This is a genomic window from Franzmannia pantelleriensis (genome assembly GCF_900102875.1).
GTDB lineage: Bacteria > Pseudomonadota > Gammaproteobacteria > Pseudomonadales > Halomonadaceae > Franzmannia > Franzmannia pantelleriensis.
This window is the reverse complement of record NZ_FNGH01000018.1, coordinates 1-57,020: the sequence shown is the minus strand read 5'-3', so window position 1 is coordinate 57,020 and position 57,020 is coordinate 1. Positions and strand designations below refer to the sequence as shown.

At 66.0% G+C, this 57,020-nt stretch carries 49 protein-coding genes and 1 tRNA gene (1 of these 50 running past the window's edge); 26 read left to right on the top strand and 24 right to left on the bottom strand.

The annotated features are described in order from the left end of the window. Positions 1-2,809 carry the 5' portion of an EAL domain-containing protein gene (locus BLT16_RS18765; protein ID WP_089660381.1) on the bottom strand. 689 nt of this gene lie to the left of the window's left edge, so only the first 2,809 of its 3,498 coding nucleotides appear in the window; its start codon is at positions 2,807-2,809; its stop codon lies beyond the left edge, outside the window. 339 nt (positions 2,810-3,148) lie between these two features. Here BLT16_RS18765 and BLT16_RS18760 point away from each other — a divergent pair, with 339 nt between their 5' ends. After that, positions 3,149-3,664: a hypothetical protein gene (locus tag BLT16_RS18760; protein ID WP_089660379.1), complete on the top strand. Its 516-nt coding sequence runs from the start codon at positions 3,149-3,151 to the stop codon at positions 3,662-3,664. Between the two features lie 40 nt (positions 3,665-3,704). Here BLT16_RS18760 and BLT16_RS18755 read toward each other — a convergent pair whose 3' ends face one another. The 7 genes from BLT16_RS18755 to bioB all read right to left on the bottom strand — a co-directional run bounded on the left by BLT16_RS18755 (position 3,705) and on the right by bioB (position 11,299). After that, complete coding sequence (locus tag BLT16_RS18755; protein WP_089660377.1) at positions 3,705-6,524, bottom strand: bifunctional diguanylate cyclase/phosphodiesterase; 2,820 nt, start codon at positions 6,522-6,524, stop codon at positions 3,705-3,707. A gap of 272 nt (positions 6,525-6,796) precedes the next feature. After that, positions 6,797-6,881: transfer RNA gene (locus BLT16_RS18750), tRNA-Leu, on the bottom strand. Between the two features lie 65 nt (positions 6,882-6,946). Beyond that, entirely contained in the window at positions 6,947-7,618 is a 672-nt protein-coding gene (bioD, locus tag BLT16_RS18745; RefSeq protein WP_089660375.1) for a dethiobiotin synthase, read from the bottom strand. 33 nt (positions 7,619-7,651) lie between these two features. Then, positions 7,652-8,428 carry a methyltransferase domain-containing protein gene (locus tag BLT16_RS18740; RefSeq protein WP_245701766.1) on the bottom strand — a complete coding sequence of 259 codons (777 nt, stop codon included), beginning with the start codon at positions 8,426-8,428 and terminating at the stop codon, positions 7,652-7,654. Next, positions 8,425-9,153 carry an alpha/beta fold hydrolase gene (locus BLT16_RS18735; RefSeq protein WP_089660373.1) on the bottom strand — a complete coding sequence of 243 codons (729 nt, stop codon included), beginning with the start codon at positions 9,151-9,153 and terminating at the stop codon, positions 8,425-8,427. The genes BLT16_RS18740 and BLT16_RS18735 overlap by 4 nt, the downstream gene beginning before the upstream one ends. Next, positions 9,141-10,289 (bottom strand): 8-amino-7-oxononanoate synthase, encoded by a 1,149-nt coding sequence (bioF, locus tag BLT16_RS18730; RefSeq protein WP_089660371.1) that lies wholly within the window; start codon positions 10,287-10,289, stop codon positions 9,141-9,143. The genes BLT16_RS18735 and bioF overlap by 13 nt, the downstream gene beginning before the upstream one ends. Before the next feature lie 2 nt (positions 10,290-10,291). Continuing rightward, positions 10,292-11,299, bottom strand: coding sequence for a biotin synthase BioB (bioB, locus tag BLT16_RS18725; protein WP_089660369.1), 1,008 nt, complete (start codon positions 11,297-11,299; stop codon positions 10,292-10,294). A gap of 115 nt (positions 11,300-11,414) precedes the next feature. Here bioB and BLT16_RS18720 point away from each other — a divergent pair, with 115 nt between their 5' ends. Continuing rightward, positions 11,415-12,092, top strand: a complete 678-nt coding sequence (locus tag BLT16_RS18720; RefSeq protein WP_089660368.1) for a ComF family protein — start codon at positions 11,415-11,417, stop codon at positions 12,090-12,092. A gap of 302 nt (positions 12,093-12,394) precedes the next feature. Then, a complete protein-coding gene (locus BLT16_RS18715) occupies positions 12,395-13,387 on the top strand; it encodes a serine/threonine protein kinase (RefSeq protein WP_089660366.1) in 993 nt (330 codons plus the stop codon). Here BLT16_RS18715 and BLT16_RS18710 read toward each other — a convergent pair. Continuing rightward, positions 13,381-13,956 (bottom strand): hypothetical protein, encoded by a 576-nt coding sequence (locus tag BLT16_RS18710; protein ID WP_089660364.1) that lies wholly within the window; start codon positions 13,954-13,956, stop codon positions 13,381-13,383. The two genes, BLT16_RS18715 and BLT16_RS18710, sit on opposite strands and share 7 nt — an antisense overlap. A gap of 490 nt (positions 13,957-14,446) precedes the next feature. Between BLT16_RS18710 and folE the strand changes: the two genes are divergently transcribed. The 4 genes from folE to BLT16_RS18690 all read left to right on the top strand — a co-directional run bounded on the left by folE (position 14,447) and on the right by BLT16_RS18690 (position 17,393). Beyond that, positions 14,447-15,004 (top strand): GTP cyclohydrolase I FolE, encoded by a 558-nt coding sequence (folE, locus tag BLT16_RS18705; RefSeq protein ID WP_089660362.1) that lies wholly within the window; start codon positions 14,447-14,449, stop codon positions 15,002-15,004. A gap of 65 nt (positions 15,005-15,069) precedes the next feature. Next, positions 15,070-15,480 carry a dihydroneopterin triphosphate 2'-epimerase gene (gene folX, locus BLT16_RS18700; protein WP_089660360.1) on the top strand — a complete coding sequence of 137 codons (411 nt, stop codon included), beginning with the start codon at positions 15,070-15,072 and terminating at the stop codon, positions 15,478-15,480. Positions 15,481-15,547: 67 nt separating this feature from the next. Beyond that, positions 15,548-15,844 (top strand): hypothetical protein, encoded by a 297-nt coding sequence (locus tag BLT16_RS18695; protein ID WP_089660358.1) that lies wholly within the window; start codon positions 15,548-15,550, stop codon positions 15,842-15,844. Positions 15,845-15,935: 91 nt separating this feature from the next. Beyond that, positions 15,936-17,393, top strand: coding sequence for an NAD-dependent succinate-semialdehyde dehydrogenase (locus BLT16_RS18690; RefSeq protein ID WP_089660356.1), 1,458 nt, complete (start codon positions 15,936-15,938; stop codon positions 17,391-17,393). A gap of 226 nt (positions 17,394-17,619) precedes the next feature. On the opposite strand, the gene purH is transcribed toward BLT16_RS18690, so the two are convergent. From purH to dsbD, 7 genes are all read right to left on the bottom strand, one after another. Then, positions 17,620-19,203, bottom strand: coding sequence for a bifunctional phosphoribosylaminoimidazolecarboxamide formyltransferase/IMP cyclohydrolase (gene purH / locus BLT16_RS18685; RefSeq protein WP_089660353.1), 1,584 nt, complete (start codon positions 19,201-19,203; stop codon positions 17,620-17,622). Positions 19,204-19,268: 65 nt separating this feature from the next. Next, positions 19,269-19,577, bottom strand: a complete 309-nt coding sequence (gene fis, locus BLT16_RS18680) for a DNA-binding transcriptional regulator Fis (RefSeq protein WP_089660349.1) — start codon at positions 19,575-19,577, stop codon at positions 19,269-19,271. Between the two features lie 32 nt (positions 19,578-19,609). Then, positions 19,610-20,650 (bottom strand): tRNA dihydrouridine synthase DusB, encoded by a 1,041-nt coding sequence (gene dusB / locus BLT16_RS18675; protein ID WP_089660347.1) that lies wholly within the window; start codon positions 20,648-20,650, stop codon positions 19,610-19,612. Positions 20,651-20,737: 87 nt separating this feature from the next. Continuing rightward, a complete protein-coding gene (prmA, locus tag BLT16_RS18670; protein WP_089660345.1) occupies positions 20,738-21,652 on the bottom strand; it encodes a 50S ribosomal protein L11 methyltransferase in 915 nt (304 codons plus the stop codon). A gap of 82 nt (positions 21,653-21,734) precedes the next feature. Then, positions 21,735-23,075, bottom strand: a complete 1,341-nt coding sequence (gene accC, locus BLT16_RS18665) for an acetyl-CoA carboxylase biotin carboxylase subunit (RefSeq protein WP_089660343.1) — start codon at positions 23,073-23,075, stop codon at positions 21,735-21,737. A gap of 21 nt (positions 23,076-23,096) precedes the next feature. Then, entirely contained in the window at positions 23,097-23,567 is a 471-nt protein-coding gene (gene accB, locus BLT16_RS18660) for an acetyl-CoA carboxylase biotin carboxyl carrier protein (protein WP_089660342.1), read from the bottom strand. Positions 23,568-23,781: 214 nt separating this feature from the next. Continuing rightward, on the bottom strand, positions 23,782-25,596 hold the full coding sequence (dsbD, locus tag BLT16_RS18655) for a protein-disulfide reductase DsbD (protein ID WP_089660429.1): 1,815 nt from the start codon (positions 25,594-25,596) through the stop codon (positions 23,782-23,784). 222 nt (positions 25,597-25,818) lie between these two features. Between dsbD and BLT16_RS18650 the strand changes: the two genes are divergently transcribed. Next, positions 25,819-27,009: a DUF2333 family protein gene (locus BLT16_RS18650; RefSeq protein ID WP_089660339.1), complete on the top strand. Its 1,191-nt coding sequence runs from the start codon at positions 25,819-25,821 to the stop codon at positions 27,007-27,009. Positions 27,010-27,078: 69 nt separating this feature from the next. On the opposite strand, the gene ppa is transcribed toward BLT16_RS18650, so the two are convergent. Beyond that, positions 27,079-27,609, bottom strand: coding sequence for an inorganic diphosphatase (gene ppa, locus BLT16_RS18645; RefSeq protein ID WP_089660337.1), 531 nt, complete (start codon positions 27,607-27,609; stop codon positions 27,079-27,081). 295 nt (positions 27,610-27,904) lie between these two features. Between ppa and BLT16_RS18640 the strand changes: the two genes are divergently transcribed. Beyond that, the gene (locus tag BLT16_RS18640) at positions 27,905-29,554 is read left to right on the top strand and encodes a bifunctional protein-serine/threonine kinase/phosphatase (protein ID WP_245701769.1); all 1,650 of its coding nucleotides are present in this window, start codon (positions 27,905-27,907) and stop codon (positions 29,552-29,554) included. Between the two features lie 426 nt (positions 29,555-29,980). Here BLT16_RS18640 and BLT16_RS18635 read toward each other — a convergent pair whose 3' ends face one another. Next, positions 29,981-31,240 carry a 6-phosphofructokinase gene (locus BLT16_RS18635; RefSeq protein ID WP_089660332.1) on the bottom strand — a complete coding sequence of 420 codons (1,260 nt, stop codon included), beginning with the start codon at positions 31,238-31,240 and terminating at the stop codon, positions 29,981-29,983. Between the two features lie 191 nt (positions 31,241-31,431). Here BLT16_RS18635 and mpl point away from each other — a divergent pair, with 191 nt between their 5' ends. The 3 genes from mpl to BLT16_RS18620 all read left to right on the top strand — a co-directional run bounded on the left by mpl (position 31,432) and on the right by BLT16_RS18620 (position 34,146). Further along, complete coding sequence (mpl, locus tag BLT16_RS18630) at positions 31,432-32,817, top strand: UDP-N-acetylmuramate:L-alanyl-gamma-D-glutamyl-meso-diaminopimelate ligase (protein WP_089660330.1); 1,386 nt, start codon at positions 31,432-31,434, stop codon at positions 32,815-32,817. Then, positions 32,807-33,436, top strand: a complete 630-nt coding sequence (locus BLT16_RS18625; protein WP_089660328.1) for a flavin prenyltransferase UbiX — start codon at positions 32,807-32,809, stop codon at positions 33,434-33,436. The genes mpl and BLT16_RS18625 overlap by 11 nt, the downstream gene beginning before the upstream one ends. Before the next feature lie 131 nt (positions 33,437-33,567). Then, the gene (locus BLT16_RS18620; protein WP_422717941.1) at positions 33,568-34,146 is read left to right on the top strand and encodes a LysE family translocator; all 579 of its coding nucleotides are present in this window, start codon (positions 33,568-33,570) and stop codon (positions 34,144-34,146) included. 56 nt (positions 34,147-34,202) lie between these two features. Here BLT16_RS18620 and BLT16_RS18615 read toward each other — a convergent pair whose 3' ends face one another. The 3 genes from BLT16_RS18615 to BLT16_RS18605 are packed head-to-tail and all read right to left on the bottom strand — an operon-like array spanning position 34,203 to position 37,410. Continuing rightward, a complete protein-coding gene (locus BLT16_RS18615; RefSeq protein WP_089660326.1) occupies positions 34,203-35,609 on the bottom strand; it encodes a bifunctional DedA family/phosphatase PAP2 family protein in 1,407 nt (468 codons plus the stop codon). Beyond that, a complete protein-coding gene (locus BLT16_RS18610) occupies positions 35,606-36,550 on the bottom strand; it encodes a GGDEF domain-containing protein (protein WP_089660324.1) in 945 nt (314 codons plus the stop codon). The genes BLT16_RS18615 and BLT16_RS18610 overlap by 4 nt, the downstream gene beginning before the upstream one ends. Beyond that, on the bottom strand, positions 36,547-37,410 hold the full coding sequence (locus BLT16_RS18605) for a hypothetical protein (RefSeq protein WP_089660322.1): 864 nt from the start codon (positions 37,408-37,410) through the stop codon (positions 36,547-36,549). Before BLT16_RS18605 ends, BLT16_RS18610 begins: the two co-directional genes overlap by 4 nt. 103 nt (positions 37,411-37,513) lie before the next feature. On the opposite strand from BLT16_RS18605, the gene BLT16_RS18600 reads away from it, so the two are divergent. From BLT16_RS18600 to lipB, 11 genes are all read left to right on the top strand, one after another. Further along, positions 37,514-38,794: a glutamate-5-semialdehyde dehydrogenase gene (locus BLT16_RS18600; protein ID WP_089660320.1), complete on the top strand. Its 1,281-nt coding sequence runs from the start codon at positions 37,514-37,516 to the stop codon at positions 38,792-38,794. Further along, positions 38,775-39,452, top strand: a complete 678-nt coding sequence (nadD, locus tag BLT16_RS18595; RefSeq protein ID WP_089660318.1) for a nicotinate-nucleotide adenylyltransferase — start codon at positions 38,775-38,777, stop codon at positions 39,450-39,452. Before BLT16_RS18600 ends, nadD begins: the two co-directional genes overlap by 20 nt. Before the next feature lie 55 nt (positions 39,453-39,507). Beyond that, a complete protein-coding gene (gene rsfS, locus BLT16_RS18590; protein ID WP_089660316.1) occupies positions 39,508-39,870 on the top strand; it encodes a ribosome silencing factor in 363 nt (120 codons plus the stop codon). Next, a complete protein-coding gene (gene rlmH, locus BLT16_RS18585) occupies positions 39,867-40,334 on the top strand; it encodes a 23S rRNA (pseudouridine(1915)-N(3))-methyltransferase RlmH (protein ID WP_089660313.1) in 468 nt (155 codons plus the stop codon). Before rsfS ends, rlmH begins: the two co-directional genes overlap by 4 nt. Before the next feature lie 33 nt (positions 40,335-40,367). Then, positions 40,368-42,275: a penicillin-binding protein 2 gene (gene mrdA / locus BLT16_RS18580; protein WP_089660312.1), complete on the top strand. Its 1,908-nt coding sequence runs from the start codon at positions 40,368-40,370 to the stop codon at positions 42,273-42,275. Positions 42,276-42,296: 21 nt separating this feature from the next. Further along, positions 42,297-43,454 carry a rod shape-determining protein RodA gene (rodA, locus tag BLT16_RS18575; RefSeq protein WP_089660310.1) on the top strand — a complete coding sequence of 386 codons (1,158 nt, stop codon included), beginning with the start codon at positions 42,297-42,299 and terminating at the stop codon, positions 43,452-43,454. 43 nt (positions 43,455-43,497) lie between these two features. Beyond that, positions 43,498-44,556, top strand: coding sequence for a lytic murein transglycosylase B (gene mltB, locus BLT16_RS18570; RefSeq protein WP_089660308.1), 1,059 nt, complete (start codon positions 43,498-43,500; stop codon positions 44,554-44,556). Continuing rightward, positions 44,535-45,536: a septal ring lytic transglycosylase RlpA family protein gene (locus BLT16_RS18565; protein WP_089660306.1), complete on the top strand. Its 1,002-nt coding sequence runs from the start codon at positions 44,535-44,537 to the stop codon at positions 45,534-45,536. The genes mltB and BLT16_RS18565 overlap by 22 nt, the downstream gene beginning before the upstream one ends. A 51-nt stretch (positions 45,537-45,587) precedes the next feature. Continuing rightward, complete coding sequence (locus BLT16_RS18560; protein ID WP_089660304.1) at positions 45,588-46,796, top strand: D-alanyl-D-alanine carboxypeptidase family protein; 1,209 nt, start codon at positions 45,588-45,590, stop codon at positions 46,794-46,796. A gap of 125 nt (positions 46,797-46,921) precedes the next feature. After that, complete coding sequence (locus BLT16_RS18555; protein WP_089660302.1) at positions 46,922-47,233, top strand: HP0495 family protein; 312 nt, start codon at positions 46,922-46,924, stop codon at positions 47,231-47,233. Beyond that, entirely contained in the window at positions 47,234-47,935 is a 702-nt protein-coding gene (gene lipB, locus BLT16_RS18550; RefSeq protein ID WP_089660300.1) for a lipoyl(octanoyl) transferase LipB, read from the top strand. Here the strand turns inward: lipB and lipA are convergent. Then, a complete protein-coding gene (lipA, locus tag BLT16_RS18545) occupies positions 47,919-48,992 on the bottom strand; it encodes a lipoyl synthase (protein ID WP_089660298.1) in 1,074 nt (357 codons plus the stop codon). The genes lipB and lipA overlap by 17 nt on opposite strands. A gap of 311 nt (positions 48,993-49,303) precedes the next feature. Next, a complete protein-coding gene (locus BLT16_RS18540) occupies positions 49,304-50,299 on the bottom strand; it encodes a LysR family transcriptional regulator (RefSeq protein ID WP_089660296.1) in 996 nt (331 codons plus the stop codon). A 94-nt stretch (positions 50,300-50,393) separates the two neighbouring features. Between BLT16_RS18540 and BLT16_RS18535 the strand changes: the two genes are divergently transcribed. From BLT16_RS18535 to BLT16_RS18525, 3 genes are all read left to right on the top strand, one after another. Next, on the top strand, positions 50,394-51,809 hold the full coding sequence (locus tag BLT16_RS18535; RefSeq protein WP_089660294.1) for an acetyl-CoA carboxylase biotin carboxylase subunit: 1,416 nt from the start codon (positions 50,394-50,396) through the stop codon (positions 51,807-51,809). Between the two features lie 26 nt (positions 51,810-51,835). After that, positions 51,836-53,644, top strand: coding sequence for a sodium-extruding oxaloacetate decarboxylase subunit alpha (gene oadA, locus BLT16_RS18530; RefSeq protein WP_089660292.1), 1,809 nt, complete (start codon positions 51,836-51,838; stop codon positions 53,642-53,644). 170 nt (positions 53,645-53,814) lie between these two features. Further along, positions 53,815-56,175 (top strand): DUF3141 domain-containing protein, encoded by a 2,361-nt coding sequence (locus BLT16_RS18525; protein WP_089660290.1) that lies wholly within the window; start codon positions 53,815-53,817, stop codon positions 56,173-56,175. A 276-nt stretch (positions 56,176-56,451) separates the two neighbouring features. Here BLT16_RS18525 and BLT16_RS18520 read toward each other — a convergent pair whose 3' ends face one another. Next, a complete protein-coding gene (locus BLT16_RS18520) occupies positions 56,452-56,940 on the bottom strand; it encodes a methylglyoxal synthase (protein ID WP_089660288.1) in 489 nt (162 codons plus the stop codon). Positions 56,941-57,020: the final 80 nt, after the last annotated feature.

Genomic DNA, 57,020 nt, shown 5'->3' with positions numbered 1-57,020 from the left:
CCACCACCCGCTGCTGGGCAAGGTCGACCTGGGGCTGGTAGTAGAGCTCGAACTCCTGGTCATCGAGTGCCCTTGCCAGCCGGTTGAGCTGGTCGCGCTGACGGCGCAGGCGGAGGTCCTGATCGGCATCGAAAAGCTGGTAGCAGTCACCGCCGCGCTGCTTGGCCTGATACATCGCCTGGGTGGCGTGGCGCAGCAGCATGTCGGCGTCGCTGTCGTCCTGAGGGTAGGTCGAGACGCCGATGCTGGCGGTGACACTGAGCGTTTCATTGTCGACGATCAGCGGCTTGGCGAGAGCGTCGCGGAGGTGTTCGAGAAACTCGAGGCGTTGATGCGACTCGGGCAGGATCAGCGCGAACTCGTCGCCACCGACCCGCGCCAGCTTGCCCTGCTCCTCCATCAGCGCCTGCAGGCGTGAGGCCAGTGCCACCAGTAGCCGGTCGGCCAGCTGGTGACCATAGACCTGATTGATATTGCCGAAGCGGTCGAGATCGAGCATGCACACCGTCAGTGACTGGTCGTAGCCCTCGGCGTAGTCGAGCAGATCCTGCAGCTTCTGGGTCAGGTGGTCACGGTTGGCAAGCCCGGTGAGCTTGTCGAAGTTGGCAGCGCGAAATAGCTCCTCGTGGTGGCGCTTGGTGCGCGTGAGGTCCGAGAACACCGCCACGTGATTGAGCAACTCGCCGCTGTCGTCGTAGACCGCCGAGACCGAGAGCATGGCGGGGTAGCTTTCGCCGTTCTTGCGCCGCCCGGAAAACTCGCCGTGCCAGTCCTCGCCGCCGGCCAGGTGGTCGATCACCGCCTGGGCGTCGGCGACGCCAGGTATTTTTGAGCTCAACTGGGTGGCATGGGTGCCGATCATCTCGTTACGGGTGTAACCGGTAATGTCACAGCAGGCCGGGTTGACGTCGACCACGTGGTGCTCGGCATCGGTAATCAGGATGCCTTCCTGGGTATTGTCGTAGACCCGTGCGGCGAGCTTCAGGCGCTCCTCGAAGGCCTTGCGCTCGCTAATGTCGGACTGGATATCGATAAAGCCGCTCAGCTCACCCTGCTCGTCGTAGAGGGCATCGCAGCGGATATGCACCCAGTAGGGGGTGCCGTCGCGGCGATAGTGAATGACCTCTTCCTCGAAGCCTTCGCCGCGCGCCAGCGCCGCTTCGATGCGGGCGTTGGCTTCGGGGTCGGTGGCCGGACCGCGTAGCAGCTGACCCGGGCGCTTGCCATGGGCCTCCCGGAAGGAGTAGCCGCTGAGCTGCTCGAATCCTTCATTGACCCACTCGATACGGTCGTTGGCATCGCAGATGAAGACGCTATTGCTGGTGCGCTGGGCGACCTGGGACAACCGCGCGATGCTCTGCTGACTACGCTGATGCTCGCGCCTTACCCGCAGCGTGTCGACCAAATGGGCGGCGGTGCTGAGCAGCGGGGTAAGGAATTCCACCATCGCATCGTCGTAGCCGCCGGGGCGGTTGGCTAGCCCCAGCATGGCAACCACCCGCCCTTCGAGGCTGATCGGTAGGCCAAGGAAGCTCTTCAGCGGTGGGTGCCCTGTGGGCAGCTGGCCCTTGCGCGGGTCGCTGGCGGGCGCATTGCTGATCACCGTCTGGCCAGTGCGTAGTGCATGGCCGAACAGGTTGTCGAGATTACGGAACTCGAGGCCATCTGGGGCGGCGTCGAGCATCGCTCGAGGGGCTTGATCCCAGGCGACATCGGTTATCGACTGAATCTTGAGATAGGGCTTGCCATCGTGGCCATGGAATACCTCACCGATAAAGCCGAATTCGCTCTCGGTCAGGGCCAGGATATCGTCGAGAAGCAGTGCAAAAGCCTGGTGGCTGTCGCCGCTGGAAATGAACGATGACTGCGCCTTGACCAGCACTTGGTCGAGCTGGTGCTGCTGTTGCAGGCGCTGCTCGATGCGTTTGAGCCGGTTGACGTTGCGCGCCGTGCCGAGCACCTGCACCGTTTCGCCATTGGCCACCAGCGGCTCGCCGTTGAGCTGCATCCAGTCATAGCGACCGTCGGGCGCCATCAGCCTGAGAATCACCTCGAACCCACGCTGCTGCTCGCAGGCGTCGCGCAGGCAGCGCCGCAGCTGCGGCTGGTCGTCGGGATGATAGCGGGCGATGGCGGCTTCAGCCTGGCTGGGCTGGGTGTCGTCGAACCCCAGCTGGCGATAGATGGCGCGGCTCCAGAAGGCGGTGCCAGAGCCGACATCCAGTTCCCAGACGCCGATATTGGCAGCGTCCACGGCGGTCATGAAGCGGGCGTCCAGGCCCAGCTCGAAGTGCTGTATCACCAGTCGAGCCAGCAGGGTAAGTATCTGCTTATGCTGTTGACTAGCCTCGCGGGGCTGAGTGTCGAGCACGCATAGCGAACCGAGGGCATGGCCGTTGCGAGTGAGCAGGGGGGCGCCCAGGTAGTAGCGCACGAAGGGCGCCTCGGTGACCTGTGGGTTAGCGGCAAAGCGTGGGTCGAGATGGGTGTCGGCGACTTCCATCAACTCATTTTGAAGAATGCTATGGGCACAAAAGGAGATGTCCCGAGGCGTCTGATCGACGGGCATGCCCTGCGAGCTCTTGAACCACTGACAGTGTTCGTCGACCAGCGACAGCGTCGCCATGGGGGTATCCAACAGTTCTGCCGCCAGGCGCGTCACCTCATCGAGCGCCGCGTCGCGTCGGCGGTCGTGAAGGGTGTAGCGCCATAGGTGCTGCAGACGTTGCGTTTCATTGCCGGGTAGCGGCGGGGTCTGCATGGTCACTGCCTCCGCGTCCATGTGGGCCTTGCCTTGGGGCTCAGCCATACACAGGTGTAACACATTTTTACCGTCAGAAGGACGTCCAATCGTTGTGCGCCAAGCAGCTGCCGACGGACAATCCCTGTCTCTCGGTGGTGGTATTTGGGGGGGGGATGTCCTATGGCCGAATTATCGGCGTCCTGGCATAAGTCTTTAATTTGCAATTGTAAAACATACGTTTGATATGGCCCGTGCGGTGATTGATCTGGTGATTGCCCGTGGCCAGTACCGTCCGGCATCAATATGCCACTATCAGGAAACGTTAGTGCACATCTCTTGACACGATTTGGCTGCCAAATGCGCTACAACTCAAGGTCATAAAAACTATACTTTGGGGAGAGCTGTATGGACGTTAATCGGGAGCGCACGCTGCTGGGAATAGTGCTATGGGGGGCTGCGGCGATCTCGGCGCCTGTCACCACCTTGATGGTGTTGCGCGTTGGCGGGCTGCCTACGCTGGGGGTCGGGGCGCTAAGCGTGGCGCTGTTTGGCGCCGCGCTGCTGTGTACTCACATCAATCAACAGCTCGATGATCTCGTGCAGGATGATGAGCTATCCGATGAGGAGTGGGAGACGCATTTTGCCGAGGAGTCACTGCAGTGCAGTGGCCTGAGGGTACTGCGGATTGGTGAGGGCAGCCCGTTGAAGGGGCATATCAGCGAGCGCGCGGTGATTCTCAAGATCAACGGGGTGTGCCCGGTCACGGCGGATGAGGCCAATCACGCGCTGGTCGAGGGGCGTAACGAGATCGAGTGGATGGGGCGTAATCGCAAGCCGTTGGTAGCCCATATCACCACCCAGGGTAATGAACATGACCTGCTGGCACAGTTCGAGCAGTTGAATCCGAGCCCCGCAACGTAGCAGGAGGGCGAAACACTGAGCTGAGTCTCGTGCCCGACGCTCAGTTGACCAGGATGGGGGCCAACCAGCGTTCGGCGAAGCGCTCGCCGGTGAGCGGCTTGCTGAAGTGATAGCCTTGCGCCTGCTGGCAGCCCAGTGCCAGCAGGGCGTCGGCCTGTTCGGCATGCTCGACGCCCTCGGCGATCGTTTCCATTTTCAGGCTGCGTGCCATGGCAATGATGGTGGTAACGATGGTGTGGTCGTTGTCACTTTGAAGCATATCGGCGACGAACGACATGTCGATCTTGATCTTGTCGGCAGCGAAGCGCTTGAGATAGGCCAGCGACGAGTAGCCGGTACCGAAGTCATCGATGGAGAGCCCGAAGCCGAGTCGCTTGAGCGCTTCGGTGATGGCCACGGCCTGGTCGGGGTCGCTCATGAAGCCGCTTTCGGTGAGTTCTAGCCCCAGTTGACTGGCGGCAACCCCATGCCTGCTGCAGCAGCGTTGCAGGGTGGCGATCAGCTGGTTGTCGTCGAACTGCCGCGAGGCGACATTGATCGCCAACTGGCCGGGCATGACAAGGCCTGCGGCCTGCCAGGCGGCGAGCTGGCGGCAGGTGGCATCGATCACCCAGTTGCCGAGCGGCACGATCATGCCACGCTCCTCGGCCAGCGGTATGAACACGGCCGGGCTCACGGTGCCGAGTTCGTCGTCGTGCCAGCGGCACAGTACCTCGGCGCCTACCAGGCAGCCGCTGGCCAGATCGACCTGTGGCTGGAAGTGCAGGCTGAGGCCGCCGTCGGTCAAGGCCGCGGCCAGCCGCTTGGCCATCACCAGCCGCGAGGCGAGGGCGGCGCCCATGTGCTCTTCGAAGAAGCGGAAGGGGACGTCCTGCTGCTTGGCCTGATACATGGCGATATCGGCATGCTTGAGCAGCTCACGGGCGCTGCCGGCATCGTCAGGGTAGAAGGCGATACCGATGCTGGCATCGAGCTCGAAGGCCTGTTCGTCGAGCTGCAGCGGCGCTGCCAGCGAGCGTAGCAGGCGCTCGGCGGTGTGGGTGATGGCATAAACGTCGCTGGGCTCGGCCAGCACCACGAATTCGTCGCCCCCCAGGCGTGCCAGATACTCGTTGCCCACTAACGCACCGGAGAAGCTGTTGGCCACCGCCGCCAGCACCTTGTCGCCGATGTCGTGGCCGAGGGTATCGTTGATGTCCTTGAAGCGGTTGAGATCGAGCAGCATCAGGCCCAGCCGCGCTCCGCCGGGTGCTTCCAGGGCACCCTCCAGGCGCTGCATGAAGGCGGTGCGGTTGGGTAGGCCGGTGCCCGGGTCGCGATAGGCCAGGCGGCGGATACGCGTCTCGTCTTCCTGGCGTTCCAGTTCGGCAGCGACGCCAGCGGCGAAGATCTGCAGCACGCTGCTCACCAGCTCGGTATCCTGCAGTGGCTCGGCGAACATCACGCCGAGTAGCCCCATCGGCTCACCGGCGGCGTTGTCCAGCCGGCGCCCGGCGTAGGCGCGTACCCAGGTGAGCGCCTCGCGGCCCTCTACCGGCAGGCGCTTGCCGGCCTCATCGTGGACGATGCACTCGGCTTCGATCAGCACGTCCTCGCAGGGCGCACCAGGCAGGGTGTAGCTGAAGTTGGGCTGGCGCTGGCCATCGATAACGATGGTCAGGGTATTGGCGCGTGTCGAGTCGCGTTCGTCGAGGCGCGCGATAAAAGCCAGCTCGGCGTCCAGCGCTTCGGCCATATGATGCGTCAACTGGTCGAGAAACTCTTCGCCGCTGCGCGCCGACACCGCCGAGGCGATCTTGAGCACGGCACGCTGGATGCGCTGCTGGGCGATCCGCTGGCGCAGAGTGTCGATGCCGAAGGCCAGGTTGTCGGCCAGCTCACACAGCAGCTGGCGCTCCTCGTCGCTGATCGGGTGTGTGTTCGACTGATAAAGCGCGAGGATCCCGAACACCTGGCCGCCGCGCTTGAGCGGCAGGCAGATCATGCTGTGAAAGCCATTCTGCAGGGCCAGCGCGCGCCAATGCACGAAACCTGGATCGTTGGCCAGATCATTTATGATGACCGGCTTGCCGCTGCGCACCGTCCTGCCTGACGGGCCCTTGCCGTTTGGGTGCTGTGCCGACCAGCTCAGGCTGATCTGGTCGAGATACCCTTGCACATTGCCTGCTGAAGCCTGGGGCTCGATGCGTCGCTCATCGTCATGCTGGGCGTAGCCCACCCAGGCCATACGGTAGCCGCCGATCTCGACGGCCAACTGGCAGATCGCCTCCAGCAACTGCTGCTCGTGATCCGCCTGAATCAGCGCCTCGTTGCAGCGGCTAAGCAGCTTGAGGGCTCGGTTGGTGCTCAACAGTTGCTGGCGGTGGTGATGGTCGCTCTCCTGGCGAGCCAGCTCTGAACCGGCGCGGGCAGCGGCAATGCGCATTACCTCCTCGGCATGGCGCGAGGTGTTGATGGGATGCGAGTGCATTGCGGCTAGCAGGCCCAGCGTGCGTCCATCGGGGGCAGACATCGGTACGCCCAGGTAGGCTTCGACGTCAAGCTCGGCGAGTAGCGCGTCATCGGGAAAACGCTGGCAGACATGCTGTGAAAAGTGGCATGGCGCACGTCCTGTGACCTGCTCGCAGGGCGTGCCGGCCAGCGGATAGCGAATGTTGTCGACCAGCTTGCCTCGTGCGCACAGCGCCAGCGTGGTGGCATGAAGGCCGTCGTCGTCGACCTGCGCGATCATTACGTAATCCACGCCCATGATCTCGCTAAGTGCGGTCGCCAGCTGCGCGAAGAACCCGTCATCGGTGGCTATCGACAAGCTGTCGGCCAGGCGGCGAAAGACATCGTGTGAGGTCACCAGGTCATTCAATCGCAAGATCCTTTCAACGTAGCGCTATGCTCGATATGAGTCGATATCGGCTGTGCTGGCGCCAGCTTGAGCGTTGCGACGATATCAGTATAGCGATGTCATGCTCATCATACAGTGCGATGCCATGCATGTATTCCGATGAGATAGGCGCTTGCAATGAGGGTGGTTGGCGCGCCGCTAGCCATGGCCAGGCACGGAGACTTGCGTGGGGAGGTAAAACGGCTGGAAGCGCTCGCAGCGCATCACTGATGGCAATGACTGACATCGTTGATTGGTGCGGATGGGGAGACTTGAACTCCCACGCCCGAAGGCACCAGAACCTAAATCTGGCGTGTCTACCAATTCCACCACATCCGCAGCCTTGGCAGCAGTGCTGACTAAGCCGCCCATATTTTACGGATGGTCGCCAGCAAGTCAACGCGTTATTCCGGCAGTTGGACATGGTCGGCGACCTGGGACGGTGTGGGGCGCGCCAGGTAGGGGACCCGGCCCAGGCAGGGGGCGTCCAATTGCTGGGTAAGGCTGGACAGATTGTCCTCGGCAGCGTCCATCCCTGGATCGACCCGGTTGGCGACCCAGCCGGCGACCTGCACCCCGTCACGGCGAATCGCCTCCAGTGTCAGGCGGGCATGGTTGATCGCGCCGAGGCGCACACCGACAACCAGAATGGCCGGTAGCCGCAATAGCGTCGCAAGTCCAGCGAGGTCCTCGTCGGCGTTGAGCGGCACCCGCCAGCCGCCGGCGCCCTCGATCAGTGTCAGGTCGCGTGCCTCCGCCAACCGTGGCGTCAGCCGCTCGGCCAGTGCGGCGAGGCTGAGTGTGGTACCGGCCTGCTGGGCGGCGAGGTGCGGGGCGATGGCCGGCGCGAAGGCAAAGGGATTGATCTCGTCATAGGGCAACGGCGGGCTGGACGCCGCCTGCAAGGCCAGGGCATCGCGGTTGCGCAGGCCGGCAGGGGTTGACTCACAGCCTGAGGCGACCGGCTTGAGACCCTGGGTGGTCAGGCCCTGGCGCCGGGCCAGCGTCAGCAGGCCACTGGCGATCAGGGTTTTGCCGGCATCGGTATCGGTGCCGGTAATGAAGTAGGCACTCATGCAAACCTCGTTCTGTTGTCGTTGGCCAAGTGCTCAGCGCTGCAGGATCAGGGTCAGCCGCTGGTAGGTCACCGGCAGCCCCGCGGGTTCACGCAGGCGCTCGTAGCGCTGTCGGGCGCGCATCAGGTCGCTGCGAGTCAGCGGCGCTTGCCCGGCTGGAGGCGGTTGCTGGGCACCGACGCCCTTGATCGAGGCCATTACCGCAGCGAGGTCCGGATAGTGAAAACGCTCGGCAACCTGCTCGATATGAACGCTGAAGCCCGCAGCATGGCTGCTGGCGGCAACCTGTTCCGCGGATAGGAAGTCGAGTAGCGCCTGTGGCCGCGACCAGGCCTCGGCGACCTCGGCCAGGGTGCCGGGGGCCAGGGTGTTGATCAGCGCCGTGGCGCCGGGCGCCAACACCCGGTGGAGTTCGGCGAACACCTGAGCGAGGTCCGGGCACCACTGCAGCGCGAGGTTGGAGAACACCAGGTCGTGGCTGGCGTCGGCCAGCGGCAGGCGAGCGGCATCGGCGCATAGCCAGTGGCCACGCCCGGCACAGCGCCGCTGTGCCTCAGCGAGCATGCCTGGGGCCAGGTCGAGGCCCAGGGCGCTGGTGCGGTAGTGCGTGGCGAGGCGCGTGGTCCAGTGTCCCGGGCCGCAGCCCAGGTCGAGGATCGACGTGGCACTCCTCGGAAGATGCTGCCAGAGCGCCTCGCCCATGTGCTGCTGGGCGCCGGACAGGGCCAGGTAACGTGGCGCGGCGCGGCCGAAGCTTCGCGCCACGTTGCGTTGCCAGCGTGTGGCAGCCAGGGGGGCGGGCATATTCATCGGCGCTCCATCGTGCTGGCGTGACTGAAGTCGCCGGCCAGCCGCTGCAGCGCACGGGCCAGTGCGACAGGCTGTGAGAGCATCGCGCAGTGGCCGCTGTCGGGCAGTGCCTCGGCGCCAGATGGCAGTCCACTCGGCGCGAGCAGTGGGTCGCGGGTGCCGTATAGCCAGGCCACCGGGCAGGGTGGGGCCGGTACCAGATGCTGAGCGTCGAGCTGGCTAAGCTGGGCCAGGCCGGCGCTCAGGGTCGGCAGCGTCGCCGGCGGCGTGTCGCCGAGCAGGCGGGTGAGCTGTCGGTAGGTGTCGCGTGGTGAGGGTTCGCCGCCTGACTGCCAACGCAGGAAATGCCGCCAGCTGGCCTCGGGGGCACGGGAGAAGGCGCGCTGGAAATCGCCCAGCGCCGCCTCGTTGACCGCCGCCGGGTGGCAGAAGCGTGGCCCCATGCCTAGCATCACCAGGCCCTGGGGTGCGGGCAGGCGCAGGCTGAGAGCGGCGGCGAGTAGCCCGCCCAGCGACCAGCCTACCCATACCGCATCGGCTGGCAGCGCCGCGGCCATGGCATCGGCCAGAGCGTCGAGATCACCGGGCGCACCGAGCGCCGCCCGTGTGCCGTAGCCCGGCCAGTCGGGGCAGGCCGGCGCCTCGGCGTCCGGCCAGTGAGCCGCCAGGGGCGCCCAGATGCGCGCGTCGACGCCCCAGCCGTGGAGCAGGATCAGGCGTGGCATCGCGCGTCGGGCTCGCGTTGCTGGCAGACGTTCAGCGTCGCGACCAGTTGCTCGATCATTGCAGGCGTGTGCGACGCGGAGAGGGTGATGCGCAGGCGTGCGGTGCCGGCGGGTACCGTGGGTGGGCGGATCGCCCCGACTTGGTAGCCGTGGGCGGCGAGGGTGGCTTGCCACGCAAGGGCGCGGGCCGGTTCGCTCAGCAGCAGCGGCTGAATCGGCGTATGACTGTCGAGCAGCGGCAGCGAGGCGTTGCGGGCCAGGCGGCGGAACAGGGCAATATTGGTGCTTAGCCGCGCACGGCGCTCGGGTTCGGCGTCGACGATATCCAGCGCTGCCAGGCTGGCGGCGGCCACCCCGGGGGGCAGCGCCGTGGTGTAGCAATAGGGCCGTGCGAACTGAATCAGTGCCTCGATCAGTGTCGCGTCGCCGGCCACGAAGGCGCCGAAGCTGCCCAGCGCCTTGCCCAGGGTGCCGACCAGGATCGGCACCTGATCACAGCCGACGGCATGGCCCACGCAGCCGTCGCCGTGTTCGCCCAGCACGCCGATGCCGTGGGCGTCGTCGATCATCAACGTCGCCGCGTGGCGCTGGGCGAGCGCCGCCAGGCCGCGGATGTCCGCCACGTCGCCATCCATGCTGAACACGCCGTCGCTGACGATCAGCGCGTCGCTGCCGGCGGGGCGCCGCGCCAGCAGGCGGGTCAGGTCGTCGAGATCGCGATGGTGGAAGCGCCGCGAACGCGCCCCGGACAGCGCCGCGCCGTCGAGCAGCGAAGCGTGGTTGAGGCGGTCTTGGAAGAGGCGTGTCTGGGTGTTGCACAGGGTCTGCATGACCGCCAGGTTGGCCATATAGCCGGTGGAGAACAGCAGCGCCCGCGGCCGACCGACCAGCGTGGCCAGGCGCTGTTCGAGAGCCTCGTGGACGTCACGGTGGCCGCTGACCAGGTGCGAGGCGCCGCTGCCGGCGCCCAGGCGGCGGGCGGCGGCTGCCTGGGCGTCGGCCAGGCGTAGGTGATGTGCCAGGCCGAGGTAGTCGTTGCCGGCAAAATCGATGCATTCCGCCGTGCCACCGGCACGCTGGCGCCACAGGCCGCGTTGGCGCTGGTCGGCCAGGCGGCGCTCGAGTCGCTGCCACATGCCTAGGCGGGCTCGGCGGCGTGAGCCGCAGTCGCATCGTGGTAGAGCGGCTGTTCAGGGTGCAGGCCGAGCTTGTCGAACAGCGCCCGGTCGCGTTCCACGGCAGGGTTCTCGGTGGTCAGCAGGGTATCGCCGTGGAAGATCGAGTTGGCACCGGCCAGAAACGCCAGCGCCTGGGTCGATTCACTCATCTGCTCGCGGCCGGCGGATAGCCGCACGTGGCTCCTCGGCATCAGGATGCGCGCCACGGCGATGGCGCGGATGAACTCGATCGGGTCGAGGTCGTCGACGTTTTCGAGCGGCGTGCCCGGCACCTTGACCAGCATGTTGATCGGTACCGACTCCGGGTGCGGCGAGAGCCGTGCCAGCTGCTGCAGCAGCCCGGCGCGGTCGGCGGGCGCCTCGCCCATGCCGAGGATGCCGCCGGAACAGACCTTCATGCCGGCATCACGCACGTGGCCCAGCGTGTCCAGACGATCGGCGTAGCTGCGGGTGGTGATGATCTCGCCGTAGTACTCCGGCGAGGTATCGAGGTTGTGGTTGTAGTAGTCGAGCCCGGCCTCTGACAGGCGCCCGGCCTGGTCGCCGTCCACCATCCCCAGTGTCATGCAGGTCTCCAGTCCCAACGCCTTGACCCGCTTGACCATCTCCAGCACCACATCCAAATCCTTGTCGCGCGGGCTCTTCCAGGCAGCCCCCATGCAGAAGCGGCTGGCACCGGCCTGCTTGGCGGCCCTGGCCTGTTCTACCACCTTGTCGACCTCGAGCAGCTTCTCCTTGCCCAGCCCGGTGTTGTAGTGGCCCGACTGTGGGCAGTACTTGCAGTCCTCGGGGCAGGCGCCGGTCTTGATCGAGAGCAGGGTGGCGACCTGCACGGCGTTGGCGTCGAAATGGGCACGATGGACCTGCTGGGCGCGGAACAGCAGGTCGTTGAAGGGCAGCGCAAACAGCGCCTGGATCTCGTCGAGGCGCCAGTCGTGGCGCACCACGGTATCGGTGGCTAAGGTCATGGTAGGGTCCGCTGGGACTGATTGGCTCAGTCAACATGTTTGGGTTTTAGAGTTAACAGGGATGATAGGGACTGTGTGGGCTCTGTCAACTCCGTGGTTAAAGGGAGTTGACAAAATGCTGCGCGAAGCGCTTCCGGGGCGCTGCCATTTCTGCCTGGGTGCCACCGCGTCGGACGCCCCCTGGTGCGAGGCTTGCCTGGTGGCGCTGCCATGGAACCTGCCGGCTTGCCCGCGCTGTGCCGAACCGCTGCCGCCATTGACACCGGCCGGCTTGGCCTGCGGCGCCTGTCTCAGCCAGCCGCCGAGCTATGTGCGGTCGCGGGTGGCGCTGCGCTATGCCGACGACGTCGCGCAGTTGATCCAGGGCTTCAAGTTCTCGGCGTCGCCGCGGGCGGGGGCGGTTCTGCTGGCGCTGCTCGAGCACCAACTGCGCGGCGTGGAGCAGCTGCCCAAGGCGCTGGTGGCGGTGCCGCTGCATCCCCGGCGTGCCCGCCAGCGCGGCTTCGACCAGGTCGCCTGGCTGGCCGAGCGTCTGGCTCGGCGCCTGGGGGTGCCGCTGGTCAAGGCGCGGCGGCTGCGCCATACGCCGAGCCAGGTGGGCTTGAGTCGCAAGGCGCGGCATCACAATGTAAAAGGCGCCTTCCGCGTCGAGCAGGCGCTGCCTGCGCATGTCGCCATTCTCGACGACATCGTCACCACCGGAGCGACCTGCGAGGCGCTGGCTCAGGCCTGCCAGGCGCGTGGTGCGACGCTAATCGAGGTATGGGCGGTGGCGCGCACGCCGCGGCAGTGAGGAGCCAGACGCTGGCAATAGCGACTACATCTCTCGACCTGGTAGCCGATAGCCACTGCCAGCGAGGGACGCCGGGGGCAGGCCGCAGAGGGGGGTTCGATGCCAGGGATGGCATCGGTAGCGCCCAGGGATGGTTTACAGCGCCCCCTCGCAGGCCTGCCGACGGATCAGTCCCGAGCGGTGCCAGGCGTAGCGATGCCCCCGGCGGCCCTCGCCCAAGCCAGCGGTGGTAGCAAAAGCGATCTCGGCAGGCACGGCCGGCGGCTGCTAAGATGCCAGGCTTTACGCTTCAGGAGCCGAGCATGGCGGATACCTCTCACCCCTTCGATCGGCTTAGCCCGGCGACTATCGTGGACGCCGTGGAGTCACTGGGCTTTTGGCTGCCCGGCGAACCCTTCGCGCTCAACAGCTATGAGAACCGGGTGTTCCTGCTCAGCGACGATGAGCGCCGCCGCTGGGTGGCCAAGTTCTACCGTCCCGGGCGCTGGAGCGACGCCCAGATCCAGGAAGAGCACGATTTCCTGCTCGAACTGGCCGAGGCCAACGTGCCCGTGGCGGCGCCGTGGCGCAACGCGGCCGGGGAGACCCTGCACCACTGGGAGGGCTTTCGCCTGACGCTGTTTCGCCAGGTGTCGGGCCAGGCGCCGGAGCTCGAGAACCCCGAGCACCTGTTCGCGCTGGGCGAGCTGATCGGCAAGGTGCATGCGGTGGGCGCAAAGCGCGACTTCGACACCCGCCTGAGCCTGGACTTGACCGAGATGGTCGAGCAGGCGCGTGCCACCGTGCTGGTCGGCCCCTGGTTGACGCGTCGCCAGCGCGACGCCTATGCCCGCATCAGCGCCGAGCTGGCCGAGATGCTGCGCGAGCATAGCTGGCCGGCGCAGGCGGCGATTCGCCTGCACGGTGACTGTCACCTCGGCAATATGCTGGGGCGCGACGCCAGTTTCAGCCTGGTCGACTTCGATGATGCGCTGATGGGCCCCCGGGTGCAGGATCTGTGGATGCTGCTGACGGCACAGACGCCTGAGGAGCTGCAGTGGCAGCTCTCGGAGATACTCGAAGGGTATGAGCAGGAGGCCGATTTCCCGCGCGGCGAGCTGGCATTGATCGAGCCGCTGCGCACGCTGCGGCTACTGCGCCACAGCGCCTGGCTGACAGCGCGCTGGGAGGACCCGGCATTCCCCAGAGCCTTCCCCTGGGCCGCCGAGGAGGGCTACTGGGATCAGCATATTCGCAGCCTGGAGCAGCAGCGTCAGGCGCTGGAGCAGCACCCGCGCTGGCTCGCCGCTTACTGAGTGTCGGGGTCGGGACGTTCGGCGGGGACCGGGTTGGCAACGCCTGCCCCGTTGGCCTGACGGCGACGCTCGTTGATCTGTGCCGAGGGATTTTCCTGGGCCTCGAGGGCGATGTCGTTGCGCAGGCGCAGCTGGAAGGCCTCGCCCGGTACGAGCTCGACGCGCTGACAGTCGCTTCCGCTGCCGTCGACACAGGCCGGTACACCGATGTTGCCGTCGAGATCCTCGGCGGTGGCCGAGAGCTCACCGCTGAAGATGGCGCTGTCGTCGGCGTTGGCCTCGATGCAGGTCAAGGTGCTGGCGCTGAAGCGAATGCGCTCGCCGTCAAGGCGGGCGTCGGCGGTGATCAGGCAGTGGTTGGGCAGGTCGTACTCGCCGCTGGCGGCAGCCGTTGGCTTGAGCAACACGTCCGATTGGCTGGCGCTGTCTGGCGTGAGGGTGAAGGTGTCGACGACCTCGACTGCCACGCTGGCGCCGGCGGGAAGCGACAGGCTATCTGCCTGGGCGCTCAGCGGCAGGCTCATGGCAATGGCGAACAGGGTCAGCGCGGAACGCGTTAGCTTGATCATTCCCGGTAAACTCGTTTGGACTCATGCTGGATGGCGGGAGTTTACCACAGCCCCGTTTGGCTGCAGCCAAACGGGGCGTGACATGATGTCACTGCTTTTATGCCAGGCCACCCCTCAACGACGCCGGAGACAGGCCTGCGAGGGGGCGCTGTAAACCCATCCCTGGGCGCTACCTTGCGCCCTGCTGCGCTCTCGCATCCTGCTCCGCTTGCAGGACCGGTGCTGGCCATCCATGGCCAGCCCGTTCGGAGCAGTGCTCCGAACCCATGGCGCAAAACCCTCTTCGGCCTGTCCCCGGCGCTGTTCGGCCAGGGCGGTCTATCTGCGACAGCCCCGCGTCGCGGCTCGACGGGTCTGGTCGCAGCGCTTAGAATTGGTGGCTATCCGTAGAGGTGTTGTACAAAACATAATTGCTGTATATATTTTGTATATCACAGCAGCGCATCACACCCTCGACGACCCAGGGTGATACCAGCATATAGGCCCCCTCATGACCGAAGAGCTCGCCAACCACTATCGCCAGATCATTGCCGGACTGGGTGAGGACCCCCAGCGTGAGGGGCTGCGCGATACCCCCAAGCGGGCCGCCAAGGCCATGCAGTTCCTGACGCGCGGCTATCACCAGTCCCTCGAGGAGCTGATCAACGGCGCGGTGTTCGAGTCGGAAACCGACGAAATGGTGCTGGTCAAGGACATCGAACTCTACTCGATGTGCGAGCACCATCTGCTGCCGTTCATTGGCAAATGTCACATCGCCTATCTGCCCAACGGCCGCGTACTGGGACTTTCCAAGTTTGCGCGCATCGTCGACATGTACGCGCGGCGCATGCAGATCCAGGAGAACCTGACTCGCCAGATTGCCGAGGCGGTGTTGCAGGTGACCGAGGCCCGCGGGGTGGCGGTGGTGATCGAGGCCAAGCACATGTGCATGATGATGCGCGGGGTCGAGAAGCAGAACTCGAGCATGACCAGCTCGGTGATGCTGGGGGCTTTCCGCGAAAATCAGCCCACGCGTCAGGAATTTCTTACGCTGGTCAACGCACGCTGAGTCGAATACCGGATATCCTGCGGTGCACCCATACGAGCTTTGCTATCGGCCCAAGGAGGCCCATCATGCCACTGCACGCGCTTGACGATCAGCACCTCGACCATGATTTAGCGACCATTCGCATCAAGGACCTGCGGCTGCGCACGCATATCGGCATCAAGGAAGACGAGATCAAGAACCGCCAGGATGTGGTGATCAATGCCACCATCCGCTACCGCGCGACCCGTGCGGTGCAGTTCAACCAGATCGATCAGGCGCTCAACTATCGCACCATTACCAAGCATGTCATCGCCCACGTCGAGGAGAACCGTTTTCTGCTGCTGGAGCGCATGACCCGCGAAGTGCTGGACATCATCATGTCCTATGAGCAGGTGCTGGCCGCCCAGGTCGAGATCGACAAGCCCCACGCGCTGCGCTTCGCCGACTCGGTGTCGATCACGCTATCCGACTCACGCGAGCTCCGCCGCGACGCCTGAGTCAGCCCAGGTATCGAGGCGGGGTTGGTTTCCGGGAGTCAGTCGGCTTAGCATGGAGTCTTCACTGATGCCTGGAGACGCTGGCTTGTCAGACGCTGAGACCCCCGTCGAGCCCCACCCGCCCCGCAAGCGCTATGCCGGCTTCGCCGTTGCGGCGATCATCACTGCCTTCGTCGCGCTATTCTTCGAAGGGCGGATTCCGCCGCTGAACATTGCCGCCGCGGTGCTGGCCCTGATCGGGCTGCGCCAGATCCGGCGTGATCCACTACGCTATAAGGGACGTGCGTTCTGCTGGCTGGCGGTGGCGCTGGCCATCATCGTCGCGACCCTGGCGGCGTTGGTCGAGCCGTCCCTGGCAACGTGATGCCTTGCATGCCTCAAGCCACCCCTGCGTGACCCGTTTCGCATCATCCCGTGCGCCGCAGACGCGGCGTAATGATGGAAAGGAGAACATCATGTCATCTCTTCAAGACAGTCCGTTATACCGTCCCTTTGCCTATATCGATGGCAGCTGGGTCGCCGCCGATAGCGGCGAACAGATCGATGTCATCAACCCGGCCACCGGCGAGGCGATTGGTCGCGTGCCGCGTCTGGGCCGCGCCGAGACCGAACGGGCGATCACTGCCGCCGAGGCGGCGTTTCCCGCTTGGCGTGGGTTGACCGCGCTGGAACGCGCCGACATCCTGATGAAGTGGCACGATCTGATGCATGAGCATCAGCAGGAGTTGGCCACCATCATGACCCTCGAGCAGGGCAAGCCGCTCAAGGAGGCCGCCGGCGAGATCGCCTACGCGGCAAACTTCCTGCGCTGGTTCGCCGAGGAGGCGCGGCGTATCTACGGCGAGACGATCCCCGCTGCCAGTGCCAATCAGCGGGTAGTGGTCACCAAACAGCCGGTCGGTGTGGTGGGCGCCATCACGCCGTGGAACTTCCCGGCGGCGATGATCACCCGCAAGGCCGGCGCGGCACTGGCCGCTGGCTGCCCGATCGTGGTCAAACCGGCCAGTCAGACGCCGTTCTCGGCTACGGCGCTGGCGCTGCTTGCCGAGCGCGCCGGGGTGCCCCGCGGCGTCTTCAACGTGGTGCCCGGGCGCGCCTCGGAGATTGCCGCGGCGCTCACCGAATCGCCGGTCGTACGCAAGATCACCTTCACTGGCTCCACCGAGGTCGGGCGCACGCTGATGGCCCAGGCGGCCCAGCACATTCAGAAGATCTCGCTGGAGCTGGGCGGCAACGCCCCCTTCATCGTGTTCGAGGATGCCGATCTCGACGCCGCCGTGGACGGCGCCATGGCCGCCAAGTTCCGCAATGCCGGCCAGACCTGCGTGTGCACCAACCGCTTCCTGGTCCAGTCGAGCGTGGTCAACGCCTTCTGCGAGAAGCTCGCGGTCGCCATGAACAGTGAGCTGCATGTCGGTGATGGCACCCGGGATGGCATCAATATCGGCCCGCTGATCGACCACAACGCCGTCGACAAGGTCAGTGACCACGTTCACGACGCGGTGGATCACGGCGCCCAGCTGCTGCTAGGGGGTAACCCGCACCCGCTGGGCGGCAACTTCTTCACCCCGACCCTGATCAGCGCCGCCAATGACACCATGAAAGTCGCCCACGAGGAGACCTTCGGGCCGCTGGCCGCGGTCTTCCCCTTCGAGGATGAGGAGGACGCCATCACCATGGCCAACGCCACCGAGTACGGCCTGGCGGCCTACTTCTACTCCCGCGACCTGGGCCGCGTATGGCGTGTCGCCGAGGCGCTCGAGTACGGCATGGTGGGCATCAACACCGGCCTGATCTCCAACCCGGCAACGCCGTTCGGCGGGGTCAAGGCCTCCGGCCTGGGCCGCGAAGGCGGCCGCGAGGGGCTCGAGGAGTTCGTCGAGACCAAGTACCTGTGTATTGATCTCGGCTGACCGGGCCCCGCCTGGAGCTGGAAGCCATAGTTCATAAGCTTTAAGAACAGAAAACCCCATTGGCCTAGGCCAATGGGGTTTTCTAATTAAGTACTGTTCGAGAAAACCGCTGGGCGATGGTCAGGCTAGGCGAAAGTCGGCGAAAGAGCGGAGTTTGCTGTTGCAAATGAGCATCTTGATGCCGACTTTCAACGACGCATGGCCGAGATCCAGCGTTTTTATCACCTTAGTGCTTGAAATGGCGCATACCGGTGAAAACCATGGCAATCCCCGCCTCATTGGCGGCATCGATCACTTCCTGGTCGCGCATCGAGCCGCCGGGCTGGATAACCGCGGTAATGCCGGCGGCAGCGGCGGCGTCGATGCCGTCGCGGAACGGGAAGAAAGCATCCGAGGCCATCACCGAGCCGGGCACTGAGAGGCCTTCGTCAGCGGCTTTTATGCCGGCGATCCGCGCCGAGTAGACGCGGCTCATCTGACCGGCGCCGACGCCGATGGTGTGGCCGTCCTTGGCGTAGACGATGGCGTTGGACTTGACGTACTTGGCGACCTTCCAGGCGAAGGCTAGGTCGCGCAGCTCCTGCTCGCTGGGCACCCGCTCGCTGACCACGGTGAGCTCGTCGCGGCCGACCATGCCCAGGTCGCGGTCCTGCACTAGCAGGCCGCCGGTGACGCGCTTGAAATCGTGAGCATGCTCGCGCTCGCCGGGCCAGTGTTCGCCGACGTCGAGCAGACGCACATTGGCCTTCTCGGCGACGATGGCGCGAGCTTCCTCGCTGACCCCGGGGGCGATGATCACTTCGACGAACTGGCGGTCGATGATGGCACGCGCGGTGTCGGCGTCCAGCGCCACGTTGAAGGCGATGATGCCGCCGAAGGCACTGGTGGGGTCGGTGGCGAAGGCCTTGTCGTAGGCTTCCACCGGGCTGGCCCCCACCGCCACGCCGCAGGGGTTGGCGTGCTTGACGATCACGCAGGCGGTGTCGGTAAAGGCCTTGACGCACTCGAAGGCGGCGTCGGTATCGGCAACGTTGTTGAACGACAGCGCCTTGCCCTGCAGCTGGGTGGCGGTGGATACACTGGCTTCGCGGGCGTCGTCTTCGACGTAGAAGGCCGCGTTCTGATGCGGGTTCTCGCCGTAGCGCATGCTCTGCTTCTTGTGGAATTGCAGGTTGTAGGTGCCCGGAAAACCATCCTCGCCGCCCGGTACGCGGCTGCCCAGGTAGTCGGCGATGGCGGCGTCGTAGCCGGCGGTGTGCTCGAAGGCGCGCACCGCCAGGTCGAAGCGGGTCTCCTCGCTCACTGCGCCGCGGTGGGCGGCCAGCTCACCGAGCACCCGCGCGTAGTCATCGGCATTGACCACGATGGTGGTGTGGGCGTGATTCTTGGCGCAGGCACGGACCATGGTCGGGCCGCCGATGTCGATGTTCTCGATGGCATCCGTGAGGCTGCAATCCGGCTTGGCGACGGTGTCGGCGAAGGGGTAGAGGTTGACCACCACCATGTCGATGGGATCGATGCCGTGCTCGGCCATCACCGCATCGTCCTGGCCGCGGCGACCCAGGATGCCGCCGTGAATCTTGGGGTGCAGGGTCTTGACCCGGCCGTCCATGATTTCCGGGAAGCCGGTGTGAGCAGAGACTTCGGTGACCGCGATGCCGTTCTCGGTGAGCAGCCGATAGGTGCCGCCGGTGGAGAGCAGCTCGACGCCGTGGTCGCTGAGCCCGCGGGCAAAGTCGACGATACCGGTCTTGTCGGAGACGCTGAGCAGGGCACGCCGAACGGCAAGCGAGGAGGCGGGTTGGGCCATGTGAAACCTCTCGAGATAGTGAGTCATTGAACGCCAAGGGAGCCGCGAGCGGCTCCCTTGTGGTATCAGATCAGGTCGTACTGCTTGAGCTTCTTGCGCAGCGTGCCACGGTTGAGACCCAACATGTCGGCGGCGCGGGTCTGGTTACCGTCGACATGGTCCATGACCGCCGTCAGCAGTGGTGCCTCGACCTCGGCCAGCACCATGGCGTAGAGATCGGTGACCGTCTCGCCGTCGAGGTGGTCGAAGTAGCGCCGCATGGCGACATCCACCGCCTCACGCAATGGGCGGTCGGTGGGCGTGGGGGCCAGCGAGGCGTCGTCATCGCTGGGCAGCGCCGCGGCCAGGTCAAGCGATTCCTGAGTGGCGGTCATCAGGGAGCCTGGTTGAGTGGGTTGCCTGCTGGTCATGCTGCACTGATTCCATCCGACGCCATCGGCCGCGCGTCGGCGGGATGGCGAAACAGTTGATCCACGAAATATTGCTGTGCCTGGGCATTTTCCAGAGCATTGAAGCGTGCGCGCAGCGCCTTGACGGCATGGGCATCAGATGCATGCCGGGCCAAATACCAGCCGAGGTGCTTGCGCGCGATACGTACGCCCATGTGCTCGCCGTAGAACGCATGCAGGGTAGCGAGGTGGTCGCGCATCACCTCGCGGCGCTGAGCGGCGCTGGGGGCCGCGAGTCGCTGCCCGTGGCGCAGGTAGTGGTCGATCTCGCCGAACAGCCAGGGATTGCCCTGGGCGCCACGGCCGACCATCACCGCATCCGCCCCAGTATAGTCGAGGATACGGGCAGCTTTCTCGGGAGAATCGATATCACCGTTGGCAAATACCGGCATCGATACCGCGGCCTTGATCGCGGCGATGGTGTCGTACTCGGCGTGGCCGGTATAGCGCTGCTCGCGGGTGCGGCCGTGAACCGCCAGGGCTTGGATGCCGGCGTTCTCGGCGAGGCGGGCGATACGCACGCCGTTGTTGCTTTCGGCACACCAGCCGGTGCGGATCTTGAGCGTGACCGGTACGTCCACCGCGGCCACCACGGCATCCAGAATCTCGGCCACCAGTCGTTCGTCGCGCAGCAGGGCCGAGCCGGCAGCCTTGTAGCACACCTTCTTGGCCGGGCAGCCCATGTTGATGTCGATGATCTCGGCGCCCTGCTCGGCGTTGAGGCGTGCCGCCTCGGCCAGCATGGCGGCGTCGCCGCCGGCGATCTGCACGGCGCGCGGGCCGGGTTCGCCGCGGTGATCCATGCGTAGCCGCGACTTGCGGGTGTGCCACAGGCTGGGGTCCGAGGTGACCATCTCGCCGACCACCAGCCCGGCGCCCAGCCGCCGGCACAGTTGCCGGAAGGGGCGGTCGGTGACCCCGGCCATGGGGGCCAGGATCACGCGGTTGGGCAGGCGGTGGCGGCCGATGGACGGCAGCGCCGAGGCGTCAATGGGCATGGTCGATCGAGCGCATCATCAGCAAGGGGGGCATATCATACCCACCGCTCGGCCGCGGGTGAAGGTGGACATTCAGCCAGCCCGGAATTAATTCGGCCGCCGACCGTTCAGTCGCACCCAGCCGTCGCGGCTGGCCGGTTCGTCCATGATCAGGCCCTGGGCGCGATAGGCCTCCAGCACCTCGTCGGCCTGCTGGGCAAGAATCCCGGATAGTGCCAGGCGTCCGCCGGGGGCGACGTGGCCGGCGATCATGTCGGCAAGCTCGACCAGCGGGCCGGCGAGGATGTTGGCGACCACCACCTCGAAGGTCCGCGTGTCGTCGATCTGTTCGGGGTAGTGCAGCGCCAGGGCGTCGACGTCTACCGCGTTGCGCTCGGCGTTGTCGCGGCTGGCGGTGAGCGCCTGGGGATCGATATCGGTGCCCACCGCACGGGCGGCACCCAGCTTGAGCGAAGCAATGGCGAGGATGCCTGAGCCGCAGCCGACGTCGAGCACGTCGCGGTCGTCGAGCTCGCCGGCTACCGAGAGATCGTCGAGCCAGGCCAGGCACAGCGCGGTGGTGGGGTGGGTGCCGGTACCGAAGGCCAGGCCCGGGTCGAGCAGCAGGTTGACGGCGTCGGGGTCGGGGGCGGCGTGCCAGCTGGGTACGATCCACAGCCGCTGGCCCATCTGCAGTGGCGTGAAGCCGTCCATCCACTCACGCTCCCAGTCGCGATCGGCGAGCAGCTCGACCTCGATCTCCGGGCAGGGGTCATCGGGCAGCTCCGTGGCCCACGCCTGGCGCACGCGCTCGAGCATGGCGTCCACCCCTTCCAGGTCGTCGTAGAGGCCGGTAAGCACCGTCTCGTTCCACAGCGGGGTGGTGCCGCGATCGGGCTCGAACACCGGGTCGTCGTGGGCGTCCTGCAGGGTAATGGCGCTGGCGCCCTCGTCGAGTAGCAAGTCCTCGAGGCGCTCGGCGAATTCGGGGGCGGTATGGGCCTTGAGTTGCAGCCAGGGCATGCGCAAGCCTCCTGATGGGCGGTGAGCGAGGCGCATACAAAAACGGGGCGGCCGGCGGCCACCCCGTTCAGCGCGCCGTCAATTACTGGGCGAGCTTCTTCTCGAGGTAGTGGATATTGACGCCGCCGTGATGGAAGTGGCTGTCGCGCACCAGATCCTTCTGCAGGTCGATATTGGTCTTGATGCCCTCTACCAGCAGCTCGTCGAGGGCGATGCGCATGCGCGTCAGGGCGATCTCACGGTCGGCCCCCCAGGTGATCAGCTTACCGATCAGCGAGTCGTAGTGGGGCGGTACCGTATAGCCGGTATACAGGTGCGAGTCCATGCGCACGCCGAGTCCGCCGGGAGCGTGGTAGAGCGAGACCTTGCCCGGCGATGGCATGAAGGTGCGCGCGTCTTCGGCGTTGATACGGCACTCGAAGGCGTGACCGTTGAGCTGCACGTCCTCCTGACTGATCGACAGAGGCATGCCGGAGGCGATGCGCAGCTGCTCCTTGACGATATCCACACCGGTGACCATTTCGGTGACCGGGTGCTCGACCTGTACCCGGGTGTTCATCTCGATGAAGAAGAACTGGCCGTTCTCGTAGAGGAACTCGAAGGTGCCAGCGCCACGATAGTTGATGGTCAGGCAGGCATCGGTGCAGGCCTTGAGCACCCGAGCCCGGGCTTCCTGGTCAAGATGCGGCGCAGGGGCTTCCTCGAGCACCTTCTGGTGGCGGCGCTGCAGCGAGCAGTCGCGGTCATAGAGATGCACGGCATTGCCTTGGCCATCGGCCAGCACCTGCACCTCGACGTGGCGCGGCTGCTCGAGGAATTTTTCCATGTAGACGGTGCCGTCGCCGAACGCCGCATTGGCCTCGTTCTGGGTCACGCTGATCGACGACAGCAGGTGCGCTTCGTTGTGCACCACGCGCATGCCGCGGCCACCGCCGCCGGAGGCGGCCTTGATGATCACTGGATAGCCGATGCGCCGGGCGATCGCCAGCGTCTGTTGGGGATCGTCCGGCACCGGGCCATCGGAGCCCGGCACGGTGGGCACGCCGGCCTTCTTCATGGCCTCGATGGCGCTGACCTTGTCGCCCATCAGGCGAATGGTCTCGGCGCGCGGACCAATGAAGGTGAAACCGGAGCGCTCGACCTGTTCGGCGAAGTCGGCATTCTCGGAGAGAAAACCGTAGCCGGGGTGAATGGCGCTGGCATCGGTGACTTCAGCGGCGCTGATCAGCGCCGGGATATTGAGGTAGGACTGCGCCGAGGAGGCCGGGCCGATGCAGACCGCTTCGTCGGCCAGCCGTACGTGCATCAGCTCGCGGTCGGCCTTGGAGTGAACCGCCACCGTCTTGATGCCCAGCTCCTTGCAGGCGCGCAGGATGCGCAGGGCGATCTCGCCGCGATTGGCGATGAGTACCTTGTCCAACATGATGGTTGCGCCCCTTGGAGGTTAGCTGATGATGAGCATCGGCTGGTCGAACTCGACCGGCTCACCGTCCTCGACCAGGATGGCTTCGATCACGCCGTCTTTGTCGGCCTCGATCTGATTCATCATCTTCATGGCCTCGACGATGCACACGGCATCGCCTTTCTTGACGCTCTGTCCGACTTCCACGAACGCCTTGGCGCCGGGCGCCGGGGCGCGGTAGAAGGTGCCGACCATCGGCGAGGCGACGGCGTGACCTTCGGGCTGTGCCGGCGTGCTGCTCTCCTCGGCGCTGGGCTGGGGCGCGGCAGGCGCGGAGGCGGGCGGTGCGTAGCCCCCCTGCGGCATGGCGTACTGCGGCATGCTGTTCTGATAGACGGCGCCATTGGGGTGGCGGCTGATACGGACCGACTCTTCGCCTTCCTGAATTTCAATCTCGCTGATATTGGACTCTTCCAACAGCTCGATCAGCTTCTTGACCTTGCGAATATCCATGAATCTGTCTCGATCAGGGTGGAGAAATAGGGCCGGCGGGTGACGCTGTCAACCTGAGCCGACTTGGTGTAGATAACGGCACGATGATGAAAATTATCGTGATATAGGCCGTTAAGAACAGTGTTCGCGGAGTGTGCCGAAAAAAGGGGGGCTTGTCCAGCGCGCCACGGTGATAGCCACTGAAGCCGACAACTAAACGGATGTTTGACGATAATCACGTCGTTGAGGGGCGCTGCTGCTCCAGCCAGCCAAGCAGCTGGTCGAGGTGCTGGGCGAAGTCGCGACGTCCCACCTCGCCGAGAATGCGTGCGTCGCGAATCTCCTGTTCACCGTCGAAGAACAGCAGGCTGGGAGGGCCGAACAGGCCGAAGTGGTCGAGCAGCTCGCGACTCTCGGCAGTGGTGTCGGTGACGTCGATCTGGATGCGCTGGAAGCCGGCCAGCTGATTCGCCGCGCTGGGGTAGACGCTGCGCTCCATCTGCTTGCAGGAGATGCACCAGTCGGCGGTGACATCGACGAACACCGGCCGACCCTCGCGGCTGGCATCGGCCAGTGCGGCCTGGAAGTCATCCAGCCGCGACACGCTGACCGGCGTCGGCAGCTCGGTGCCGCTGCGCTCGGCCATTACGCCCGGCGGCGTCGCCAGTGGCCGCAGCGGGTCCTGGGCGCCGCGGGCGGCGCCGATCACCAGCGCAATACCCCAGATCAGCAGCATCAGGCCGGCGCCCTGGCGCAGCTGTGGCCAGCCGCGTGGCGCATCCAGGCGCAAGGCGCCGAGCGCCAGGGCGGTGCCGATGGCCAGTGCTGACCACAGCAACAGTGCCACCGCCGGTGGCAGCAGGCGTTCGATCAGCCATATCGCCACCCACAGCAGCAGCACACCGAAGGCAATCTTGACGCCGTTCATCCAGGCGCCGGTGCGCGGCATCAGGGTGGTGCCGAAGGTGCCCACCAGCAGCAGCGGAATCCCCATGCCCAGCGCCAGTGCCAGCAGCGCGGCGCCGCCCAGCAGGGCGTCACCGGTGGTCGAGATGAACACCAGCGCGCCGGCCAGCGGCGCCGAGACGCAGGGCGATACCACCAGCACCGAGAGCGCGCCGGCCAGTGCCAGGCCGGGCGGGCCGCTGCGCTGAGCGCGGGCCTGCCAGGCATCGACCCTGCCGGCCAGGCGCGGCGACAGGCGCAGATTGAAGGCACCGAGCATGGCCAGGGCAAACGCCACGAACAGCGCGCTGAAGCCGATCAGCACCGGCGCCGACTGCAGCTGGGCCTGGAGGTTGAGTCCGGCACCGAATAGCCCCATCAGTACGCCGACCGTGGCGTAGGTAGCGGCCATGCCGGCCACGTAGCTGGCCGACAGCACGAAAGCGCGGCCGCGGCTGGGGTTCTGGCCAACGATGATCGACGACAGGATCGGCACCATCGGCAGCACGCAAGGGGTAAAGGTCAGCCCCAGTCCGGCGAGGAAGAACAGCCCTACCATCAATAGCGGGCTGGCGTCGGCCAGCAGCGCACTGAAGCGGCCGTCGGCACTCTGCAGGTTGGGGGCGGTCGTGGCAGTGCCGGCGCTGCCGTCACCGCTGGCCTGGGCGTTGGCAAACACCGCCGGCGGCGAGCCGGGCATCGCCTCCAGGGTAATGCGCTCGGGGGGATAGCAGAGCCCGGCATCGGCGCAGCCCTGGAAGGTCAGTGCCAGGGAGAGTGACTCGGGGCGGCCGTTCTCCAAGGGGATCTCCACTACCACCGGCTGGTAGAAGACGTAGACGTCACCGAAGAACTCGTCGCTGTGTGCCTCGCCGGGCGGGATCACCGGTTCGCCCAGGCTGACGTCATCATCTAGGCTCTCGATCTCGAAGCGATGGCGGTACAGGTAGTAGTCGTCGGCGCTCTGCATGCCGACATAGAGGCTGTCTTCGTCCAGCCAGGCGCTGGCCTCGAAGGCCTCATGCACGGGTAGGAAGTCGCGACTCGAGCTGCCGCCCGATGAGAACCACTGGGCCTGGGCCAGTGCCGGGAGGAGCATCAGCATGAACCAGGCAAGTACAGTGCGAAGGGTGAAGCGCGAGTTCACGAGTGGAGTATCCTTAGTCGCATGGTCTGGCGGGGTCGACGAGACGCCTGTGTGACCGGCGGGCCCGTCGGTCGTTCCCGATGGCGCTCGGCGAGCCGGCCACATGCTAGGATAACGCAAGCAGGCGTGGGCGTTGAATGCGCTGCGGCCTTTTGTCCCTCTCATCAAGGAAGCGATGCCATGTCACTGCTGGGAAGACGCAAGGCCGCGCGCGACGCGCGGCACCGTGAACTCGAGCGGCCCGATTACGGCTGGATCTGGAAACCGCTGCTGGCTCTGCTACTGATCTACCTGCTGGTGACGCTGGCGCTGGGTATCTGGTGGAGTCGCGAGCCGCCGCCGTTCGACGTCGAGCTTGCCACCGCTGAACAGCGCCAGGCCCTCGATGGCGATCAGTCGGGGCTGCCGGGGGCGCGTGGCACGGTGATCACCGCCACCCTCAAGCAGGTCGTGGACACCCTGACCGACAAGCCCGGTGGCTACCTGCGCAACGACATCGCGCCGCCCGGCGTGTGGCTCGACAATATGCCCAACTGGGAGCTTGGCGTGCTGCGTCAGTCGCGTGACCTGTCGGCGAGCCTGCTGGAGATGGCCGGCGGCGGCAACGCCAATCTCGAGGAGGCCGAGCGTCGACTACAGGTGAGCAGTCGCGATTGGCTCTATCCCTCGGCCGAGCAGCGCTTCGGCCAGGCCTCCGAGGCACTGGCGGGCTACTTGAGCGAGCTGGGCGAGGAGGGCGCCGCGGGGCTCGCGCCCCAAGGTGAGCCGCTGGCCGATTGGCTGGGTCGGGTAGAGACGCGTCTCGAGGACCTGACCCGGCGACTATCGGCCAGCATTGGCGAGCGCGATGCCAGTCGCGCGCTGGGCATCGATGCCGACGAGCGGCCTGAGGCCACGCCCTGGTATCGCGTCGACGATATCTTCTTCGAGACGCGTGGCAGTGCTTGGGCACTGCTGCACTTCCTGCGCGGCATGGAGCGCGACTATGCCGATCTGCTCGAGGCCGCCGAGGCGCACAGCGACTGGCACCAGTTGATCGCCGAGCTGGAGATGACCCAGCGGCGGATCTGGAGCCCGGTGATCCTCAACGGCTCGGGGTTCGGTATCTTCGCCAATCATTCGCTGGTGATGGCCAACTACACCGTGCGTGCGCGGGACCTGGCCGGTGAACTCGCCTCGCGGGTGGCGGCGGTCGAGGTGACCGAGGTACACGCCGCCGAGGAGGAACAGGCCGTGGAGCCGCCGGTGGAGGAGGTGGTGGAAGACGACCAGGCAGTCAGCGAGGATGCCCCCGATGAGGGCAGTGATCAGGAGGCCGACGAGGCCGAGGAAGCCGGCCCGGAAGACGCAGAAGGCGAGGCAGCGTCGTAAGTCAGGAGGCTGACACGACAGCGGGCCGTCCCTTGGGCGGCCCGCTGTCGTTGAGGCGTGTGCCGGGAATCAGGCCTTGGCGTAGGCCGCGGCGGCTTTCTCGATCGCCGCACGGGCGGCTTCGGCGCCTTCCCAGGACTCGACCTTGACCCACTTGCCCTTCTCGAGATCCTTGTAGTTCTCAAAGAAGTGGGCGATCTGCTGACGCAGCAGCTCGGGCAGATCGGTGACTTCCTGCACCTCGTCGTAGAGGGCGGTAAGCTTCTGATGCGGGACGCAGACCAGCTTGGCGTCCTCGCCGGCTTCATCGGTCATGTTGAGCACGCCCACCGGACGGGCGCGGATCACGCTGCCCGGTTGCACCGGGTAGGGGGTGACCACCAGCGCGTCAAGGGCGTCGCCGTCGTCGGCTAGGGTGTCGGGGATGAAGCCGTAGTTGGCCGGGTAGAACATCGGCGTGGCCATGAAGCGGTCGACCAGCAGCGCGTCCATGTCCTTGTCGATCTCGTACTTGATCGGCGCGTGGTTGGCGGGGATCTCGATAGCGACGTAGACGTCGTTGGGAAGGTCCTTGCCGGCGGGGATCTTGTCGAAACTCATGCTGCAGTCCTTTCTTTACGTAGTGGGAATGCTTGTGCTGGCGTTGACCAGGCCACTGGCGTTTATTGCAATGCGGCGAATTATACGAAGTGCGCTGTATGATTACCAATGCCTGGGCTTTCTCCTTTGGTGGACAAGTGCTTGTCGCATAAGCGGTGTATGATGGATAGCGCCGTCGCCAGCGCGGCGGCCAGTCGACCAGTGAAGTGTCACGGGAGGAGCAGTGAGTTCTGAATTGTCGCTGAGCATCGGCCAGGCGTTCGTCGCCCCTGATCGCCGTCACCATCGCAGCTCCATGTCGGTACGCGTGCCCGCCGAGCGCACGCTGCTCGAAGCCAAGGGCGCCAGTGCGCTGATCAGCGACTCAAGTTCGCGCAATGCCATCGCCAAGCAGGCCGGTGACCTTAGCGTGCGCGGCTTTCTCGCCGACTACTACTCGACCCCCGACCACTGGGACGTCAAGACCTCGGCGACCCGCGTGCTGCGCGCGCTCAACGGCTGGTGCTACAGCCAGAGCGGGCATGTCCAGAACGGCAGCTACATGGCCTCGCTGTCGGCGATGGTCTATCGCGGTCGCGAGGCGCATCTCTTCCATATGGGCGATACGCTGGTGTTTCGCCTGCGCGGTGCTGAGTTCGAGCAGCTCTCCCGCGACCATGTCACCGACCTCGGCGGCTATCGCTACCCGTCACGGGCGCTGGGGCTGGATGGCAATATCGATATCGACTACGTGTCGGTGCCGCTCAAGCAGGGCGATATTTTCCTGTTTACCACCCAGGCGGTGCGCGGAACGCTGATGCCCTCGGACTATGTACAACTGATCCGTGCCGATGCCAGTGACCTCAATGCTGCCTGCGAGCGACTTGCCGAAGCCGCCACCAGTCGTGCCCAGGCGCGTGGCTACGGTGGTGAACCGTTCTGCTTCCAGCTGGTGCGCATCGACCACCTGCCCGAGGCCGAGCAGGACCATCCCGGGCGGCTGTACGGCGACCTCCCGGTACCGCCGGAGCTTAGCCCTGGCGAGCGCCTGGATGGCCTGGAAGTGCAGGAAGTGCTGTCGCGCACCGCTCAGTCGCGGGTCTACCGCGTGCGCGACACGCACAGCGAGCGGGAAATGGTGATGAAGGCGCCGAGTCCCGAGCTCTCCAACCGCAACTCCTATCTCGAGCACTTCCTGCTCCAGCAGTGGGTAGTGGAGCGCGTCAACTCGCCGTTCGTGGCGCGGGTCATGGAGTCATCGCGGCCGCGCCGCTACCTCTATTACCTGATGGCCTACGTCGACGGCGAGCGGCTCTCGGATTGGTCGCGGCGCCACCCCCAGGCGAGCCTGGCCCAGCGGCTGGATATCGCCCGCCAGCTGGGCAAGGCGGTACAGGCGCTGCACCGCCGCGACCTGCTGCATCAGCAGATTCATCCCGACAATATCCTCATCGACCGTCACGGCCAGGTGGTGCTGGCGGATTTCAGCGCCTGCCGATTGCGCGAGGGCGACGGGCACAAGCACTCCCGCGAGCTGGCCCGGCAGCTGGGGTTGACCGAGCACAGCGCCCCGGAGTATGCCCTCGACACCGACGTGGGGCGGCGTAGCGACCAGTATGCGCTGGCCTCGACGGTCTATTGGCTGCTCACCGGCGCGCAGCCCTATGAGCTGCCTCCCCACGAGCTGCGCAGCCATACCGATCTCGAACAGCTGACCTATCGCAGTGCACGCACCCACAATCCGGAAATCAGCCTGGCACTGGACGAGGCGCTGCGCCGCGCCCTCGACCCCCAGCGTGCACTGCGCTTCCGGCGGCTGTCGGAGTTTCTGTATGCGTTGCGCGACCCTGCCGCTGAGCGCCGCGAGCGCACCAGCCCGCGGCTGCTCAAGGAGCCGGTCAATTTCTGGCAGGGCGTGGCGGGTATCCTGCTGCTGCTGCTGGTGCTGTCGTGGCTGCTGCGCTGAGGGTGGTTGCCAACCCCATCGCGACTGACGTCGCTCCTACACTGGCTTTGACGCTATGCCCCTGTGGGAGCGAATTCATTCGCGATTGCAGCGCGTAGCGCTGCCGGGTAAGCCACCCCATCGCGGCTAAAGCCGCTCCCACGTTTGCCTAGGGCGCCATACCCAGTGTGGGAGCGAATTCATTCGCGATTGCAGCGCGTAGCGCTGCCGGGGTAGATCAACCCCATCGCGACTAAAGTCGCTCCTACACTGGCTTTGACGCTATGCCCCTGTGGGAGCGAATTCATTCGCGATGCAGCGCGTAGCGCTGCCGGGGTAGATCACCCCCATCGTGACTGACGTCGCTCCTACACTGGCTTTGATGCTATGCCCCTGTGGGAGCGAATTCATTCGCGATTGCAGCGCGTAGCGCTGCCGAGTTGGTGCTTACAGCGTAAACGTCGCCAGCTTGCGCTCGACCTTGGCCAGCTTGAGATGGGCGACCTTGGGCAGGCCATTTTCGAACGGCGGGAAGTCTTCACCCTGGATCAGCGGCGACAGGTACTGGCGGCAGGTGTCGGTGATGCCGAAGCCATCCTCGCGGATAAAGTCGCGCGGCATGAACTTCTCGCGGTTGGCGACCTCGGCCAGCGGTGCGGCCTCGATGCGCCACTCGTAGGGATTGTCTGAGACGCGCTTGATCGCCGGCATCATGGCGTTCTTGCCTTCCAGCGCCAGTTCGACAGCCTTCTTGCCCACGGCATAGGCCTGGTCGACGTCGGTCTTCGAGGCAAGGTGGCGCGCGGCGCGCTGCAGGTAGTCGGCGACCGCCCAGTGGTACTTGTAGCCCAGGTCCTGCTTGACCATGCCGGCCAGGGTCGGTGCTACGCCGCCCAGTTGGCGGTGGCCGAAGGCGTCGGTGTTGCCGGAGTCGGCGAGGAAGGTGCCATCTTCGTAGCGAGCCCCTTCGGAGACCACGATCACGCAGTAGCCGTACGTCTTGACCGCTTCATCGACGCGCTTCATGACCGCGGCGCGGTTAAAGTGAATCTCCGGGAAGATGACCAGATGCGGCGGATCGCCCTCGCCCTGGCCGGCCAGGGCGCCGGCGGCGGCGATCCAGCCGGCGTGGCGGCCCATTACCTCGAGCACGAAGACCTTGGTCGAGGTCGCGCACATCGAGGCAATGTCCAGCGAGGCCTCCTGGGTCGAGGTGGCGATGTACTTGGCCACGCTGCCGAACCCCGGCGAGTTGTCGGTGATCGGCAGGTCGTTGTCGACGGTCTTGGGCACGTGGATGGCGGTCAGCGGGTAGCCGAGTTTCTCGGAGAGCTGCGAGACCTTGAGGCAGGTGTCGGCGCTGTCGCCGCCGCCGTTGTAGAAGAAGTAGCGGATATCATGGGCCTTGAAGACCTCGATCAGTCGCTCGTACTGGGTACGGTGCGTCTCGATGTCCTTGAGCTTGTAGCGGCACGAGCCGAAGGCGCCGCCCGGGGTGTGACGCAGCGCGGCGATGGCATCGTCGGACTCCTGGGAGACGTCGATCAGGTCCTCGGTGAGGGCACCGATGATGCCGTTATGGCCTGCGTAAACCTTGCCGATCCGGTCGGACTCGCGGCGGCAGGCTTCGATCACCCCGCAGGCGCTGGCATTGATGACGGCGGTGACGCCACCGGACTGGGCATAGAAGGCATTGTGCTGGGCCATGGGGAGTGCTTCGCTCCTGCAGTGTCGGATCGTCGAATGGGCGTAGAAGTGGAGGCACATCTTAGTCGAAAGTGGTGGGAGCTGCATCCTGTCGCCATCTGGTAACGGATCACCGGGCGCGGTCGCGGCGGCCTGTGGTGGCGACTCGGGCAGCGTGCTAGTCTCGCAGCGACTGTGGCAGGAGGCACGCGATGCACGTTCATGTTGTTGGAATCTGTGGGACTTTCATGGGCAGCCTGGCGTTGCTGGCCCGCGATCTCGGGCATCGCGTCAGCGGTTCGGATGCCAATGTCTATCCGCCGATGAGTACCCAACTGGCCGACGCCGGGATCGCCCTAAGCGAGGGCTTCGCCGCGGCTAATCTGACCCCACGTCCGGACCTGGTGGTGATCGGTAATGCGCTGTCGCGGGGCAACCCTGAGGTGGAAGCGGTGCTTGACCAGGGGCTGCCCTATGTCTCCGGCCCTCAGTGGCTGGCCGAGCAGGTGCTGCCCGGACGCCCGGTGATCGCCATCGCCGGCACCCACGGCAAGACCACCACCGCCAGCCTTACTGCTTGGCTGCTCGAGGCCGCGGGCCTGGCGCCGGGTTTTCTGATTGGCGGCGTACCGCGCAACTTCGGCGTCTCGGCACGGCTGGGTGGGGAGGGCGCGCCGTTCGTGGTCGAGGCCGACGAGTATGACACCGCCTTCTTCGACAAGCGCTCCAAGTTCGTCCACTACCGGCCGTTGATCGCGGTGCTGGGCAACCTGGAGTACGACCACGCCGATATCTTCCCCGACCTGGCCGCCATCGAGCGGCAGTTCCACCATCTGGTGCGCACCGTGCCGGGCCGCGGTCAACTGCTGGTCGCCGACGACCAGCCGGCGTTGGAGCGGGTGCTGGCAGAGGGGTGCTGGACGCCGGTAGCGCGAATGGGGCGCGAGCCGGCGAGTGACTGGCGGCTCGAGCTGGAGCGCGACGACGCCTCGCGCTTTCGGGTCATTCAGCGACTGGCCGACGGCACCGAAGACGATGCCGTGGTCGACTGGTCGCTCAACGGCGAGTACAACGCCCGCAATGCGCTGGCCGCGCTGGCCGCGGCCCACGCCTGCGGTGTCGACCTGGCCCGCGGCTGTGCGGCGCTGTCACGCTTCGAGAACCCGCGCCGGCGCCAGGAGGTGCGCGGCGAGATCGCGCATATTCAGGTCATCGACGATTTCGCTCACCACCCCACGGCGATTGCCGCCACCCTCGGCGGGCTGCGTGCCGCAACGCCCAAGGGGCGGCTGCTGGCGGTGATCGAGCCGCGCTCCAACACCATGCGCTTGGGCACACTGCGCAGCCGGTTGGCGCAGAGCGTCGCTGAGGCCGATGCGGTGTGGTGGTACCAGCCGGCGGGGCTCGACTGGTCGCTGGAGGAGGTACTGAGCAAGTGCCGCCCCCCGGCCGATCTGGCCGATGACCTCGATGCCCTGGTCGCGGCCGTGGTCGCCGAGGCGCAACCGCTGGATCGCATCGTGGTGATGTCCAACGGCGGTTTCGGCGGTGTTCATGACAAGCTGCTCGCGGCACTGGAGGTGGCGCATGGTGAATGAGTTGAAGCCGCCGGTGACGGTGGCGCTGACCGGCGCCTCCGGCGCACAGTACGGCCTGCGCCTGATCGAGTGCTTGGTAGCGGCCGAACATGAGGTATGGGTGATGATCTCCAAGGCGGCGCACCTGGTGATCGAGACCGAGACCCCGGTGTCGCTCCCCGCTCGACCCGAACGGCTGGTGGCGGCGCTCACCGACATGAGCGGGGCGCGAGCGGGGCAGATCCGCTGCTTCGCCCGCGAGGACTGGATGGCGCCGGTGGCCTCGGGGTCCGGTGCGCCGGCCTCGATGGTGATCTGTCCGTGTTCCACCGGCACCCTGTCGGCGGTGGCCACCGGGGCCAGCAACAACCTGATCGAGCGCGCCGCCGATGTCGCGCTCAAGGAGCGTCGCCAGCTGATCATGGTGCCCCGCGAGACGCCGTTCTCGGCGATCCATCTCGAGCACATGCTGAGCCTGACGCGCATGGGGGCGGTGATCCTGCCGGCGGCGCCTGGGTTCTACCACCAGCCGTCGTGCCTCAATGATCTGATCGACTTCATCGTCGCGCGGATTCTCAATCAGCTCGGCATCGAACATCGCCTGATGCCGCGCTGGGGCGAGACGCCCCTCGGCGACTAGCGTGCCTGGGGCCCCGGCGTCTTCATCCGGCGGTCACGGGCGAGTGGCATGCTTGGGTAGGGTATTCACATACAGGGAGGTGGGGCGTGATCAAACTGTCGCTATTGTCGGTGTTCGTGCCGACTTTCTTCATGGTCTCGCTGACGCCGGGCATGTGCATGACCCTGGCGATGATCCTCGGCATGACCCAGGGCGTGAAGCGCACCCTGTGGATGATGCTCGGCGAGCTGGCGGGCGTGGCGTTGGTGGCGGTGGCCGCCGGGGCGGGTGTGGCCGCGCTGATGCTGCGCCAGCCCGAGCTGTTTGCGTTGTTCAAATGGGTCGGGGGTGCCTATCTCGGCTATCTCGGGGTGATGATGTGGCGCTCGCGGGGGCGCATGGCGATTCCGCTCGATAGCGTCGAACTGCCGCGCGCCACCCGCACCCAGCTGGCCATGCAGGGATTCGTGACCGCGGTGGCCAACCCCAAGGGCTGGGCTTTCTTCGTCGCGTTGCTACCGCCGTTTCTGGATGCCAGCCTGGCGCTGGGCCCCCAACTGGCGGCACTGGTCGGCGTCATCCTGATCATCGAATTCATTTGCCTGCTGATCTATGCCGGCGGCGGGCGCACCGCGCGCAAGCTGCTCGGCGAGAGCGGCAATGTGCGACTGCTCAACCGCGTCGCTGGGTCGATGATGGTGGGGGTCGGGATCTGGCTGGCCTTGGGGTAGCGTTAAGCAGCAAGCGCCAAGCAGTTCAGCTCATACTGGGCGCTGGGTGCTGGGCGCTAGACTGCCGGCAGCCAGGCCAGCCGCATGGCCAGCAGTATCAACGAGGCGCTGCCGAGCAGGGCCCATGGCGCCGGTGCCAGTGGTCGGTGGGCGAAGCGGTGATAGCTGATGCGTACCAGTGCACACACGACCAGCCCCAGCAGCGCCCCGCCGATCAGGTCGCTGGCCCAGTGTACGCCGAGGGTCAGGCGCGATAGCGCCATGGGTACCGCCAGCAGAATGGCCACCCAGTAGGCCCACACGCGGTAGCGCGGCGCCAGCTCCTGAGCGATGAAGGCGGCGGCCAGGCCGTAGAGCACCACTGCGGTCGAGGCGTGGGCGCTGGGGTAGGCAAGCGAGCCGCTGAGGTAGTCTGGAAAGTCCGGCCGCTCGCGCCCGGCCAGCTGCTTGAACAGGGTGTTGGCCACGGCGATCCCGCCGAGGCCGGCGCTGAGGTGCAGAAAGGCCGAGACATGCTGCGCCCACAGCAGCCACAGTGCCCAGGGCAGGAACAGTGCGATGACGCCGTAGGTGTCGCCGGCGCGAGCCATCAACTCGCTGGCGGTGGCCACCCAAGGCATGTCCAGTGCGCCGGCCATGCCTTGAATCTGCAGGTCCATCAGCATCGGGCCCTGGTGGTCGAGTACGATCAGCGTCCAGATGCACAGCGCCGTCAGCGAGAACACCAGCAGGCACAGCGACCCCAGCGGAAACTCGCCACGTGGCCGGCGAGCGCGCAGGCGCGTCCACAGTCGGCGTCGCCAGGCGGCGCCGCGGGCCAGTCGTGCCATGGCGAAGTAGACCCGTCCGCCGCGTGCCAGATGGTGGCGTAGCCATGAGAAGCATAGCGCCAGCACCACGATGACCGCCGCCAGGGCGAGCAGCCACTGCTGGGTGCCGGGGGGGATGTCGAGCAATTGCTGCCAGGTGCGGCCCAGCAGATAGCCGGGCAGCACATAGGCCGGCGCCCAGAGTAGCGCCGACAGCAGCGAGGCCCAGAGGAAGGCGAACGGCGACATGTGCAGCATGCCGGCGATCATCGGAATCACCGGGCGTACCGGACCGACGAAGCGCGCAAAGATCACCGACAGGGTGCCGTAGCGCTGAAAGAAGCGCGCGCCGCGGGCCAGCCACTCCGGGTGGCGATGAAATGGCCACAGTCGGGGGACTCGCTCACGCTGGGTATAGCCCAGCACAAAGCTCAGGCCATCGCCGATCAGGGCGCCGAGAAACGCGGCTAGCAGCACCAGCGGGACCGCCAGGTCCTGATGCCCGGCCAGCGAGGCGGCGGCCGTCATCAGCACCACGCCGGGCATGATCAGCCCGACCACGGCCAGGCATTCGAGCAGGGCGATGATGGCGATGATCAGCAGCAGCAGGGCGGGGGATGGGGTCAACTGGTAGAGCCAGTCGGCAATGTTCAAGACGTGGACTCCGTCAGCGCTTGCCCCCGGCGCAGGAGGCGTTGTTCGAAAGCCAGCCAGCGTTCGCCTGGCTGCGGTGTGCATACGGCGATGCGGGCGGTCAGGGGGCCGGTCTCGGCCAGCACGCAGCGCTCCAGAGCGGCGAGCAGGCGATTGCGGACCATCAGTGCACCGTTCTCGCCGGTGTCTGGCAGCACCAGCCAGAATAGGTTGCCCTCGGCGCGGCCAAGGCTGTCGTGGCTGCGGCAGGTATGGTGCGCTACCTCGCAGAAGCGATGCAACATGTCCCGGTAGAGGCGTGGACCGAACTGCTCGCCGGCCATGTCGAGCTGCGGCAGATGAATGACCAGCACACTGAGTCGTCGCTCGAGGGTCTGGGCGCGCGCCAGCTCGCTTTGCAGCGTCTCTTCCAGGGCGCTGGCGGTCAGCGCTTCACAGTGCGGGTCGCTGGGGTCGGTGGCACGCAGCAGGGCGTGCTGACGCAGCTGCTCCCAGGGTGCCAGAGTGCACAGCACGACCAGTGCCAGGTAGCTGAGTGCAGCGTGTTCGAGGCTCATCTGGAGATCCATCAGCAGCAACCACAGCGGCACCAGCAGCAGATTGAGCATCAGCGCCGGCCCCAGCGGCAGCAGCAGCAGCGCCACCACCGGCGGCAACCCCAGCCATAGGTCGGCAGTCTGATCCAGGCGGATCAGCTCCACGGCCAGCAGCAGGTAGCCGGTGCTGATCAGCACGTAGGAAGCCATGTGCTGGGCGCGATGATCGGCGAGCCGCACGACCGCGGCGCCCAGCAGCAGCAGTGCGCCGACGCTGGGCAGCAGTATGTACTCGTAGTGGCCCATCAGGTAGTGCCAGCCGGCATGCGCGGCGGCGAGCAGCGCCGCTAGTAAGTAGACCAGTGCAAACAACCGTGATGGCGACTCCTCGAGGCGGGGGGTCACGAGCAGGCCTCCTGGTCGTCGTGCACCAGCGCGGCCTGCTGCTCGGCAAGCGCCTCGCGGACCTGCTCCAAGCGTTCGCTGTCGCTCAGTGGCAGCGTGCGTGCCCGCAGGTCTCGCTGGGGTAACATGCTCAGCAGGGCCTGACAGCGCTGGCGCACCGCGGCCGGGTCGCGGCCGACGAGGGTGATCGCCAGGGTGCGTCGGTCGAGGCGATAGCAGTGTTCGAAGGCGTGGCTGGCCTTGGCCAGGCGCTGCGCGAGTCGCCAGCAGCGGTGCCCGGAGGTGCGTACCAGCAACAGTTCGCTGTGCAGGGGGTCGCGCTGGCTGCGGGTGCGCTCCCTGGCCAGGGCCTGCTCGAGGCGCTCGGCCGACCACAGGCGCAGGCCGGGAGTCAGCCGCTGGCGCTGGCTGACCCGTTGCCACAGAGGGCGCAGCTGTACGGCATGGGCGGCGCCTGCCAATAGCAGCAAGGCCAGTAACGTGGCGCTGACGGAAGCCTCAGCGCGTGGCAGCGTGGCCGCCACCTGCCACCAGGCAAGGCTCGCCAGGGCCACGTTGAGCGCCATCATCCAGCGCGGCTGCGGCAGCATCATCAGGATCGCGAAGGCCCATAGCCAGGCACCGAGGACTTCCGGCTCGAGCGCGACAAGCGTCGCCAGCAGCAGGCTCGGTACCAGCTGCCAGGGCATGCGCGTCGGCCAGCGGTAGCTGCGCTGAAGCAGCACGGCGGTGGCCATCAGCCATAGCGCCGATCCCCACAGCAGCGGGCGCACCGTGTCGAGATCGAGCACGACGGCCAGCAACGCACAGAGCAGGGCGCCGGTCAGCAGGGTGAGACGAAAACCGTGGACTTTGTACATGCTCTTCATGGTGCCTTATATTGGACTGCTTCGCTGTATCATGAGCTTTTTCACCTCGTCGGTCATCGTCACCGCACGGTCTTAACAGGAGTCACGTCAGGGCATGTCAGAACACACCGCTGCCATCACCGATGTCGTTGCCTACATGGATCAGCTGGGCCAGCAGGCCCGCACTGCCAGTACCACGCTGCGCCGCCTCGATACTGCGCGCAAGAATGCCGCACTGCTGGCCACCGCGAAAGAGCTCGAACAGGCACGACCACGGCTGCTGGAGGCCAACACTGCGGATCTGGCGCGTGGTCGCGACAACGGACTGGATGCGGCGCTGCTCGACCGTCTGGCACTCAACGACGCGCGTATCGATGCGATCATCGACGGTCTGCAGCAGGTCGCCGCGCTGCCTGACCCGGTAGGCGAGGTGGATGGCCTGCGTTATCGGCCCAGCGGCATCCAGGTCGGCCAGATGCGTGTGCCGCTGGGCGTGATCGGCATCATCTACGAATCGCGCCCCAACGTTACCGTCGAGGCGGCCAGCCTGTGCCTCAAGGCGGGCAACGCCTGCATCCTGCGCGGCGGCTCCGAGGCGCGTGACAGCAATGCGGCCATCGCTGCCTGCCTGCAGGCGGGGCTGGCCGAGGCCGGGGTGCCCGAGGCGGCAGTGCAGGTGGTGGCCACAACCGATCGCGCCGCAGTCGGACGGCTGATCGCCATGCCCGAGTATGTCGACGTGATCATCCCCCGCGGCGGCAAGTCGCTGATCGAGCGTATCTCCCGCGAGGCGCGGGTGCCGGTGATCAAGCACCTCGATGGCGTCTGTCATGTCTATATCGATGCCACGGCCGATCGTGACAAGGCGTTGGCCATCGCGGTCAATGCCAAGACGCACCGCTACGGCACCTGCAACACCATGGAGACGCTGCTGGTCGATGCGCCGCTGGCAGCCGAGCTGCTGCCGCGGCTCGCTGCCGCCTACGCCGATCACCACGTCGAGCTGCGCGGCTGCCCGCGTACCCGGGAGATCCTCCCCGATGCCGCCGAGGCCCGCGAAGAGGACTGGCAGGCCGAGTACCTGGCCCCGGTGCTGGCGATCCGCGTGGTCGATGGCATCGACGCGGCCATGGCCCATATCGAGCGCTACGGCTCGCAGCATACCGACGCCATCGTTACCGAGCAGTATGCGCTGGCACGACGCTTCATGGCCGAGGTCGACTCCAGCTCGGTGATGGTCAACGCCTCGACGCGTTTTGCCGACGGCTTCGAGTATGGCCTGGGGGCCGAGATCGGCATCTCCACCGACAAGCTGCATGCGCGTGGCCCGGTGGGGCTCGAGGGGCTCACCACCCGCAAGTACGTGGTATTCGGGGATGGACACATTCGTGAGTGATTCGGTGTCCCCGCCGCGGGTCGCGATGCTCGGCGGGACCTTCGACCCGGTGCACCTGGGCCATCTGCGCAGTGCCGTGGAGCTGGCCGAGGCGCTCGACCTCGATCGGGTGCATATGATCCCGGCACAGCGACCGCCGCTGCGTGGCGCGCCGGGGCTGCCCGGTCACCAGCGGTTGGCGCTGCTGCGGTTGGGGATCGGCGATACGCCGCGGCTGCATGCCGATGACCGCGAGATCCACCGCGACGGCCCCTCCTATTCTGCCGATACCCTGGCCAGCCTGCGTGACGAATACGGTGAGCAGGCGCGGCTGGTGATGGCGCTGGGTCACGATGCGTTTCTCAAGCTCGCCGACTGGCACCAGCCACAGCGGCTGTTTGCGTTGGCGCATCTGGTGGTGCTCGAGCGCCCTGATCACTACCAGCCGCTTGCGCCGGCGCTGCGTGAACTGATCGACGGACGCGAGGTCGATGACCCGGCGGCGCTGTTCGCCGCGCCGGCCGGTGGGCTGCTGCGGCTGTCGCTCGAGTCACGCATGGCGATCTCTGCCACTGCGGTGCGTGAGCGCCTGCGCCACGGGGGTTCGGTGCGTTACCTGCTTCCCGAGGCGGTGGAGCGGGAGATCATGGCACTGGGCCTCTACCGCCACGAACGGTAGAATGACGGGACAACGACCGTGATTCCCGATACGCACCAGGAGCCCCTCAGACACTATGCAGATTGACGACCTCAAGACACGGGTGATCGATGCCCTCGAGTCCCTCAAGGGGCAGGATATCGCCACCCTGGATGTGTCGCGCCTGACCAGCGTGACGGACCTGATGGTGGTGGCCAGCGGCACCTCCACGCGACATGTCGCGGCGCTGGCCAACCGCGTCGTGGAGGCCGCCAAGGAGAGTGGGCTGCAGCCGCTGGGCGTCGAGGGACAGGCCGGCTCCGACTGGGTGCTGGTGGATCTCGGCGAGCTGGTGGTGCACGTAATGCTGGTCGAGACCCGGCGCCTCTACGACCTCGAGCGACTGTGGTCGGACCTGCCCAGCGATGGCGATATCGAGGTGCGCGGGGAGCGTGTGTGAAGCTCAAGCTGCTGGCGGTGGGCACCAAGATGCCGAGCTGGGTGGAGCAGGGCGTTGGCGAGTACCGCAAGCGCCTGCCGCGCGACTTCAGCCTCGAGATCATCGAGATCGCGCCGGGCGCGCGCGGCAAGAATGCCGACATCGCGCGTGCCGTGGCCAGCGAGGGGGAGCGCATGCGCGAGCGGCTCAAGGGCACTGAGCATCTGGTCGCGCTGGAGGTCTCTGGCAAGCCCTGGAGCACCGAGCAGCTCGCCGAACAGGCTGCCGACTGGCGCCTCGCCGGACGTGATGTCGCGCTGCTGGTGGGTGGCCCGGATGGTATCGAGCCGGGGCTCTCGGCGCGCGCCGACCAGCGCTGGTCTTTGTCGCCGTTGACCCTGCCGCACCCGCTGGTGCGCATCCTGCTCGCCGAGCAACTGTATCGCGCCTGGACGCTGCTGGTAGGGCATCCCTACCACCGCTGAGGTCTTTCTTGTTTTATATTCCGAGTTCGCCCCATGCGTGATCGTCGCCAGGTACTCAAGAACACGCATCAGGAAGTGCGTATCTTCCGAATCCGCTCGCTGCTGGCGCTGCTGCTGGTGGTGGCGCTTACCGCGACGCTGATGGGGCGTCTGGCCTACCTGCAGGTGGCCCAGCACGAGGTCTATATCACCCGCTCGGAGCAGAACCGCGTGCGGGTCGAGCCGCTGCCGCCCACCCGTGGACTGATCTACGATCGCAACGGCCAGCTGCTGGCCGAGAATCGCCCCACTTACAACCTGATGCTGGTGCGCGAACGGGTCGAGGACCTGGATGCCACCCTCAATCTGCTGGTCGAGCTGCTGGCACTGCCTGAAGAGGGCGTCGAGGCGTTTCGGGAGCGCTCGCGGCAGCGTACCCGACCGTTCCAGCCGGCGCTGTTGATGAGTGATCTCGAGGAGGAGCAGATCGCCCACCTGGCGCTCAATCGCCACCGCCTGCCGGGGGTCGAGGTCGAGGCGCAGCTGCTGCGCTACTACCCGGACGCCGAGATGCTGTCCCATGCGCTGGGCTATGTGGGACGCATCAACGCCGAGGAGCTGGCGACGCTGGATCCCGGTAACTACGCCGGCACGCACTTCATCGGCAAGACCGGTGTCGAGCGCTATTACGAGGATGTGCTGCACGGCCAGGCCGGCTTGCGCAAGGTCGAGACCAACGCCCGCGGCAGGGTGCTGCGTGAGCTAGGACGCACCGATCCGGTGCCCGGTGAGAACCTGACCCTGACCATCGATCGCGATATGCAGAAGCTGGCCTACGAGCTGCTCGACGGGCGGCGCGGCTCGATCGTCGCCATCGAGCCGGGCAGCGGTGAGATCCTGGCGATGGTGTCGGCGCCGGGGTTCGATAGCAACCGCTTCGTCACCGGTATCGACGTCGCCTCCTATCGGGCGCTGCAGGAGGACCCGGATCTGCCGCTGTTCAACCGCGCGATCCGTGGTCAGTATCCGCCGGGCTCCACCATCAAGCCGTTTCTGGCCATCGCCGGGCTCGCCGAAGGGGTGATCACCCCCAATCGGGTAATCAACGACCCCGGTTACTTCCAGCTGCCGGGGGATACTCGCCGCTACCGCAACTGGCTGCGCTGGGGGCACGGCCGGGTCGACATGGAACGCTCCATCGAAGTCTCCAACAACACCTACTACTACACCCTGGCCCACGAGATGGGCATCGATCGCCTGCATGAGCAGATGACCGCGTTCGGCTTCGGCCAGCGCGTCGGGCACGACGTGTTTGGTGAGAGTGCTGCCCTGATGCCGTCGCGCGACTGGAAGCGCGGACGCTTCAACCAGCCCTGGTACCCGGGCGAGACCATCTCGGTGGGCATCGGCCAGGGCTACTGGCAGGTCACGCCGCTGCAGCTCGCCGCCGCCACCGGGGTGCTGGCCAACCGCGGCAAGTGGGTCAAGCCGCGCCTGGCCAAACGCATCGGCGATCAGGAGCAGCAGACGGTGCTGCCCGAGACCCTCGGCGATATCGTGCTCGACAACGAGGCATGGTGGGACAAGGTATTCTCCGGCGCCGAGAAGGTGCTGAGCGGCAGTGAGGGGACCGCTCGCCGCACCGGGGTCGGGCTCGACTACCGCATGGGCGGCAAGTCGGGGACTGCCCAGGTATTCTCGCTGGGCCAGGATCAGCGCTACGATGCCGACGAACTCGCCGAGCGCCTGCGCGACCACGCGTTGTTCGTCGCCTATGCGCCGCTCGAGGATCCGCAGATCGCGGTCTCGGTGATCGTCGAGAATGCCGGCGGCGGCAGCACCCACGCCGCCCACCTGGCGCGGGCGATGAGCGATGCCTGGCTGCTCGATGATGAAGAGCCGGACGTCGAGGAGCTGCGCGAAGAGATGGAAAACGACGACGCCAGTGTGGCAGGCAACTGATGCCCAGAAAGGATGCTCATGATGCTGGGTGATATTACCCGCGGCCTGCGTGGCCATCCGGTGCGCCCGCCCGAGAGCGGCATGTCGCGGCGCAAGAGCGTGTGGACCAAGCTGCGCATCGATCCGTGGATTCTGCTGCTGCTGCTGGTGCTGATGGGGGCCGGTCTGCTGGTGCTGTACAGTGCCAGCGGTCAGCGCCTCGAAACGGTGATCGCCCAGGCCACCCGCTTCGGCCTGGGGCTGGTGGTGCTGATGGTGCTGGCGCGGCTGTCGCCCACCACGCTATTGCGCTGGGCGCCGCTGCTGTATGGCGCGGCGCTGGCGATGCTGATCGCGGTAGAGGTGATGGGCGACATGGGCATGGGCGCTCAGCGCTGGCTGGTGATTCCCGGGGTGGTGCGCTTTCAGCCCTCTGAATTGATGAAGCTGGCGATGCCGATGATGCTTGCCGCCTACCTGTGTCGGCGCGAGCTGCCGCCGAAATGGACCGACCTGCTGGTATGCGGCCTGATCATGGCGATACCGGTGCTGCTGATCGCGCGCCAGCCGGACCTCGGCACCTCGCTGCTGGTGATTTGTGCTGCGGTGTTCGTGATCTTGCTGGCCGGGCTGTCGTGGCGCTTCATTGCGTTTCTGGTGGCGCTGGCCGGCGCGGCACTGCCGCTGCTGTGGATCAACATGCACAACTACCAGCGCCAGCGCGTGTTGACCTTTCTCAACCCCGAGAGCGACCCGCTAGGCGCCGGGTGGAACATCATTCAGTCGACCACCGCCATCGGCAGCGGTGGACTGCTCGGCAAGGGCTGGCTGCAGGGCACGCAGTCGCAGCTCGAGTTCCTGCCCGAGCGGCATACCGACTTCATCGTCGCAGTGCTTGGCGAGGAGTTCGGCCTGGTCGGCATGCTGGTGGTGCTGACGCTCTACCTGCTGGTCATCGTCCGCGGGCTATGGCTGGCCAATGCCGCCCAGGACTGTTTCGGCCGCCTGCTGGCGGGCAGTATCGTGCTGACCTTCTTCATTTATGTGTTCGTCAACGTGGGCATGGTCAGCGGTATCCTGCCGGTGGTCGGCGTGCCGCTGCCGCTGGTCAGCTATGGGGGCACCTCCAGCGTGACCTTGCTGGCCGGTTTCGGTATTCTCATGTCAATTCATGCCCACCGCCGCCTGCTGCCTCGCTGAGGCGGCGTTACACCGAATGATTCAGCAAGGAGCAGCCTGACCGATGACGGTGTCTGCAATTCAGGGAAGGGGCGCGCACGGCGTGCTGGCCGCAGTGGGCCTGTCACTGATGGCGTCGGTGAGCTTCGCCGGCGATTTCGATCCGGCGTCCCGCGACGACGTCGCCGCACTGATCGACCAGCTCGATGAGCGGGGGGTGCCACGCGACTGGGCCGAAGCCGCGATGCGCCAGGCCGACTTCAGCCAGGAGGTGCTCGACGCCATGGAAGGGGCCGCCGAGCGACGCCTGCGCTGGGACGAGTACCGCGAGATCTTCCTGCAGCGCGACCGCATCCTGCAGGGCGCGGCCTTTATCGACGCCCACCGGGACGCCTTCGAGCGCGCCGAAGTGGCGTATGGCGTGCCGCCGGAGATGATCGCCGCGATCATCGGGGTCGAGACCAAGTACGGCCAGTTTACCGGCCGTCATCGCGTGCTCGACTCGTTGTCGACGCTGGGCTTTCACCACCCCAGCCGCCACCGGTTTTTCCACGGTGAGTTGGCCGCATTCCTCGAAATCGCCCATGACGAGGGCGTCGAACCCGGCTCGCTGTATGGTTCCTATGCCGGTGCCATGGGCTATCCGCAGTTCATCCCGACCAGCTACCGTGCCTACGCGGTGGACTTCGATGGCGACGACATTCGCGACCTGTGGACCAACCCAGTGGATGCCATCGGCAGCGTCGGCAACTACTTTGCCGAACACGGCTGGCGCGGCGATGAGGCCATTCTCAGCGAGGCCAGCGGCCCCGACAGCCTGCCCGACGGCATCGAATTCAATGCCACTCGCCCGCCCTATGCGGGCCTGGATGAACTCGCCGATGTCGGCATAGTGCCGGAGCATGACGCCAACGTGCCGGATCAGGTGATTCCGCTGGCGTTCGACTATTTGCGTGCGGAAGATAGCGACGAGGTCGGCTACTACTACCGCCTTGGGCATCACAATTTTTACGTGATCACCCGCTACAATCACAGCCATCTGTATGCCATGGCGGTGACCGAACTGGCCGAACGGATTGCCGAAGCCTACGAGGAGGGCGCATGGTCCCGGGACGACAGCTGACGCGCGCGACGAGCACGCTGGCCATCTTGCTACTGGTGGCCGGCTGTGCCAGCAGCGGCGGCAGCGGTACCCAGCGTGCCGCCAGCAGCCCTGACACCGGATCCTCGACAAGCAGCGATGCCACCAGCACCGCCAGCGGTCGCTATTCGATGAGCCGTGATGCCTACCCCGACCTGCCGCCGGACGTGTCCAACGTGCCGGATGCCGAGCCACGGGTCGAACCGCGCTCACGGGGTGGCAATCGCCCCACCTATGAAGTGTGGGGAGAGACCTACCAGGTGCTCTCCGATGAGGTGGGCTACTCCAACCAGGGTATCGCCTCCTGGTACGGTGAGAAGTTCCACGGTTACGCTACCGCCAACGGCGAGATCTATGACATGTACCTGATGACCGCCGCGCATCGCTCGCTGCCGCTGCCCAGCTTCGTCCGGGTGACCAGCGTCGACAACGGCCGCTCGGTGATTGTGCGGGTCAACGACCGTGGGCCATTCCACGACAACCGCGAGATCGATCTCTCCTATGCGGCGGCCGCAAGGCTGGATATCCTGGACAGTGGTACCGGCAAGGTGCGCGTCGAGGCTATCGATCCGGTCGCCTGGCAGCAGAATCGCGGCAATGGATCGAGCCAAGTGGCCGAGGTCGAGCGCCCGGCCCGCGACGTTGCCGAGCAGGTCGCCTCGCAAGCCCCGGCGTCGAGCGTTTCCCCCGCCCGTGAAGTTGCAGCGACGCCAGCGTCTGATAATGGGGCGGCGGGGGATGCGGCGGTCTACCTGCAGGTTGCGGCACTGGGCTCGGTGAGCAACGCCGAGGCGCTCAAGTCGCGGCTGCAGAGTGAACTGAACCAGCCGGTGCGGGTGGCCAGCGATGCCAGCGTGCATCGCGTCCAGGTCGGGCCGGTGAGCGATGCCAGCCGGGTCGAGCCGCTACGCGACGAATTGCGCCGCGCGGGATTCGAGCAGACCTTGGTGATCAATGACTGACCCGAGTCGGGTCGTGAATCTTGTGACGTTTCTTCTTTGAGAGTGGGTGTAATGAAAGTGTTTGCCTTGTTGTCCGGTTTGCGTCGCACGATGCTTCCGTTGGCCGCTGCCGGTCTGACCAGCCTAGGAGTGATGACCCTTGGCGTGTCGGCCCAGGCCCAGCAGCCCAGCCCCCAGACCATGATTCCCTCGCCGCCACAGCTGGCGGCCAAGTCGTGGTTCCTGATGGATGCCGACAGCGGCGAGGTGCTGATCGAGCACAATGCCGACGAGCGGCTGCCGCCGGCCAGTCTCACCAAGCTGATGACCGCCTACCTGGTGGAGCGTGAACTCGATCGGGGCAACATCAGCATGGATGACATGGTGCGGGTCAGCGAGAATGCCTGGCGCACCGGGGGCTCGAAGATGTTCATCGAAGTCGATACCGAGGTATCGATCCGTGATCTGCTCTACGGCATCGTCATTGCCTCGGGCAACGATGCCAGCGTCGCCGTGGCCGAGCACCTGGCCGGCGGCGAGCAGCCGTTCGCCGATCTGATGAACCAGCACGCCCAGCGCCTGGGGCTGCACAATACCAGCTTCGCCAATGCCACCGGGCTGCCCGACCCCGAGCAGTACTCCTCGGCGCGGGACATGGCGCTGCTGTCGCAGTACATCATCAACGACTACCCCGAGCACTACGCGATCTACGCTGAGCGCTACTTCGACTACAACGACATTCGTCAGCCCAATCGCAACCGCCTGCTGTGGCGCGATAATACGGTTGATGGCCTCAAGACCGGCTGGACCACCGAGGCCGGCTACGGGCTGGTGGCCTCGGCCAAGCGCGACGACATGCGCCTGATCTCGGTGGTGATGGGGACCAACTCCGAAGAGGCCCGCGCCCAGGAGACCCAGAAGCTGTTCAGCTACGGCTTCCGCTACTTCGAGACCCTCAATCTCTATGAGGCCGGTTCGGTGCTCGAGACGCCGCGGATCTGGGGTGGTGCGCAGAACGAGGTGCGGGTCGGTGTCGATAGTGATGTCAAGATGACCGTGCCGCGTGGCCGCAGTGATGAGCTCACTGCACGCCTCAACCTGCGTGGTGATATCACTGCGCCGGTGGCCGCCGGCGATCAGCTCGGCACTCTGGAGGTCAAGCTGGGCGACGAGGTGCTCGGCGAGCGCCCGCTGGTAGCCCTGGAGAGCGTCGAGCAGGGTGGCATCTTCAAGCGTGTCTTCGACATGGTGCGCCAATTCATCAGCGGCCTGTTCGGCTGATCGATGACGCATCGCGGCGGCTCCTTCTGGGGCCGTCGTGCCTGTTGTCAGCGTGTCGCGCCCTTGGTCGCAGCCTTGCGGTTGCGTAAAATGGTGCGAAACCTCCGTTTCGAGTACCTATCATCATGGCCGACAAGCCCCTGCGAGACCTGCGTCTCGACACCCCGGCGACGTCCGCGCCGGCTCCGCGCGTTGAATTTCCCTGCGACTACTCGCTGAAGATCGTCGGCGATGCCGCCGATGACTTCCACGACACCGTGGTCGAGGTGGTGGAAACCCATGCGCCAGGCTTCGACCGTAAGTCGGTCCGCGTCGTCGACAGCCGCAACGGCAAGTTCCAGTCGGTGCGCCTGACCATCATCGCCACCGGCAAGCCCCAGCTCGAGGCGCTGTTCGCCGAGCTCAAGGCCACCGGCCGCGTACACATGGTGCTGTAAATGAGCGAGCATCCCGCCGCACCGATCCAGGTCTTCCGCCTGGGGCGCCAGCCCTACCTGCCGGTGTGGCGGGCCATGCGCGAGCTGACCGACGGCCGCGACGCTGACACGCCCGATCAGTGTTGGGTGGTGGAGCATGACCCGGTGTTCACCCAGGGTCAGGCCGGTAAGCCCGAGCACCTGCTGATGCCCGGCGACATCCCGGTAGTGCAGACCGACCGCGGCGGCCAGGTCACCTATCATGGCCCCGGCCAGCTGGTGGTCTATCCGCTGCTCGATGTGCGACGCACGCGTCTCGGGGTCCGCGAACTGGTGACAGCCCTGGAGCAGGCGGTGGTCGGGGTGCTGGACGATCTCGGCATCACGGCGGCGGCGCGGGCGGATGCCCCCGGGGTCTACGTCGGAGAGGCCAAGATCGCCTCGCTGGGGCTGCGCATTCGTCGCGGTGCCAGCTTCCACGGCGTGGCGCTGAATGTCGATGTCGATCTCACACCGTTTTCGCGGATCAACCCCTGCGGCTATGCCGGCATGGCGATGACGCGTATCAGCGATCTGGTCACCGCGGCGCCCGATGTCAACGACGTGGCGCACGGCCTGGTGGACCATCTGGGGAGGCAGCTGGGGCGGGATCTTGACTGGGCAGCGCCCGGCGAACTGCCTGGGCACTGCCAGCGGCAGCTGGGACTTAGCCTACCGGCGTGACCGGGATCAGGCCGCTGTCGTCGGGCGTCTGCTGTCCGGGTACCTTGGCCGGGGCGGCGAGCCCCAGGTTATTCTTCTCGAAGACCTGATCGGCGCGGTAGCTGGAGCGCACCAGCGGCCCGGAGGCAACCTCCAGAAAGCCCTTCTCCAGCCCTAGCTGACGATAGCGTTCGAACTCCTCGGGCGTGACCCAGCGCTCCACCGGCAGGTGATTCTTGGTCGGGCGCAGGTACTGGCCGAGGGTCACGATGTCGACGCCGATCTCGCGCAGGTCATCGAAGGTGGCCAGTATCTCCTCCTCGGTCTCGCCCAGGCCCAGCATCAGGCTGGTCTTGGTCAGCACGTCGGGCTTGTGACGCTTGGCGAACGCCAACACATCGAGGGTCTTGCGGTAGCCGGCGCGGGGATCGCGTACGCGCTGGGTGAGGCGCTCGACGGTCTCGACGTTCTGGGCGAAGACCTCGAGGCCGGAGTCCACCACGTCGGCGATGGCGTCATGGACGCCGTCGAAGTCCGGCGTCAGCGCCTCGACCACCACTTCCGGCGTGCGTGCCTTGATGGCGCGGACGCAGGCGGCGTAGTGACTGGCGCCACCGTCGTCGAGGTCGTCGCGGTCCACCGAGGTTAGCACGATGTAGCGCAGCCCCATCAGCTCCACTGACTTGGCGGTGTTTTGCGGCTCCTCATGATCGAGCCAGCCGCGCGGGTTGCCGGTATCCACGGCGCAGAAACGGCAGGCGCGGGTGCACACCGAGCCCATCAACATGATGGTGGCGGTGCCGTTGCTCCAGCACTCGCCCATGTTGGGACAGTGCGATTCGGCGCACACCGTGCTCAGGCGGTGCTCGCTGACGTTGCGCTTGACCGCCTCGAAGCGCTCCCCGCCGGCGATCTGAATGCGCAGCCAGGGCGGCTTGCGGCCGTTGCTGACCCCCTCGTGGGGTTCCTGTTGCTCGCTTTGCCTGCGCTGCTTGATGCCATCCTTGATCACGGACATGCCGTGCTCGTTGCGGAATTTGGCCCCGCTGGACACGGCTTGCGACGGCTTGTTGCTCATAGCGATTCGCGCCTCTCTGTTCGCTGCCCGGGCGGCGTCACCCGAACCAATATGGACGCCACTTTAGCATAAGGTCGGGGGAGGATTCAGCCTGCCCCGGTGTTTCGCAGAGCTGCTTCAGGGGCAAATAGCGAGGGACGCCGGGGGTAGGTCGAAGGGGAGGTTTGCGCCATGGATGGCGCAAGTTAGCGCCCAGGGATGGGTTTACAGCGCCTCCCCGTAGGCCTACCGCCGGATCAGTCCCGAGCGGTGCTGCTATCTAATACATCTATCAGGCGTTTACCCGTTCAGTGTGATGGGGTTGGGGCTTATCAACCTCCCTGGGATCCGGTCATCGGCAGGCAGGCCACCGAGTGGCCGGGGCGCGGGGTCAGTGGGGCGCTAAAGTGGGCATTGAGCTCTGGCAGCAGCTCCTGGACGAAGCGCAGGAACAGCTCGGTGATCGGCGAGGGGTGGCGGTCCTTGGGGTAGACGGTGCACCACGAACGCCGCAGTGGAAAGCCGGGCAGGGCTGGCGAGGCGAGCAGTCCGCCGGCCAGCTCAAGCTGCACCGCCAGGCGCGGCAGCACCGCCACGCCGAGGTGCGCCATCACGCCCTGTTTGATCGCCTCGTTGGTGCCCATCTCGATGGTATGGGCCAGCGTGACCCGCTCGCGGGAAGCGAAGTCCTCGAAGGCGGTGCGGGTGCCGGAGCCGGGCTCGCGCATCAGTACATAGTGGTGGGCGAAGTCGTCCAGGGTCGGGCGGGGGCTGTGCATCAGCGGGTGCTCGGGCCACACCACCGGGATCATCTCGTTGTCGAGGATCGGCATGAAGGTAAGGTTGGGGTCGTCGGGCACCATGCCCATGATCACCAGGTCGTCGCGACGTTCGGCCAGGCGTTCCAGGGCCTGGCCGCGGTTGCATACCCGCAGGCGGATCTGCACCTCGGGGTAGAGGGCGCGAAAGCGCGCCAGGATATACGGCACCACGTACTGAGCGGTAGAGACCGCCGCCAGGTTGAGCTCGCCGCGTATGCTGCCGGCCATCTCCGAGAGCGCCATCTGCAGGCTCGAAACCTGGCCAAAGATCGACTGCACCGAGGCCGCCAGGGCATCGGCGGCCGGCAGCACATGCAGGGTCTTGCCGGCATACTTGAACAGCGGCTGCTCGAGGGCCTGCTCCAGCTGGCGGATCTGCGCGCTGACCGCGGGTTGGGTCAGGCCGAGCTGCTCTGCCGCCCGCGAATAGGACTGCTGACGATGTACGGCCTGAAACACTTGCAGCTGGCGGAAGGTCAGGCGGTTGAGCAGACTGGGTCGCGTCATCGGGCGTCCAAGCGGTGTCGGTTATGACAGAATAGGGCGCTGAAACGTCAACAGGCCCTGTAGAATCTTATCAACTTTGTCGGGGTGGGTCGCCATGTTCCACAAGCTGCTGATCGCCAACCGCGGCGAGATCGCGGTGCGTATCGAGCGCGCCTGCGCCGAGATGGGCATCCGCTCGGTGGCGGTATACACCGAGCCGGATCGCTTCGCGCTGCACGTCAAACGCGCCGATGAGGCCTACTTCATCGGCGACGATCCGCTGGACGGCTATCTGGACGCCCAGCGGCTGGTCGATCTGGCCCGCGAGACCGGCTGCGATGCGCTGCATCCCGGCTACGGCTTTCTCGCCGAACAGGCCGATTTCGCCCGACTGTGTGCCCAGGCGGGCATCGCCTTCATCGGCCCCGACGCCGAGGTGATCGGGCGCATGGCCGACAAGAGCGCCGCCCGGGAGATCCTGCGCGAGGCGGGGATCCCCGTCACGCCCGGTTCACGGGCACCGCTGACAAGCGTTGAGGAGGCGCTGGCGCTGGCCGAATCGCTCGGCTACCCGGTGATGCTCAAGGCCAACCACGGCGGTGGCGGGCGCGGCCTGCGGCGCTGCGACAGCCCCGCCCAGCTCGAGCAGGCCTGGGAGCAAGTGGGCGAGGAGGCCGGTGCGCGTTTCGCCAGCGCTGCGCTGTTCCTCGAGAAGTGCCTGGTCGGCAGCCAGCACATCGAGGTGCAGGTGCTGGCCGACCGTCACGGCAGCGTGATTCATCTGTTCGAGCGCGACTGCTCGATCCAGCGTCGTAACCAGAAGCTGATGGAGATTGCGCCCAGCCCGCGGCTGACCCCGGAACAGCGTGCCTATGTCGGCCAGTTGGCGGTGCGTGCGGCGCACCTGGTGGGCTACGAGAACGCCGGCACCGTGGAGTTCCTGGTCAGGGGCAACGAGATCTACTTCATGGAGATGAACACCCGCATCCAGGTCGAGCACACCGTCAGCGAGGCGGTGACCGGGGTCGATATCGTGCGTGAACAGATCCGTATCGCCTATGGCCTCAAGCTGGCGTTCCGCCAGGAGGATATTCGCCACCACGGCTACGCCATCGAATTTCGCATCAATGCCGAAGATCCCAAGAACGACTTCCTGCCCTCGTTCGGCCGCATCACCCGCTACTATGCGCCGGGCGGGCCCGGGGTGCGCACCGATACCGCGATCTACACCGGCTATCGCCTGCCGCCGCACTTCGACGCCCTGTGCCTTAAGCTGATCGTATGGGGCATGACCTGGGAGGAGACGCTCGACCGCGGCGTGCGTGCGCTCAACGACATGCGTCTGCAGGGCATCAAGACCACCGCGCCGCTCTACGAGGAAATCCTCAAGCACCCCGACTTTCGCCGCGGCGCCTTCGATACCGGCTTCGTGCTGCGCCATCCCGAGCTGCTCGACTACTCGGTGAAGCGAAACCCTGACGAGGTGGCGCTGGTGGTGGCCGCCGCCATTGCCGCCCATGCCGGCCTATGACCCCCGCCATCGACACGGAGAGTGACATGTCTGCCACTGACGATACCCGCGTGCGCTTGAGTGACATGGTGCTGCGCGACGGCCACCAGTCGCTGATCGCCACGCGGCTGCGCACGGATGACATGCTGCCGGTGTGCCCGGCGCTGGATGCCATCGGCTTCGAGACCCTCGAGGTTTGGGGCGGGGCAACCTTCGATGCCTGCGTGCGCTTTCTCAAGGAGGACCCCTGGGAGCGGCTGCAGCGGCTCAAGACGGCGCTGCCCAACACCCCGCTGCAGATGCTGCTGCGCGGCCAGAACCTGGTCGGCTACCGCCATTACGCCGATGACGTGGTCGAGGCCTTCGTTGCGCGCGCCGCGGCGGGGGGCATCGATGTCTTCCGACTGTTCGACCCGCTCAATGACCTGCGCAACCTGGAAACCGCCATGGCCGCGGTCAAGGCCGCCGGCAAGCACGCTCAGGGGGCGATCTGCTATACCCAGAGCCCGGTCCACGACCTGGCCATGTACGTCAAGGATGCCCGCCGGCTCGAGTCGATGGGGGCCGATTCCATTGCCATCAAGGACATGGCCGGGCTGCTCACGCCCTATGCCACCGCCGAGCTGGTTGCCGCGCTGCTCGATGCCGTCGAGGTCCCAGTGCATCTGCACGCCCACGCCACCTCGGGATTGGCCGCCCAGTGCCACCTCAAGGCCGTGGAAGCCGGCTGCCGCCACCTGGATACCTGCTGTGCGGCCTTTGCCGGCGGCGCCAGTCACCCGGCCAGCGAGGCCATGGTGGCCACCTTCCAGGACACCGACTACGACACCGGCCTTGACCTCGAGGCGATCAAGGCAGTCAGTGACCAGTTGCGTGAGGTGCGCCGCCAGTACGCCGGCTTCGAAAGTGAGGTGACCCGCGAGGACATTGGCGTACTGGTCAGCCAGGTGCCCGGCGGGATGATGTCGAACCTCGCCCATCAGCTGCGCGAGCAGAATGCGCTGTCGCGGATCAACGAGGTGTTCGCCGAGATCCCGCGGGTGCGCGCCGACCTCGGCTACCCGCCGCTGGTCACCCCCACCTCGCAGTTCATCGGCTCCCAGGCGGTGATCAACGTGCTGACCGGCGAGCGTTACAAGACCATCAGCAACGAGATCAAGCGCTATCTGCTTGGCGGCTATGGCCGACCGCCGGCCCCGGCCGACCCCGATCTGCGACGCCGTGCGGTGGGGCAGGAGCCCGCCGAGCAGGGCCGCCCGGCGGATCTGCTGCCGCCCGAAATGGCGCGCTTTCGCGCGGCGATCGGCACGCTTGCCGAGAGTGAAGAGGACGTGCTGACCTATGCGCTGTTTCCCGATATCGGTCGTGACTTCCTGCAGGGGCGCCGCGACGGCAGCCTGATCCCGGAGCCGCTGCCGGCGGCGGGCGACGGTCAGCGGCCGGTCAGTGAGGGCACCCCCACCGAGTTCGTGATCGACGTGCACGGCGAATCCTACGACGTGCAGATTACCGGGGTGGGCCGTGATCGCGGCGGTCGCCGCCAGGTCTACCTGACGCTGGATGGCATGCCAGAAGCGGTGGTGTTCGAGCCCCGCGACCGCTACCAGCCGGTCCCCGGAAGCGGCCGTGCGCGCGCCAGCGGCGCCGGCCACGTAACCACTGCGATGCCGGGCAACATCGTCGAGGTGCTGATCGCCGTGGGGGACCGCGTCGAGGAGGGCCAGGCAGTGCTGATTACCGAGGCAATGAAGATGGAGACCGAGCTGCATGCGCGCCGCGCCGGCACGGTGGTGGCGCTGCACGTGGCCAAGGGCGAGCGGGTGATGCCCGGCGAGGTGCTGGTCGAGATCGAGTGATGCGGCCGGATTGGCGAGCGATAAGATCAGCGGCTAGGCTATATTGCAATGCAGCATGATGGCATACTGACTGCCATCTGTGTCATCGCAGCTGATCTTTGCAAGAAGCGCTCATCCATTCCGAGCACCTGCGATGACGCTACCCTTTTTCGCCGCTATGGAGTGATCCCATGCTACCGGCCGCTAGTTCCATGATGAATGCGTCGCTTGCGCTGTTCGATCCCCTCGGCATCGGTCGTGCCAGCGTCGACTACTGGCGTGACAGTCTCGAGCGCAGCGTGCTCTACCTTGACGTGATGCGCCAGCGGGGCAACCAGTATCTCGAGCATATGGAGCAGACCAAGCCCAACGTGCTCGGGTTCGAATCCGAAGTGCTGCTCGACGGCCGCGACCTGCCGCGTCCGGTCAACTACGAGCTGCTGCGCATCCTGCCCCCGGCGGGCATAGAGGTCGATTTACAGGCCAGGCCCTTCGTGGTGGTCGATCCTCGCGCTGGCCATGGCCCAGGCATCGGCGGTTTCAAGCCCGACAGCGAGATCGGCGTGGCGCTGCGCGCCGGCCATCCCTGCTATTTCATCGGTTTTCTGCCGTTCCCTGAGCCGGGCCAGACCGTGGAAGACGTGGTCGACGCCGAGATCGCCTTTCTGCGCGAGGTGATCGCCCGCCATTCCGATGTCTCCGAGAAGCCCATGGTGGTCGGCAACTGCCAGGCCGGCTGGCAGATCATGATGGCCGCGGCGCTGGAGCCCGAGCTGTTCGGCCCCATTTTGATCGCCGGGGCGCCGCTCTCCTACTGGGCCGGCGAACGGGGTAAGGCGCCGATGCGCTACACCGGCGGCATGACCGGCGGCAGCTGGATGACGGCGCTGGCCGGTGATCTGGGGGCCGGGCTGTTTGACGGCGCGCTGCTGGTGCAGAATTTCGAGAAGCTCAATCCGGCCAATACCCTGTGGGACAAGCAGTACCGGCTCTACGCCAACGTCGACAGCGAGGCCGAGCGCTATCTGCAGTTCGAGCGCTGGTGGGGCGGCCATGTGGTGCTGGGGGCCGATGAAATCCAGTATATCGTCGACAACCTGTTCATCGGCAATCGCCTGAGTACCGCCGGACTCTCGACCCGCGACGGACGGCGTATCGACTTGCGGAATATCCGTTCGCCGATCGTGGTGTTCTGCTCCAAGGGCGACGACATCACGCCGCCGCCTCAGGCGCTGGGCTGGGTGCGCGACCTCTACGCCGACGTCGAGGATATCTACGCCCACGAGCAGACCATCGTCTACTGTGTGCACGATACCACCGGCCACCTGGGGATCTTCGTCTCGGGGAGCGTGTCGCGCAAGGAGCACACCGAATTTACTGCCAACATGGACTATATCGACGTGCTGCCGCCGGGGCTCTACGAGACCCAGGTCACCGAGCGTGCGCCGTCTGGCGAGGATGCCGCGCACATCGACGGCGACTATCTGCTCGAGTTTACGCCGCGTGACGTTGCCGATCTCGATGAGTTCGTGCAGCCCAACGAAGAGGATGACCGCCGCTTTGCTACCGTGGAGCGGGTCTCGCAGATCAATCTGGGGCTGTATCAGATGTTGCTGCAGCCGTGGCTCAAGGCGGTGATGACGCCTGAAGCGGCGCGCTGGATACGCCGCATGCATCCGATTCGCCTGGCCTACAAGCTGTATTCAGATCGCAACCCACTGATGGTGCCGGTCCCGGTGCTCGCAGATCGCGTGCGTGAAGAGCGGCAGGTCGCCGCGCAGGACAACCCCTGGCGCATGGCCGAAAGTGTTGCCAGCGACCATATCAGCAGCAGTCTCGACGCCTACCGCGAGCTGCGCGATAGCCTGACCGAGAAGCTGTTCATGGGCTGGTACGGCCAGCCTTGGCTGCAGACCGTTGCTGGCCTCGGCATCGGTGGCGAGCCGCTGCGTCGCCGCCCTGGCATCGAGCCGGAACATCGTCGCTTCGTCGACAATCGCCAGGCCGAGCTGTGCCAGCGTATCGATCAGGGTGGTGGCCATGAGGCGGTGATGCGTGCGCTAATTTATGTGCTGGGCGGCGCGCCTTCCACCGACGAGCGTAACTTCCAGCGTCTCAAGGCGACGCGGGCCGAACTCGAGCCGGAGCTCCAGCTGGCCGACTTCAAGGCGCTGGTGCGCGATCAATTCTTTATCCTCAAGCTCGACCGCAAGCGGGCACTGGCGGCGATTCCGACCCTACTGACCAGCTGCAGCAATGCCGAAATCGATGAGCACCTCGAGCATCTTGAGCACGTACTGGCGGCCAGCGGTCCGCTGGCCGAGGGGGTTAGCGAGCGGCTAGAGGAGGTGCGCGGCTACTTCGCCGAGGCGCGGCCAGCGCCTGCCCCCAAGCCCGCCGCCGCAGCGCCGGCCGAGGAGGCAGCGCCTGTTAAAGCGGCTTCGGTGAAGAAGGAAGCACCGGCCGGGAACGCGCCATCGACGCAGAAAAAGCCAGCGGCCAAGCCGCGGGCCCGTAAGTCAACAGCCGACAAGTCTAGCGACAAAGAGTGACTCAGTCGGTGTAGACGCTGAACCAGGCCCGGCATCACTCGGAGCTAATCCGTCGGCAGGCCTATGAGGAGGCGCTGTAAACCCATCCATGGGCGCTATCTTGCGCCCTGCAGCGCTCCCGCATCCTGCTCCGCTTGCAGGACCGGTGCTGGCCATCCATGGCCAGCCCGTTCGGAGCAGTGCTCCTCACCCATGGTGCAAACCTCCTCGACGGCCTGCCCCCGGCGCTCCTCGCTTAGAGACACTGGCGACGTAAGAATGCTTTCAAAGTCCCGATCAATCAGCGCGGGCGCTGACCCAGGCCCCGGCGTCGGGGATGGCGATATCCACTGCCTGATCGACATAGGGGGAGGAAATCAGGAAGTCGGCGCTGGCAGCGTTGCAGGCCACCGGGATGTTCCATAGCGCGGCCAGGCGCAGCAGTGCCTTGACGTCGGGGTCGTGGGGCTGCGGCGCGAAGGGATCCCAGAAAAAGATCAGCAGATCGAGCTGCTGCTCGGTGATGCGTGCGCCGATCTGCTGGTCGCCGCCCAGCGGGCCGCTCATCAGCCCCTCTACCTCCAGCCCCTGCTCCTTGGCAATTCGTCTGGCGGTAGTGCCGGTGCCCACCAGCTGGTGCTGGGCCAGCGTCGTCTGCCAGCGCTCGACCCAGGCCAGCATTTCATCCTTCTTGCCGTCGTGGGCGATCAGCGCAATGCGCTTGCGTGAGGGCAGGGTGCGGCTGACCTGCTGGGCCGGACGTGGTTCGCTGGGACGGGAGCTCATGGCTTACTGCACCTCGAGAATCTTCAGGGTATTGGTACCGCCGTGGGCGTTCATGTGGTCGCCGCGGGTCAGGATCATCA

Excerpts from the sequence above, each read along its gene's own strand:
- BLT16_RS18760 (WP_089660379.1), top strand. The coding sequence starts at position 3,149 with ATGGACGTTAATCGGGAGCGCACGCTGCTGGGAATAGTGCTATGGGGG.
- bioD (WP_089660375.1), bottom strand. The coding sequence starts at position 7,618 with ATGAGTGCCTACTTCATTACCGGCACCGATACCGATGCCGGCAAAACC.
- BLT16_RS18740 (WP_245701766.1), bottom strand. The coding sequence starts at position 8,428 with ATGAATATGCCCGCCCCCCTGGCTGCCACACGCTGGCAACGCAACGTG.
- BLT16_RS18735 (WP_089660373.1), bottom strand. The coding sequence starts at position 9,153 with ATGCCACGCCTGATCCTGCTCCACGGCTGGGGCGTCGACGCGCGCATC.
- bioF (WP_089660371.1), bottom strand. The coding sequence starts at position 10,289 with ATGTGGCAGCGACTCGAGCGCCGCCTGGCCGACCAGCGCCAACGCGGC.
- bioB (WP_089660369.1), bottom strand. The coding sequence starts at position 11,299 with ATGACCTTAGCCACCGATACCGTGGTGCGCCACGACTGGCGCCTCGAC.
- BLT16_RS18720 (WP_089660368.1), top strand. The coding sequence starts at position 11,415 with ATGCTGCGCGAAGCGCTTCCGGGGCGCTGCCATTTCTGCCTGGGTGCC.
- BLT16_RS18715 (WP_089660366.1), top strand. The coding sequence starts at position 12,395 with ATGGCGGATACCTCTCACCCCTTCGATCGGCTTAGCCCGGCGACTATC.
- BLT16_RS18710 (WP_089660364.1), bottom strand. The coding sequence starts at position 13,956 with ATGATCAAGCTAACGCGTTCCGCGCTGACCCTGTTCGCCATTGCCATG.
- folE (WP_089660362.1), top strand. The coding sequence starts at position 14,447 with ATGACCGAAGAGCTCGCCAACCACTATCGCCAGATCATTGCCGGACTG.
- folX (WP_089660360.1), top strand. The coding sequence starts at position 15,070 with ATGCCACTGCACGCGCTTGACGATCAGCACCTCGACCATGATTTAGCG.
- BLT16_RS18695 (WP_089660358.1), top strand. The coding sequence starts at position 15,548 with ATGCCTGGAGACGCTGGCTTGTCAGACGCTGAGACCCCCGTCGAGCCC.
- BLT16_RS18690 (WP_089660356.1), top strand. The coding sequence starts at position 15,936 with ATGTCATCTCTTCAAGACAGTCCGTTATACCGTCCCTTTGCCTATATC.
- purH (WP_089660353.1), bottom strand. The coding sequence starts at position 19,203 with ATGGCCCAACCCGCCTCCTCGCTTGCCGTTCGGCGTGCCCTGCTCAGC.
- fis (WP_089660349.1), bottom strand. The coding sequence starts at position 19,577 with ATGACCGCCACTCAGGAATCGCTTGACCTGGCCGCGGCGCTGCCCAGC.
- dusB (WP_089660347.1), bottom strand. The coding sequence starts at position 20,650 with ATGCCCATTGACGCCTCGGCGCTGCCGTCCATCGGCCGCCACCGCCTG.
- prmA (WP_089660345.1), bottom strand. The coding sequence starts at position 21,652 with ATGCCCTGGCTGCAACTCAAGGCCCATACCGCCCCCGAATTCGCCGAG.
- accC (WP_089660343.1), bottom strand. The coding sequence starts at position 23,075 with ATGTTGGACAAGGTACTCATCGCCAATCGCGGCGAGATCGCCCTGCGC.
- accB (WP_089660342.1), bottom strand. The coding sequence starts at position 23,567 with ATGGATATTCGCAAGGTCAAGAAGCTGATCGAGCTGTTGGAAGAGTCC.
- dsbD (WP_089660429.1), bottom strand. The coding sequence starts at position 25,596 with ATGCTGATGCTCCTCCCGGCACTGGCCCAGGCCCAGTGGTTCTCATCG.
- BLT16_RS18650 (WP_089660339.1), top strand. The coding sequence starts at position 25,819 with ATGTCACTGCTGGGAAGACGCAAGGCCGCGCGCGACGCGCGGCACCGT.
- ppa (WP_089660337.1), bottom strand. The coding sequence starts at position 27,609 with ATGAGTTTCGACAAGATCCCCGCCGGCAAGGACCTTCCCAACGACGTC.
- BLT16_RS18640 (WP_245701769.1), top strand. The coding sequence starts at position 27,905 with ATGTCGGTACGCGTGCCCGCCGAGCGCACGCTGCTCGAAGCCAAGGGC.
- BLT16_RS18635 (WP_089660332.1), bottom strand. The coding sequence starts at position 31,240 with ATGGCCCAGCACAATGCCTTCTATGCCCAGTCCGGTGGCGTCACCGCC.
- mpl (WP_089660330.1), top strand. The coding sequence starts at position 31,432 with ATGCACGTTCATGTTGTTGGAATCTGTGGGACTTTCATGGGCAGCCTG.
- BLT16_RS18625 (WP_089660328.1), top strand. The coding sequence starts at position 32,807 with ATGGTGAATGAGTTGAAGCCGCCGGTGACGGTGGCGCTGACCGGCGCC.
- BLT16_RS18620 (WP_422717941.1), top strand. The coding sequence starts at position 33,568 with ATGGTCTCGCTGACGCCGGGCATGTGCATGACCCTGGCGATGATCCTC.
- BLT16_RS18605 (WP_089660322.1), bottom strand. The coding sequence starts at position 37,410 with ATGTACAAAGTCCACGGTTTTCGTCTCACCCTGCTGACCGGCGCCCTG.
- BLT16_RS18600 (WP_089660320.1), top strand. The coding sequence starts at position 37,514 with ATGTCAGAACACACCGCTGCCATCACCGATGTCGTTGCCTACATGGAT.
- nadD (WP_089660318.1), top strand. The coding sequence starts at position 38,775 with ATGGACACATTCGTGAGTGATTCGGTGTCCCCGCCGCGGGTCGCGATG.
- rsfS (WP_089660316.1), top strand. The coding sequence starts at position 39,508 with ATGCAGATTGACGACCTCAAGACACGGGTGATCGATGCCCTCGAGTCC.
- mrdA (WP_089660312.1), top strand. The coding sequence starts at position 40,368 with ATGCGTGATCGTCGCCAGGTACTCAAGAACACGCATCAGGAAGTGCGT.
- rodA (WP_089660310.1), top strand. The coding sequence starts at position 42,297 with ATGCTGGGTGATATTACCCGCGGCCTGCGTGGCCATCCGGTGCGCCCG.
- mltB (WP_089660308.1), top strand. The coding sequence starts at position 43,498 with ATGACGGTGTCTGCAATTCAGGGAAGGGGCGCGCACGGCGTGCTGGCC.
- BLT16_RS18565 (WP_089660306.1), top strand. The coding sequence starts at position 44,535 with ATGGTCCCGGGACGACAGCTGACGCGCGCGACGAGCACGCTGGCCATC.
- BLT16_RS18560 (WP_089660304.1), top strand. The coding sequence starts at position 45,588 with ATGAAAGTGTTTGCCTTGTTGTCCGGTTTGCGTCGCACGATGCTTCCG.
- BLT16_RS18555 (WP_089660302.1), top strand. The coding sequence starts at position 46,922 with ATGGCCGACAAGCCCCTGCGAGACCTGCGTCTCGACACCCCGGCGACG.
- lipB (WP_089660300.1), top strand. The coding sequence starts at position 47,234 with ATGAGCGAGCATCCCGCCGCACCGATCCAGGTCTTCCGCCTGGGGCGC.
- lipA (WP_089660298.1), bottom strand. The coding sequence starts at position 48,992 with ATGAGCAACAAGCCGTCGCAAGCCGTGTCCAGCGGGGCCAAATTCCGC.
- BLT16_RS18540 (WP_089660296.1), bottom strand. The coding sequence starts at position 50,299 with ATGACGCGACCCAGTCTGCTCAACCGCCTGACCTTCCGCCAGCTGCAA.
- BLT16_RS18535 (WP_089660294.1), top strand. The coding sequence starts at position 50,394 with ATGTTCCACAAGCTGCTGATCGCCAACCGCGGCGAGATCGCGGTGCGT.
- oadA (WP_089660292.1), top strand. The coding sequence starts at position 51,836 with ATGTCTGCCACTGACGATACCCGCGTGCGCTTGAGTGACATGGTGCTG.
- BLT16_RS18525 (WP_089660290.1), top strand. The coding sequence starts at position 53,815 with ATGCTACCGGCCGCTAGTTCCATGATGAATGCGTCGCTTGCGCTGTTC.
- BLT16_RS18520 (WP_089660288.1), bottom strand. The coding sequence starts at position 56,940 with ATGAGCTCCCGTCCCAGCGAACCACGTCCGGCCCAGCAGGTCAGCCGC.